Annotated in this window: 50 protein-coding genes, 1 tRNA gene and 4 pseudogenes (1 of these 55 running past the window's edge); 21 read left to right on the top strand and 34 right to left on the bottom strand. The window is 62.1% G+C overall.

Annotated features, from left to right (window positions below; genetic code table 11):
- Positions 1-533, bottom strand: partial view of a helix-turn-helix domain-containing protein gene (locus AC50X9_RS14310; protein WP_494894418.1) — the 5' portion only. The gene continues 73 nt to the left of window position 1, outside the view; the window shows 533 of its 606 coding nt (coding positions 1-533); the start codon lies at positions 531-533; its stop codon lies off the left edge, out of view.
- Between the two features lie 1,786 nt (positions 534-2,319).
- On the opposite strand from AC50X9_RS14310, the gene AC50X9_RS14305 reads away from it, so the two are divergent.
- Positions 2,320-3,366, top strand: a complete 1,047-nt coding sequence (locus AC50X9_RS14305; RefSeq protein ID WP_494894417.1) for an IS110 family RNA-guided transposase — start codon at positions 2,320-2,322, stop codon at positions 3,364-3,366.
- 97 nt (positions 3,367-3,463) lie between these two features.
- Here the strand turns inward: AC50X9_RS14305 and AC50X9_RS14300 are convergent.
- Positions 3,464-3,718: pseudogene (locus AC50X9_RS14300) on the bottom strand (IS30 family transposase); the annotation flags it as partial.
- Between the two features lie 136 nt (positions 3,719-3,854).
- Between AC50X9_RS14300 and AC50X9_RS14295 the strand changes: the two are divergent.
- Positions 3,855-6,200 carry an AAA family ATPase gene (locus tag AC50X9_RS14295; RefSeq protein WP_494894416.1) on the top strand — a complete coding sequence of 782 codons (2,346 nt, stop codon included), beginning with the start codon at positions 3,855-3,857 and terminating at the stop codon, positions 6,198-6,200.
- A gap of 47 nt (positions 6,201-6,247) precedes the next feature.
- Here AC50X9_RS14295 and AC50X9_RS14290 read toward each other — a convergent pair.
- Positions 6,248-6,742, bottom strand: a pseudogene (locus tag AC50X9_RS14290) (DNA-processing protein DprA); the annotation flags it as partial.
- 6 nt (positions 6,743-6,748) lie between these two features.
- The gene (locus AC50X9_RS14285) at positions 6,749-6,913 is read right to left on the bottom strand and encodes a hypothetical protein (protein WP_494894415.1); all 165 of its coding nucleotides are present in this window, start codon (positions 6,911-6,913) and stop codon (positions 6,749-6,751) included.
- 382 nt (positions 6,914-7,295) lie between these two features.
- Between AC50X9_RS14285 and AC50X9_RS14280 the strand changes: the two genes are divergently transcribed.
- Entirely contained in the window at positions 7,296-7,763 is a 468-nt protein-coding gene (locus AC50X9_RS14280; RefSeq protein WP_494894414.1) for a hypothetical protein, read from the top strand.
- Here AC50X9_RS14280 and AC50X9_RS14275 read toward each other — a convergent pair.
- The 3 genes and pseudogenes from AC50X9_RS14275 to AC50X9_RS14265 all read right to left on the bottom strand — a co-directional run.
- Positions 7,739-8,161, bottom strand: a pseudogene (locus tag AC50X9_RS14275) (transposase); the annotation flags it as partial. The gene AC50X9_RS14280 and the pseudogene AC50X9_RS14275 overlap by 25 nt on opposite strands.
- Positions 8,162-8,513: 352 nt before the next feature.
- A complete protein-coding gene (locus tag AC50X9_RS14270; protein WP_494894413.1) occupies positions 8,514-9,539 on the bottom strand; it encodes a hypothetical protein in 1,026 nt (341 codons plus the stop codon).
- A gap of 685 nt (positions 9,540-10,224) precedes the next feature.
- Positions 10,225-10,383, bottom strand: coding sequence for a hypothetical protein (locus tag AC50X9_RS14265; protein ID WP_494894412.1), 159 nt, complete (start codon positions 10,381-10,383; stop codon positions 10,225-10,227).
- Between the two features lie 591 nt (positions 10,384-10,974).
- On the opposite strand from AC50X9_RS14265, the gene AC50X9_RS14260 reads away from it, so the two are divergent.
- Entirely contained in the window at positions 10,975-12,006 is a 1,032-nt protein-coding gene (locus AC50X9_RS14260) for a DUF4192 domain-containing protein (RefSeq protein ID WP_494894411.1), read from the top strand.
- Between the two features lie 39 nt (positions 12,007-12,045).
- Here AC50X9_RS14260 and AC50X9_RS14255 read toward each other — a convergent pair whose 3' ends face one another.
- The 4 genes from AC50X9_RS14255 to AC50X9_RS14240 are packed head-to-tail and all read right to left on the bottom strand — an operon-like array spanning position 12,046 to position 15,188.
- On the bottom strand, positions 12,046-13,236 hold the full coding sequence (locus tag AC50X9_RS14255) for an alpha/beta hydrolase (protein ID WP_494894410.1): 1,191 nt from the start codon (positions 13,234-13,236) through the stop codon (positions 12,046-12,048).
- Positions 13,229-13,678, bottom strand: a complete 450-nt coding sequence (locus AC50X9_RS14250) for a hypothetical protein (protein ID WP_494894409.1) — start codon at positions 13,676-13,678, stop codon at positions 13,229-13,231. The genes AC50X9_RS14255 and AC50X9_RS14250 overlap by 8 nt, the downstream gene beginning before the upstream one ends.
- Entirely contained in the window at positions 13,675-14,703 is a 1,029-nt protein-coding gene (locus AC50X9_RS14245) for a hypothetical protein (protein WP_494894408.1), read from the bottom strand. The genes AC50X9_RS14250 and AC50X9_RS14245 overlap by 4 nt, the downstream gene beginning before the upstream one ends.
- On the bottom strand, positions 14,700-15,188 hold the full coding sequence (locus AC50X9_RS14240) for a hypothetical protein (RefSeq protein WP_494894407.1): 489 nt from the start codon (positions 15,186-15,188) through the stop codon (positions 14,700-14,702). Before AC50X9_RS14240 ends, AC50X9_RS14245 begins: the two co-directional genes overlap by 4 nt.
- A gap of 462 nt (positions 15,189-15,650) precedes the next feature.
- Between AC50X9_RS14240 and AC50X9_RS14235 the strand changes: the two genes are divergently transcribed.
- Both AC50X9_RS14235 and mobF read left to right on the top strand, forming a co-directional pair.
- Positions 15,651-15,965, top strand: coding sequence for a hypothetical protein (locus AC50X9_RS14235; RefSeq protein WP_494894406.1), 315 nt, complete (start codon positions 15,651-15,653; stop codon positions 15,963-15,965).
- A complete protein-coding gene (gene mobF, locus AC50X9_RS14230; RefSeq protein ID WP_494894405.1) occupies positions 15,962-19,531 on the top strand; it encodes a MobF family relaxase in 3,570 nt (1,189 codons plus the stop codon). The genes AC50X9_RS14235 and mobF overlap by 4 nt, the downstream gene beginning before the upstream one ends.
- Before the next feature lie 1,578 nt (positions 19,532-21,109).
- On the opposite strand, the gene AC50X9_RS14225 is transcribed toward mobF, so the two are convergent.
- The 5 genes from AC50X9_RS14225 to AC50X9_RS14205 all read right to left on the bottom strand — a co-directional run bounded on the left by AC50X9_RS14225 (position 21,110) and on the right by AC50X9_RS14205 (position 24,004).
- Complete coding sequence (locus tag AC50X9_RS14225; protein WP_494894404.1) at positions 21,110-21,808, bottom strand: restriction endonuclease; 699 nt, start codon at positions 21,806-21,808, stop codon at positions 21,110-21,112.
- 368 nt (positions 21,809-22,176) lie between these two features.
- Positions 22,177-22,250, bottom strand: a tRNA-OTHER gene (locus AC50X9_RS14220).
- 98 nt (positions 22,251-22,348) lie between these two features.
- A complete protein-coding gene (locus AC50X9_RS14215; RefSeq protein ID WP_494894403.1) occupies positions 22,349-22,732 on the bottom strand; it encodes a hypothetical protein in 384 nt (127 codons plus the stop codon).
- Between the two features lie 80 nt (positions 22,733-22,812).
- Positions 22,813-22,974 (bottom strand): hypothetical protein, encoded by a 162-nt coding sequence (locus AC50X9_RS14210; RefSeq protein ID WP_494894402.1) that lies wholly within the window; start codon positions 22,972-22,974, stop codon positions 22,813-22,815.
- A 532-nt stretch (positions 22,975-23,506) separates the two neighbouring features.
- Positions 23,507-24,004, bottom strand: coding sequence for an HNH endonuclease (locus tag AC50X9_RS14205; RefSeq protein WP_494894467.1), 498 nt, complete (start codon positions 24,002-24,004; stop codon positions 23,507-23,509).
- Between the two features lie 2,227 nt (positions 24,005-26,231).
- On the opposite strand from AC50X9_RS14205, the gene AC50X9_RS14200 reads away from it, so the two are divergent.
- Positions 26,232-27,053: a hypothetical protein gene (locus AC50X9_RS14200; RefSeq protein WP_494894401.1), complete on the top strand. Its 822-nt coding sequence runs from the start codon at positions 26,232-26,234 to the stop codon at positions 27,051-27,053.
- Positions 27,054-27,265: 212 nt separating this feature from the next.
- Complete coding sequence (locus AC50X9_RS14195; protein WP_494894400.1) at positions 27,266-28,375, top strand: hypothetical protein; 1,110 nt, start codon at positions 27,266-27,268, stop codon at positions 28,373-28,375.
- Positions 28,376-28,527: 152 nt separating this feature from the next.
- Here AC50X9_RS14195 and AC50X9_RS14190 read toward each other — a convergent pair whose 3' ends face one another.
- The 5 genes from AC50X9_RS14190 to AC50X9_RS14170 all read right to left on the bottom strand — a co-directional run bounded on the left by AC50X9_RS14190 (position 28,528) and on the right by AC50X9_RS14170 (position 35,942).
- Entirely contained in the window at positions 28,528-29,721 is a 1,194-nt protein-coding gene (locus AC50X9_RS14190) for a GIY-YIG nuclease family protein (protein WP_494894399.1), read from the bottom strand.
- Positions 29,718-31,694, bottom strand: a complete 1,977-nt coding sequence (locus AC50X9_RS14185) for a DEAD/DEAH box helicase (protein WP_494894398.1) — start codon at positions 31,692-31,694, stop codon at positions 29,718-29,720. Before AC50X9_RS14185 ends, AC50X9_RS14190 begins: the two co-directional genes overlap by 4 nt.
- A gap of 5 nt (positions 31,695-31,699) precedes the next feature.
- Positions 31,700-34,390, bottom strand: a complete 2,691-nt coding sequence (locus tag AC50X9_RS14180; protein WP_494894397.1) for a DNA methyltransferase — start codon at positions 34,388-34,390, stop codon at positions 31,700-31,702.
- A gap of 630 nt (positions 34,391-35,020) precedes the next feature.
- Positions 35,021-35,206 carry a hypothetical protein gene (locus AC50X9_RS14175; RefSeq protein ID WP_494894396.1) on the bottom strand — a complete coding sequence of 62 codons (186 nt, stop codon included), beginning with the start codon at positions 35,204-35,206 and terminating at the stop codon, positions 35,021-35,023.
- Between the two features lie 73 nt (positions 35,207-35,279).
- On the bottom strand, positions 35,280-35,942 hold the full coding sequence (locus AC50X9_RS14170) for a recombinase family protein (RefSeq protein ID WP_494894395.1): 663 nt from the start codon (positions 35,940-35,942) through the stop codon (positions 35,280-35,282).
- Between the two features lie 110 nt (positions 35,943-36,052).
- Between AC50X9_RS14170 and AC50X9_RS14165 the strand changes: the two genes are divergently transcribed.
- The 3 genes from AC50X9_RS14165 to AC50X9_RS14155 all read left to right on the top strand — a co-directional run bounded on the left by AC50X9_RS14165 (position 36,053) and on the right by AC50X9_RS14155 (position 38,028).
- On the top strand, positions 36,053-36,769 hold the full coding sequence (locus AC50X9_RS14165; RefSeq protein ID WP_494894394.1) for a DUF6994 family protein: 717 nt from the start codon (positions 36,053-36,055) through the stop codon (positions 36,767-36,769).
- Positions 36,770-36,900: 131 nt separating this feature from the next.
- Positions 36,901-37,710 carry a BRCT domain-containing protein gene (locus tag AC50X9_RS14160; RefSeq protein WP_494894393.1) on the top strand — a complete coding sequence of 270 codons (810 nt, stop codon included), beginning with the start codon at positions 36,901-36,903 and terminating at the stop codon, positions 37,708-37,710.
- Between the two features lie 84 nt (positions 37,711-37,794).
- Positions 37,795-38,028, top strand: a complete 234-nt coding sequence (locus tag AC50X9_RS14155; protein ID WP_494894392.1) for a hypothetical protein — start codon at positions 37,795-37,797, stop codon at positions 38,026-38,028.
- On the opposite strand, the gene AC50X9_RS14150 is transcribed toward AC50X9_RS14155, so the two are convergent.
- From AC50X9_RS14150 to AC50X9_RS14140, 3 genes are all read right to left on the bottom strand, one after another.
- Complete coding sequence (locus AC50X9_RS14150; protein ID WP_494894391.1) at positions 38,025-38,309, bottom strand: hypothetical protein; 285 nt, start codon at positions 38,307-38,309, stop codon at positions 38,025-38,027. The genes AC50X9_RS14155 and AC50X9_RS14150 overlap by 4 nt on opposite strands.
- Positions 38,310-38,455: 146 nt before the next feature.
- Complete coding sequence (locus AC50X9_RS14145) at positions 38,456-38,656, bottom strand: hypothetical protein (RefSeq protein WP_494894390.1); 201 nt, start codon at positions 38,654-38,656, stop codon at positions 38,456-38,458.
- Between the two features lie 112 nt (positions 38,657-38,768).
- On the bottom strand, positions 38,769-39,020 hold the full coding sequence (locus AC50X9_RS14140; protein ID WP_494894389.1) for a helix-turn-helix domain-containing protein: 252 nt from the start codon (positions 39,018-39,020) through the stop codon (positions 38,769-38,771).
- A 276-nt stretch (positions 39,021-39,296) separates the two neighbouring features.
- On the opposite strand from AC50X9_RS14140, the gene AC50X9_RS14135 reads away from it, so the two are divergent.
- Genes AC50X9_RS14135 through AC50X9_RS14125 form a run of 3 tightly spaced genes read left to right on the top strand, consistent with a single transcriptional unit; the run spans position 39,297 to position 40,861 of the window.
- Positions 39,297-39,989 carry a DUF6994 family protein gene (locus AC50X9_RS14135; protein ID WP_494894388.1) on the top strand — a complete coding sequence of 231 codons (693 nt, stop codon included), beginning with the start codon at positions 39,297-39,299 and terminating at the stop codon, positions 39,987-39,989.
- Positions 39,990-40,049: 60 nt separating this feature from the next.
- Positions 40,050-40,361 carry a HigA family addiction module antitoxin gene (locus AC50X9_RS14130; protein WP_494894387.1) on the top strand — a complete coding sequence of 104 codons (312 nt, stop codon included), beginning with the start codon at positions 40,050-40,052 and terminating at the stop codon, positions 40,359-40,361.
- Entirely contained in the window at positions 40,358-40,861 is a 504-nt protein-coding gene (locus AC50X9_RS14125) for a hypothetical protein (protein WP_494894386.1), read from the top strand. The genes AC50X9_RS14130 and AC50X9_RS14125 overlap by 4 nt, the downstream gene beginning before the upstream one ends.
- 454 nt (positions 40,862-41,315) lie before the next feature.
- Here the strand turns inward: AC50X9_RS14125 and AC50X9_RS14120 are convergent, their stop codons facing one another.
- A complete protein-coding gene (locus AC50X9_RS14120) occupies positions 41,316-42,242 on the bottom strand; it encodes an endonuclease NucS domain-containing protein (RefSeq protein WP_494894385.1) in 927 nt (308 codons plus the stop codon).
- A gap of 111 nt (positions 42,243-42,353) precedes the next feature.
- Between AC50X9_RS14120 and AC50X9_RS14115 the strand changes: the two genes are divergently transcribed.
- Positions 42,354-43,022 carry a helicase associated domain-containing protein gene (locus tag AC50X9_RS14115; protein WP_494894384.1) on the top strand — a complete coding sequence of 223 codons (669 nt, stop codon included), beginning with the start codon at positions 42,354-42,356 and terminating at the stop codon, positions 43,020-43,022.
- Between the two features lie 325 nt (positions 43,023-43,347).
- On the opposite strand, the gene AC50X9_RS14110 is transcribed toward AC50X9_RS14115, so the two are convergent.
- From AC50X9_RS14110 to AC50X9_RS14075, 8 genes are all read right to left on the bottom strand, one after another.
- A complete protein-coding gene (locus AC50X9_RS14110; RefSeq protein ID WP_494894383.1) occupies positions 43,348-43,860 on the bottom strand; it encodes a single-stranded DNA-binding protein in 513 nt (170 codons plus the stop codon).
- A 62-nt stretch (positions 43,861-43,922) separates the two neighbouring features.
- Positions 43,923-45,002 (bottom strand): ArdC-like ssDNA-binding domain-containing protein, encoded by a 1,080-nt coding sequence (locus AC50X9_RS14105; RefSeq protein ID WP_494894382.1) that lies wholly within the window; start codon positions 45,000-45,002, stop codon positions 43,923-43,925.
- Positions 45,003-45,171: 169 nt separating this feature from the next.
- A complete protein-coding gene (locus AC50X9_RS14100; RefSeq protein ID WP_494894381.1) occupies positions 45,172-45,681 on the bottom strand; it encodes a hypothetical protein in 510 nt (169 codons plus the stop codon).
- Entirely contained in the window at positions 45,665-47,479 is a 1,815-nt protein-coding gene (locus AC50X9_RS14095; RefSeq protein WP_494894380.1) for a type IV secretory system conjugative DNA transfer family protein, read from the bottom strand. Before AC50X9_RS14095 ends, AC50X9_RS14100 begins: the two co-directional genes overlap by 17 nt.
- Before the next feature lie 8 nt (positions 47,480-47,487).
- Entirely contained in the window at positions 47,488-48,927 is a 1,440-nt protein-coding gene (locus AC50X9_RS14090; RefSeq protein WP_494894379.1) for a putative type IV secretion/conjugal transfer ATPase, read from the bottom strand.
- 17 nt (positions 48,928-48,944) lie between these two features.
- Positions 48,945-50,450 (bottom strand): SCO6880 family protein, encoded by a 1,506-nt coding sequence (locus AC50X9_RS14085; RefSeq protein WP_494894378.1) that lies wholly within the window; start codon positions 50,448-50,450, stop codon positions 48,945-48,947.
- Complete coding sequence (locus AC50X9_RS14080) at positions 50,443-51,930, bottom strand: type IV secretion system protein (RefSeq protein ID WP_494894377.1); 1,488 nt, start codon at positions 51,928-51,930, stop codon at positions 50,443-50,445. Before AC50X9_RS14080 ends, AC50X9_RS14085 begins: the two co-directional genes overlap by 8 nt.
- 12 nt (positions 51,931-51,942) lie before the next feature.
- The gene (locus AC50X9_RS14075; protein ID WP_250821336.1) at positions 51,943-52,230 is read right to left on the bottom strand and encodes a hypothetical protein; all 288 of its coding nucleotides are present in this window, start codon (positions 52,228-52,230) and stop codon (positions 51,943-51,945) included.
- A gap of 212 nt (positions 52,231-52,442) precedes the next feature.
- Here AC50X9_RS14075 and AC50X9_RS14070 point away from each other — a divergent pair, with 212 nt between their 5' ends.
- The 5 genes and pseudogenes from AC50X9_RS14070 to AC50X9_RS14050 form a co-directional block, all read left to right on the top strand.
- Complete coding sequence (locus AC50X9_RS14070; RefSeq protein ID WP_232085267.1) at positions 52,443-52,874, top strand: LexA family protein; 432 nt, start codon at positions 52,443-52,445, stop codon at positions 52,872-52,874.
- Positions 52,875-52,921: 47 nt separating this feature from the next.
- Positions 52,922-54,220 carry a Y-family DNA polymerase gene (locus tag AC50X9_RS14065; protein WP_494894376.1) on the top strand — a complete coding sequence of 433 codons (1,299 nt, stop codon included), beginning with the start codon at positions 52,922-52,924 and terminating at the stop codon, positions 54,218-54,220.
- A gap of 44 nt (positions 54,221-54,264) precedes the next feature.
- On the top strand, positions 54,265-54,603 hold the full coding sequence (locus AC50X9_RS14060; protein WP_494894375.1) for a hypothetical protein: 339 nt from the start codon (positions 54,265-54,267) through the stop codon (positions 54,601-54,603).
- Positions 54,600-54,974 (top strand): hypothetical protein, encoded by a 375-nt coding sequence (locus AC50X9_RS14055; RefSeq protein ID WP_494894374.1) that lies wholly within the window; start codon positions 54,600-54,602, stop codon positions 54,972-54,974. The genes AC50X9_RS14060 and AC50X9_RS14055 overlap by 4 nt, the downstream gene beginning before the upstream one ends.
- Before the next feature lie 15 nt (positions 54,975-54,989).
- Positions 54,990-55,403, top strand: a pseudogene (locus tag AC50X9_RS14050) (integrase core domain-containing protein); the annotation flags it as partial.
- A 478-nt stretch (positions 55,404-55,881) separates the two neighbouring features.
- Here AC50X9_RS14050 and AC50X9_RS14045 read toward each other — a convergent pair.
- Positions 55,882-56,634, bottom strand: a complete 753-nt coding sequence (locus tag AC50X9_RS14045) for a hypothetical protein (RefSeq protein ID WP_494894373.1) — start codon at positions 56,632-56,634, stop codon at positions 55,882-55,884.
- Positions 56,635-56,762: 128 nt separating this feature from the next.
- Here AC50X9_RS14045 and AC50X9_RS14040 point away from each other — a divergent pair, with 128 nt between their 5' ends.
- Positions 56,763-57,629, top strand: coding sequence for a hypothetical protein (locus AC50X9_RS14040; protein WP_494894372.1), 867 nt, complete (start codon positions 56,763-56,765; stop codon positions 57,627-57,629).
- The last annotated feature ends 42 nt before the right edge of the window (positions 57,630-57,671 follow it).

Raw genomic sequence — 57,671 nt, 5'->3', positions numbered from 1 at the left:
GGTTCCTTGCCCACGGTGCCATATGAGTGGTCGACGTCGCCGGGAAACGAAGCAGCGTCTCCGGCCTTGAGGACGAACGTCTCACCGGCAACCACAATGGATACCGATCCCTCCTGGACCTGCAGCAACTCCTTGGTCCCGGCTGAATGTGCCTCGCTCTCGTGCCTATCCCCCGCGCACAACGTCCAGTCCCACAGCTCAACCACATCAGGTGACTCTGTCCCGGCGACAAGAACGCCGCGGCCCCCGGCGTCAGAACTCCACAGGGCAGCACCTTCACCGCGGCGGGTGACCGTCACTGGCCTGCGGCGAGGCATTTCGACCAGCGCAGGCAGCCCGATACCCAGGGCATCGCTGAGCCGCAGCAAGGTCCCCACGCTGGGGTTCGCCGCACCCTGCTCGACATTGACCAACATGCGCCGGCTCACCCCCGCAGCATCCGCAAGCTGATCGAGGGTCCAGCCCCGAGACTGCCGCTCCTGCCGCACCCGGCCGCCGATTGCCGTCGCCAGGGCTGTTGTACTTTCATCCATAGAGTGCATCTTACTGCACTATAAGTGCAGTGTGCACATCGCTTGGCGTTACAAGGTCCAGGAGGACCCGCATGTGGTGGCCTGCGGGGTCGCGCCACCACACGTTGAGCCGGTGGCGCCGTCGAGGCGAAGGTGTTCACAGGTCCGCCAGAGGGCTTCTACCCGGGACACGGCCTCCCGGTGGAAGTACTACTCCATGCACGACTTGGCGCTTCTGTCATCGAAGTCGCGGACATACGTGGGGAGAAGCTGTTCGTGCAGGAACTCCTCGCCCGAGCCGAACAGCAACTGGGCAGCTTCTGCCGGTCCACCTGCAGGCGTTTCGTGCGTGGCTGTCGCAGGTGCCGGGGGCTGCGAACAGATCGATTTCCTCAACCATTTTCGTTCCCACTCGGTGGTCCAAGGCTTGACCCCCGCATGTGCACCGGCCGGTACCAGCACGGCGTCGTCTTCGCGGCGGGGGCTGTTAGCCGTGATGGATGCTTCGACGGCCTCCTTTGTGCGGGCCGGTGTACCAGGGCAGTGTGCGGACGAGGGTCGCGGGTGCTCCGGAGGCGAGGACGACGGCACGGCCGCGGTCGAGTTCCGCGAGGTTGGAGACGTCGAAGATGCGTTCTTAGCCCTCCCGGCGTGAGCGGCTGCGCCCGGACTTGCCGGAAGAGATGGACGTTCGCTGACCTGCGGAAACACTGTGCCCGAGGTGGGACTCGAGCCGGGTTCCAGCCCCTGCAAACACTGGACTCCCGCCGAAACATAAGGAATCCGGGCCAGTCCGGCACCGTACGGCCCAGTCCGTGACCCAAAGTGTGGACACTGTCCACACCCCCAAATCTCCCCACCAAGGCCTCCCAGCAGCCGCACCCCGCCTTTTCAGGGTGCGGCGCTTCTTCGCCCTGAAATACTTGATCCTGCTGGAGAAGAACAACGGCGGCTGCAACCGGGTCCTGGCCGCGTGCGGCGCGGCCCCCGGGCACGCCCGCACGGCGCGCTGAGTCTCGGGCTCTGCATAACGATTCCACCTCCCTTGATCCCTTCATGGTCCGATCTGTTGACGGCCGCATGACCGGGCCGCACCCCTTTTAGACGCTGACCGCGGGCTAGCGGAGCCACACGAAAACAACGGAACCCGGCGACCCCACCGGCCACCGCCACAGTACGGTGCCAACGATCAGGGCCGCGCCTGGAACGAGGCAACAGCTAGACGACGCCGGCATAGCGTTGTCATCTTCCTGATCATTCAACGTTTGTGCCTTCCTCGTCTCCCCATCGTGGTTGTACAGGAGAAGAGTATCCAGTGCCGGGGTCACCCCGGCCTCGTACGTGTCTGCCCCGCGATTTCGATCCGGAACGGCTTGGGCGATTGACGCCAAGGTACACCCGCTATTCGATCGTCCCTATGAGCGTGGGGCGGTAGTGGGTTCCGTGATCGACGAGTAACCCTGCCCCCGACCGGTAAATCGTTTCCATCTTGAGGGCCGGGCTGTCCGAAGCGGTTGTCATCTTCCTCTAATGGTTATTGGCAGGTCTGGTACCCGCTGGCAGGCTTGGTGTTGATCTGTCTGGTGTGACCCATCATTTTCCTGACCGTTGGGTTTCCAAGGTGTCTTCACTTCGACGTGTCCGCTATGGCGGATCGGCACCGGCCTGGCCTCTTGCCGTGGCTTGATAAAAGGTTGGCCGAACCAATGGTTCGTGCCCCGTTAGAGGACCGCCTGACAAGAACCCTGTTCCAGGCCGATGCCGCCCATAAACGGCCATCACCACATTGGAATGGAGGATCACCGTCATGAGTATCGTCGCAGAAAAGTACGCCTACGTCATCGGTGTCGACACCCACGCACGAACCCACACCTACGCCATCATCAACACCACCACTGGTGCCCGCCTCGACTGCGAGGCCTTCCCCGTCTCCACCGCCGGCATGAAGCGCGCGGTGGCATGGATCGGCCGCAACACCACCTGGCCCGTGCTCGCAGCGGTAGAAGGCACAGGATCCTATGGTGCGTCCCTGACCCGTACCCTGGGCAAGGAGAACATCATGGTGGTCGAGGTCAAGCCACCCCGTAAGGAGGCCCGTGCCGGGATCGGGAAGACCGATGAAATCGACGCCACAGCGGCAGCCATGGCCATCCTGGGCAAGGACCTGGAACAGCTGCTGCAACCACGCTCGGACGGGGTGCGCGCCGCGGTCAGCGTACTGCTGGCCAGCCGGCGCAGAGTCGATCAGCAGCGGACAGCCAGCCGCAATGCCCTGAACGCGCTGGCACGAACCATCGACTTGGGCATAGACGCCCGCACCGCCCTTACTGACCGGCAGGTGGCCGAAATCACCAGTTGGCGGGCCCGCGCCACCGACAGCATCGAGCAGCAGGTCGCCCGCGAAGAAGCAATCGACTTGGCCAGGACCGTCGTCGCGGCACAGGCCCGTCTGAAGCAGAACAAGGCCCGGCTTGCAGATCTCAACGAACAACTGGCACCCGGGCTGCAAGCCCAGCCAGGACTGGGGCCGGTGACCACCGGAACCATCCTCACCGCATACTCACACCACGGCAGGTTCAGGAACGAAGCCGCGTTCGCGTCCCTGGCCGGAGTGGCGCCCCTGCAGGCCTCCTCCGGGAACACCACCAGGCACCGGCTCAACCGCCACGGAGACCGTCATCTGAACATGGCCTTGGACGTGGTCATCAAATCCCGCATGCGATTCGACGAAACAACCAAAGAATACGTGCAACGGCGCACCGCCGAAGGACTGAGCTACCGGGAAATCAAGCGCGTCCTGAAACGGTACCTCGCCCGGGCCGTTTTCCGGCAGCTGCAACAACTTGCTGCTTGACACCAACCATAAAAGGTTCGAAGTCGTCTGCACGAAATGACCAAAGTCGTCTGCGCGGCCACCACATGCCCGTAAGGGGAACGGCGGATTCAAGCGGTCATTGCAACAGGAGTCCTTCGATCAGTTCGATCGGTTTTCTGAACTCTAGTCTTTTGCGTGACCGGTCGTTGAGTTCCTGGTCGACCCAGTTGAGGTCTGTCGCGCTGTGGATGCTCAGGTCGGAGCCTTTGGGGAAGTACTGGGGCAGCAGGCCATTCGTGTTTTCGTTGATGCCGCGCTGCCAGGGTGAGTGCGGGTCGCAGTAGTAGATGTCGATGCCGGCGGCTATTTTCAGGGTTTTCCAGTCCTGCATTCCCATCACCTCGCTGCATTGCGTCTGGCCGCCTCGTGTCCGCGTTGGGGGCGAGAGGCTGAAATTGTCCGGAAATGTAAGCGACACAAGAAGCGACAATCAGGGTCCAGGTCTCGTAAACCCGTAGCCTTACGATATGTTGCGTTCTTTCTCACTTGATGAGCCTTTTAGATCCGTTAAGTCCCAGCCATTCTCGTCCGCCGCCGGCCTCGGCAAGAAAACCGTAATCTACGGCCACAACGGGAGTGGCAAGTCGACGTTTGCAGAGTTGCTGAGGCAACTTGGCGAGTCGTCTCTGGACCGGGTCGTCAAGTGGGAAAGCCACGATGTCGACGGCAAAGCCTCCACGGTGGAACGCATGAAGGCACCTAACGAGGCCGTTTTATCGGTGTTCAATAAGGAGTATGTCCGCTTAAACCTCGCCCAGTTCCTCGACGGGGAATCTGCAGCCGCAATTGTGACTCTCGGTGGTGACGCGATCGAGGCAAAGAAGGACGAGGAGCGCCTACGGCTCGAACTTACTTCCGCCGAGAAGGACTTGAAGAAAGCCACTGACGATCTGCGGTTGGCGCAGAAGACTTCCAAGTCGATCGTTAATGGCGTACAGGACTCGATCGATACCGGCCTCAAGCCGCATGACGCCTCGTTCACGAAGAGCCGGTTCAGTGACCCTGTCCTGCGAGGAAGGCTTCGGTCCACTCCGGCGTCTTATCCGTCCGACGTAGATCGGATGTCTGCTCTGGACGAACTGGGCCGTCCCGCCCCCTCCCCGTTGGACGAGCAACCGCCGGTTGCCGCGACCTGGCCAACAATTCTCCAGCAGGTGCGAGCAGTTATCAGCACTGGTGTCCAAAGCGAACTCATCGGATCCCTCGTTGGAGACGCCGCCCGACAGAGGTGGGTTAAGGACGGCCTCGCCCTCCACGAGGATAGAACGCAATGCTCCTTCTGCGATCATCACATAGAGGAGGCTCGACGCGACCAGCTAGGAAAACATTTCGATGACTCGCGTCAGCGTGTCCAAGATGCGGTTACCGAGCTCACCAAGGAAGTCCAGCGTCAGCGAAATCAGCTTACGTCGTGGAAAGATTCGCTACCGAAGTCTGAAGAGGTCCATACGTCCCTTCAGACTGAACACGCAGAAATCGAAATATTGCAGCAGAAAATGAGCCTTTCTGCAGAGAAGTTCCTTACTGCCATCGAGCAGATTCTGAAGCAAAAATACGAGGAGCCTGAGCGGCTGAATTTTGACTCTTCATCACTGGTTCCACCGGACTTCAGCACATGTTCTTCTGACAAGTTGGTGGCGGACCATAACGAATTTTGCCGAACGGCAGTTACCCGGCGCACTGCTCTAACGAAGCTAGTACTGGAAAATTTGATTGGAACCCGCTCCAGCGACTACAGGAAGGCTGAGGGCTCGGAGGCTACCTTTGATGCCCAGCGCACGGCTCTGGACGACCGTATTTCTGAGATCAACGCCAAGCTCTTGATCGCCAGATCCAAGCAGTTCTCAAACCAGACGATGGCCGACAAGATAAATGAAGATTTGGCCAGCGTCTATGGTCGGAATCATCTGCGAGTTCAAGTGGTCGACGAGGGCAGATCCTACAAATGCTGGATGGGAACGAAAGCAGCCCAGCATCTCAGTGAGGGTGAGCGCAACACTCTGGCACTCATTTACTTCCTTCGGCAGTTGGAGGACAAGAAGAGGGAGATAGAACCGAAACGAAGAATCGTAGTTGTTGACGATCCATCCAGCAGCTTGGATAGAGAGAGCGTCTATGCAACCCATTCATGGTTGATCAAGCAACTCAGGCCCTACGGACAATATATTGTGCTCACGCACGATTTCGACCTCCTCCGGCTCTTCCTCGGATCACTCAGCAACCAAGTAAATACTTCGAAGGGCATCCTTAGGGATGGCGCCGAACCGAATAGCAGCGCTCAGGACCAGGCCAAAGCGAAAGCAGAGCTACATTTTCCCCTAGTTCGGTTCTTGGAAATGTCTGCGAGCGAGCTACCCAGCGGGGAACGCAGCTCCCGGGTGGAACTGATTCCGGACTACGTTGTAAGACACATTTCGGAGTATCACTATCTCTTCGACCGCGTCATGCAAGCCGCCGATGACGAGGCAGCACCGGAAGACGTCTTCCTGCTTCCGAATGCGGCTCGTCGTCTCCTGGAGTCATTTTGTCGTTTCAAGAAGCCTGGCGTTAAGAACCTGCAGCAAGCCATGGAGGTTCTAACAGCGCCACCGTCGGAATTCCGCGACGTATACGACTTCTGCAACAAGCACTCGCACGGCGAAGGGCGGGAGTTGTCCCTTGATCTAGATCACAGGACAGTCCATAGGCAGATCAAGCGCTCCATGGAGTTCATGAAGCACACCGATCCGCACCATTTCGAAGCCATGAGGGTCGCCACGGGCCGTAAAGCAGCGCCGAAAGCTAAGACAGGACGGGGCGGGGACGTGAAGTAGGCGGGGCGACTAGATACATGTAATTTGCTCTTCTGCTGCAGGAACCTGTACCGGGTCGGGGCGGAACCGGGCGGGAGCTCTGAGAGCGTCAGGCCGTTGCCGCGGATCGCAGCCGCGAGGTCAGCGTTACCGGACGGGTAGTAACGGTCAAGGCCTCCGGCCAGTACCGCAAGGGTCGCCGGTCCTTCTCCCTGGCTCCCGGCCAACGCGGCCCGGTGCGCGTGCGCATCGATGCCGTAGGCCAGCCCTGAAATCACGCAGATTCCACGTTGGGCCAACCCGCATGCCATATCCCCTGTTACGGAGTCCCCGTAGCTGGTCGAGTCCCGGGATCCGGTCAGGGCTACGCACCGGGAAGGTGCAGGGATGCCGTTGTCGATGTTGCCCCGGTACCAAAGCCCGTACGGGGCGTCGGGCAGATCGTCCAAGCCTTCCGGCCAGTGTTCATCTCCTGGGATCAGGAAGCCGCCACCCAGGCGTTCGACGGTGGCCAGATCGTTCTCCGGGTCGACCTCAGGAACCCGCGGAGCCCACCGCTTCAAGGCCTCTTACAGTTCTTCGACCGTGGCCTCCGGAATGGCGTGTACGGGCTGGGCGCCGGTGGCAAGCCTCAACGCGGCGTACGCGCCGAGCCTGCCCACGAGGGCTCGACCGACACGGTCGCCGGGTTCGAAGAGTCGGGTCAGGGCTGCGCGTGCAATGCGATCGTTCATGGTTTCTCTCGTCCTTTGCTGAGGATCCGGTGGGTGGGGCGGCCTTGGTGACCGGCCAGCTTCCCCTCTCCCCCAGTTGTTTTGGCTGCTGGCGAAGCTTGCGGAGCTGTGCCCGACGGAGGCCTGTCTACCCTCGGGCAAGGGCCGGGAAATTCCGGAGGAAATCAGCGACGCAGGAGCGCCGGAGGGAAATTCCCGGCATGCAGGCCCCGGAGTTCACGGAGTGAATATTGGCTTCTAAGGGCTCCACTTGTGGTGCGGGTGAGCGCCATCGTCCGGTAGCACGATTGGCGTGGTTGAGCACCATCGTTGGTGTGGTTGAGCACCACCTGCAAAGCTCCTTCCACCATGTGAGGGACACATGGTGGAAGGAGTACCGGTAATGGTACGGAAGATCAAAGGGACGCTGGTGTTGCAGCTGTGTAATCAAAGCCTGGCGCGAAGAGCAATTGAGTCCGCTCACGGGATATCCCGGCACAGCATTCAGGCGGTCCTCGATGCGGCGGAACTGGCAGGTCTCGGTTGGGATGACGTCGCCGAGCTGTCGGAGGCCGAGGTGTATGCGGCGTTGTTTCCCGGCCGCGGCGTCCGGGAGAGTGTCTTTGCGCAGCCGGACTGGCCCCGGGTGCACACCGAGCTGGCCCGGGTGGGGGTGACGTTGAAGCTGCTGCACCAGGAGTATCTCGACGCGTCTTCTCGCGCAGGGCAGGCCGTGATGAGTTATGACCGGTTCTGCCGGCTCTATGGCGAGCACGCCGCCGTGACCGGGGCCTCGTCCCGGGTTGGTCACAAGGCCGGCCGCAGCATCGAGGTCGACTGGTCCGCCCCGGTCGTCAGACCCTTGGCGTAGAGCGAAAGGACCATCTCATCAACGCCGCTCAGCCGCCGCTGACGCTTAGCGACGATCTTCGGTTCGAACGTGCCCTCCCGGTCCTGCGGAACGTCGATCTGCACCGGGCCTGTCGTCTCCGTCAGCACGGTCTTGGGCCGCGTGCCGTTGCGCGAGTTGGCAGTATCCTTCGCCGCCGTGTCGTGGCGCTCATAACCGAGGTGCTCCGTGAGTTCCTCGTCCAGGGCCGTCTCGATGACCGTCTTGGTCAGCTGTTTGAGCAGACCGTCAGGACCGGTCAGGGACAATTCCTGTTCCCGGGCCAGTTTCACCAGCTCACGGGCGGCCTCAGCCTCGGAGTTTTCGTTCAGTTTTGCCGTGGTATCCGCACTATTCACGGCATCCAGTGTCACCGTCATAACCAGCTCAGTCCTGCCAGGCACAATGCCTGGCGTGTCGAGCCGGATACACCGTTAATTCCACAGTCCCCTCCAGGAACTCGGCCAGCGACTGCAGCCCCTCTTTCTTCATGACGGACCGTTTCGACCGGCAAAATCGTCTTTGAACTGCGCCAACACTTCGTCGGAGGGTGGTACCGAGGACGTCCTGCGGGAGATGTTCGGACGCTAATCCGGGGAACTGTGGGGCCGGACCTACACCTCTGACCTGCGGGTTTGAGCGCGCGATGGTAGGGCCCGTCGCCGTTCATGCCGCAGGTTGAGATTGGCCGTAAAAAGAGGCGCTGCTGTCCAGGACGAATTGCATCCGAGGTTAGTGGCCGCGCTTTTCGTTTGCCAGCCCGATGCCCATAACGATGAATGTGGGGATCGAGAAGAGTATCGAGACGGCGTATGCGATGACGAAGCTTTCTGCGAGGTAGTAGCCTGCAGCACCTACGATGAACGGGAGCCCGGCAAAGACCAGGACGGACACGGGTGCTGCCCGGCGCCGGTCGCGGTGCTTGACCAGCAGCACAATGCCCGCAGCCAGACTTCCAACCGCAGCCGCGACAGCCAGGATGACCATGACAATGGCCGCCGGGTAGGCATAGTTGAATATGCGCACGACGGCGATAACTGCCGGCGCGAACAACACGACGCCGTGCACGATCGCCATGATTCCCGCTGCGACCCTGAAGCCAGAAGACCTCGGCAGTGGGGGCATGGCCGGAACCCAATAGCTTCCCGGGCCGTACTGCGGGTAAGGCTGCTGAGCGACATACGGCGGTGCAGGCAAGAAGTGCTGGTTCGGGCCTTCCCCGCCGGAAGCTGCCGGTGCATGGCCGCCTCGAAGACCCTGGCCGGGGCCCGGCGCAGGAGCCGGCGGGCGTATGGGCAACAGTCCCACGGCCGCCTTGCAAGAGCGGCGAGCTACCGCGAGGCAAATGCTCCTGAGCGGCACCCAGCCAGCATCACGCCGCTCCCGTGCCAAGCCAATACCCATCACAATGAGGACCGGGGAGGCAAGGGCCAGGGCAGATACCAGCACCTCCATGCGGTAGTACGGTACGGTCAGGCTGATCAGGCCAAGGACCAGAGCCAGGCTGGCGAAGCTCATCGACGCTGTAGGTGCTTTCTGGCCGCGCTGGCGCCGCTTGGCCAGCAGGATGATGCCGGCAACTGTGTTGCTCAGCGCTGCCACCAGAAGGAGGAGTGCAATGGAGCCAGGCTCATCACCGTCAGCGAAGTCAGCGATAGACAGGATCAGGAACCACAGGCCGCAGATGACTCCGAAGATCCCTGCCGCAAGCCGGAAGCCGGAAGACGTGGGTCTGATCGGGCCCTTGCCGCGAGGCATATTGCTAGGCACCTCGGACGGCTGCTGGGACAAACTGTCCACCGCTCCATTCAGGGATGGCTGGTCATAACCGGTCGGTGGATGGACCGGATGCGGCGACGCCGGCTGGACGTTCTGGCTCAAAATTCCCCCATAATCGTGATTTATAAGCGGCCAGAGTACAGCCCGCTGACGGCCCGGCCCCGCTGCGACACCGGAGGCAAGGTGCCTGTTACCAAACCCGCTTCGCTTCAGACCCTGATTTCGTCACGGGAGATCAGGGAGCCGTCACGAAGCACCGGCACGGGAACGGTGTGGTCAAAGCTGATCCAGTCGATTGCGCGCATGGCCGGTACTCCTTCACAGGTGGCGCCGGAGGTCGGGCTGCTCTATGAGGTGAGAGCGCGGTCGGACGCAGCCTAATTATCGGCAACCAGCCTGAATAGTCGTTTGGTGCTTGATGGCACGATGAACCCGTGCTGCCGGGTCCAGTGCGGTGCGGCGAGGTTCCAGCCCTGCCGGGTAAGCCTGCCGCCGCCTTCGGGCGCCCATCTTTCGGCCAGTCAAGATATTTATCCAACCCGTTGACGCACGCGTTGCGGATAGCACGGCACATGTGGCGAATTCCGTGGTCGTCCGCCTCCCACCCGGGGTGCTCGCTTGACGGGTCCTCGTAGTATTCAAACGCCTTAGTGCCCTGCACCAGTTAGTGTCCAGGAATAGCGTCGTAAACCCAGTAGGCGTCGACGAACTCTTCCACCGGCGCCCACTGGTGCGCCGCGTCGGTGCGGGTAAGTGTGGGATGGCAATGGTTCCAGCTGTCGGGGTTCTGAACAAGGACTCCGGTGCCGAACTTGTTGCCCATCCGCGCACGCGCCAGGGGCGCCTCATCCGGATGGGACCCTGCTGGCGCCGCTGCCGGTAGAGGACGTCGACCTGGGGCTCGTGTTGGCCTCGCGGGTGGACCGTTCTCTCTCGTCACGGTCCTCTCCACGAAGTATTTCGTGCCCGCGAGGGTATCCCTGCAGGCCACCCAAGTGAAGATTTTCGATGGCGGGACGCCGATCGCTTGAAAAATTCCGGCCCGGTAGCGAGGCACATGCCCTGTCTCAGCAGAAGGGCGACCCACTCCCAATGCCGACAGAAGTCATCGGCGTCATGCCGCGCCGGCGAAATCCGTTCATGAATGACCAGAAGCATCTTCGCTGTTTGTCATTCTGATCGCCCATCATCGCTGGGCGGGCCCTCCGCGCAACCAGGGCGCGCTGCGCCGATCACTTTCCAAGATTTCGTTCGGCGCTCCTCCGTCGCTTATTTCCTCGCGAAATCTTCGACCGTGCCCGGTTCCCCAAGTTGCACTCCGGTCCCTCGTACCCAGCGGTGACTCCCCTATCAGATAGACGCCGAAATCTGACAAGCACGACCGGTGCCTGCCAGTCGATAAAGGAGAAAGGCCATGGAACCACTCACGATCAAAACACCTGCAGACGCTCTCAGTTTCATCGGACACACCCTGGGGTTCTGGCCCCGCGAAAGCCTCGTCTGCATCACCCTCGTCGACAACCACGTCGGGGCCACACTGCGCGTTGACCTGCCGAAGCCCGGAGCAGAAATCAGCTACGCACAAACCGTCGCCGGATACTTAGCCCATGACGCTAAGGCCGCCAGCGTACTCTTCGCCGTGTACACATCGCAGCCCGCCGAGTCCGGGCGTGCCAGGCCCCACGCCGCAACCATCGCGGCACTGACAGGTGCCTTAGCCGAGCGGGGAATGTCTATCCGTGACGGGCTCCTCGTAGGAGACGACGCAGTTTCGCAATACGACGGCGATCCCCTGGGCGGGCCATCCCTGCCTCTGACGTTGACGCAGTCCAGCCAGATCAATGCCGAGTTCGTTTACCGCGGCAGCACCATCGCCCCTACTAACCGCATCACTTTGCCGGCCTCGACCAAAGAGACCCAGACCGCGGACGCCGTGGAAAGTTGCGTGAAATCGATGCAGAGCCTAAACGTCCGAGATGCCATGGACAGGGCCCGGACGCTTTGGACGGAAATGCTGGACGCAAAATCCTTCCCGACTGACGAGCGAATTATCAGCCTGATCGCGGGCCTCCAGTTCCCCACCGTTCGGGATCAACTCATGGCGGACATCCCCGGAATCGACGAACCCATGGACCGTGTCCTCCTGGCCCAGACGGACAGCAAGCCGCACTGGTCTCGGGTCGAGTGGGCAGAGCAGTTGCTGCTACACGCTTACACACGCAGCAGCACCGGACACTCCGCACCAATCCTGACCGCCATCGCCTTCATAAATTGGTGGGAGGGCAGAGGCAGCAAGGCGCACCAGTTCCTGCAACTCGCCCTCGAAGCCGATCCCGGGTATCACCTGGCCAGGCTCAGCGACCAAATGATCGGTCGCGGAATCGTTGCCGGCTGGACCATGGACAGGAACACGGCGTATCGGAATCGCGGGCTTGAGGCATCCTGAACACGTATCGAGAGCTTGATCGACCCGGGGAACCGGCAGTCAGCCCGACGCCACACGGTTTCGGAGCCACGCAAACACCGCTGCGTCCCACCCCTCCGGATCGGCATTCCACTCCTGCGTGTGCTCTACAGAGGGAAAAGTCACCAGCGTGGCCAAATCAGGACGGCGGTCGACGAACTGGCGGGAAACCGCGAAGGGAGTCGAACGGTCCCTTTCACTGTGGATCACCAGGGCAGGAAGGCGGAGTTCGTCCGCTCGGGCCACCCCATTCAGGGCCCTCAAATTCAATGCTGTTCCCAGCCCGGCGATCCAACACAGCCGAGGTGACTCAAGAATCCGCAGCCCCAGGGCCGCGATCCAGCGCGGAAGCATGCTGGATCGGGCGTTGGCCATCAGCGTGCTCGTCCAGTCAATGACCGGCGCATCGAGAACGAGCCCGGCAATGCGGTCCCGGAACTCCGACTCCAGGGTCACCTGAAGTGCAATCGTGGCGCCCAGGGACCAACCGAACAGCACAATCTGGCTAGCGCCCTGATCCACGGCATAGGACACGGCTGCGTCCACGTCGCGCCACTCGGACTGTCCCAGGTGGTAGCGGCGATCCGCTGATGCCGGCGCTTCCCCATCGTTCCGGAATGAAACCACCAGAGAGGTGTATCCCAGCCGGTCCGCCACGGGTACTCCGCGCAGGGCGCCGGATTTCTTGCCTCCCAGGCCGTGGATATGGATAGCCCACGTCCTGGAATCTCCTGGGGAGGCTTCAGAGGGTGGGAACTGCCAGGCAGGCGCCATGCCGTTCTCCACTGGAATCCTCACGTCTTTGTAAGGAAGGCCCAGCGGATCCGGCGTTGGATAGACGTACCCGCTCCAGATCCCGGCCCTGGCGCTCAGCAGGTCACCCGAGTCAACCCGTTCAACCAGCCGCGTCACCGTCCCGACGGCGGCCGGCCCTCCGCCGTCGTCGGTGTCCACAATCCTTCCGATACAGGCATGACCTGCTCCATTGGCAAACCAGATGCTGTAGCGGCCCGGAACCGTGGTCCGGGGTGATGCAGGCAGCTCAATCAGCAACGAATCATTGCTGTCACGGAACACCCTGCGAATCGGCAGATCCTCAACTCGCCGCGATGTGGGCACCACAATCTGACGCGCGAAATAGGCAGCAGCGAAAAGCGCCGCGGCGCCCGCCACGACACCACCGGTGACCACACCCACAACGGCTCTACGCATCGCCGTCGTCCGTTGGTTCTTTCATGCGGTCGTCGATTACTTGACGTAAACGCAGCAGCGTGTCGGGGGAAATCGACTGCAACTGCCGGGCTGCAAAATTCCTGACGCGGTTTTCCCGCAGCGTCCGCAACAGCTGCAGTTGGGCATCGACCAGATCGGGGACCTCCCCTGCGTCGTCCAGGAGGTACCGGGAGTCGACGCCAAAGTAGTCGGCGAGATTCTGCAGAAGCGCGGTGTCCGTCGCCATGGGACCGTCTCCGCTGCGCATATAGGCCCACCTGGAGCGGGACAAGGGCGTTCCCCGCTCCTCCATGTGCCGGCTGATCTGCGGATAGGTCAACGGCGAAGACCCTTGGGCCTCAAAAAGATCCAAGAGGAGATTCAACTTTCGGGCGAGGCGTGCTTGCGGTGTTTCGGAGAGGCCGCCGTCGCTGTCTGTCATGACTTCAACTCCCCCTTGATTGACGTCCTGGCTCCCCAATGCCCGGGTGCGGAAACCCGGGTTCCGAGATACTCCTCCGCTTCAGCCAGTACTTGAATATCACTCTCCCCCAGTGACTTGGCAAGTTCGGGGTCGACCAACAGGGCGTCACGGATCTCCACCAGCATCCGGTGGAGACGCTGCTTGGACGCATCCCGGGGATCACCAACCACCCCCAAAACATTGAGCCGAACCCCGGCGCGGGCCGCGGTGGTTCGTTCCCAAGGCCCAGCCAAGCGGGCGAGCAGGACGGCGGTGGTCCGGGAATCGGACCTGCGCTCCAGGCCACGCGCGACGGGCGGGAGGGCAAGACCAACGCACAGAAACGCCATGGCTCCGAATACCGCGGCGTCGTACACATAGGAGACCCTCGTCATCGACTCCATCTCCCCCATCAGGTGCAGGACATCCATGCCCAGCACCGCAAGAACGAGCACTACGGCCAGGGAACAGCCGATGCCGATGAAAGTGAGTGCAAGGCGGAAATACGGCCTTGCCATCTCGCCACGGAACTTGAAGCACGTATAGCCGGTGACGGTCACCACCGCTCCGATGTAGAGGAACTGGATGCTTGAATACGCGGCGGCGGCCCACTGGCCGCCAAAGTCCTTCATAAAAGAGGTGGACGTCCGCGGGGCATCAACCAGGCTGAAACTGAGAATCAGTGCAACGACGACCACTCCCAGAAGAACTAATCCGGCTCTGTTGCGCCGGTCCATCCTCTCGTCTGGATCGGCTGCCCGCAGAATAGCCCGGGACAAGAAGTAGATCCCGACGACCATGAAGACGTTGGCCACCACGTCCAGGACATTGCGGCCGCCAACGAGCCGGTCCCCCTCGAGGTAGATCGTGTCGACGTTCAGCGTTAGTGCGGTGGCAATAGTCACGGCAGCCACCATGATGCTGTGGTCGCTCCGCCGCTTCATGCCTGGCAGGAGGCACAGGACCAATCCCCAGATCACGGCGGCCGCAAAGACCTGGATCACCCCAAAATCCTTTCAAACGACCGGGGCTCGATGCTGCTGTCCCTGATTGCAGCGGCAAAGAGATCTGCCAGGGTCTCGGCGGCGGCTTCGATGTGATCCAGGAAGTCACTGCGCCCCAGGATTCGCGAGACTTTCTCGCCGGAAAGATTGGGAAACAGGGTCTCGGCGTAGTTCGCGGACACCACCGCCTCATCGTGGCGGAGCACCATATGTCCGAGCTCGTGAAGGATAAATTGCTGGCGGTGAAGAGCCGACGGCGTTGGCGCGTGCAGGATGATCTCCCGAGTGGTCGTGGACAGCCACAGCCCACAGACCGTTCCGCTGTTCAAAGACTCACAGACGTCGATCTCAATCCGCCGTCCGCGGGCCTTCTCGATGATCAAGATCAGACGGTCCAGGGAAAGGCGGCTTGGCAGCTTCAGCGCTCGGAAGCCCTCCTCAGCGCTGCTCGCCGGCGAATATTCTGAGTCAGCAAAACGTCCCATTGGAATCCCATCATCTGGACTGCTGGCCCGTAGCGATGCCCGCTGCCCTTCGACGAATCGGCCCGCTCATAAAGGCCCGCCAAGAATCGCCTACCACCATTGAACGCCCGTGCTCTGGACATGTCCAGAGCACAAAACCGCACCACCTTCGCACCACCTTCACACCTCTGGCATCCAAGGCAGTCGCCGTGAGCTCTTACTCACGGCAAGTCATGTCGCAGGGTGCGCCGACGTTGATGAACGACTGTGAGCGGAAAGATATGCGGTGAATGCGGCGAGAGCTTCGAGCCGTCGCGCATGTCGCAGCGCTTCTGCTCTACGCGCTGCGCCAACCGACAGCGTGATCGTCGACGGCGGCAAAGGGCAAAGGGGGCGTCACCGGCTCCCGCCGCGCTCGCTACGCCGAATCCACGCGTCAAAGCTTCTGCCTCAGGGGCACGCCAGCACAACGCCGAGGCCACCTTGTCTGCAGCCCTCGCGAAGAGCAGCCAACTCCTCGACTCACTCCGTGTCCAGCTCCGATCCCAAGCCGCAGTCATCGACCACTTGGCTGCGGAAAACGTGGACCAACGAACCCTGACCAAGAACCTCCGCGCCGACGTCGCCAGCCTGCAGACCGCTCAGAGAACTGACGCCCAGGACTTGGTCCGCCTGGCTGGCAAGCTGCTGGCTCTATCCCAGGCCACCGGCCTTGAAATAGACGACACCACGAAAGCCGTATTCCGCCGGCGAGGGTGGACATCCCCCAGCCGCCATCGGGAGGCATCGAAGCAATGACCATGTCCATCGCCCGGCTGTCCGCCCAGTCGGGCCTGAAGTACCTTTTCAAGACCACCATGTTGGACGATCTGACGGCCACGCCGGCAGATGCCACCACGTACTACATGAAAGCGGGCACGCCGCAGGGTCGCTGGTTTGGTTCCGGCCTGGAAGGAATCAGCCGGACCAGCGGAGACGTCGTCACGGAATCCGACGCCAAAGCTCTTTTCGACCACGCAGTCCACCCGGACACCGGCGCTCCCCTGGGGCGTCCTCACGGCCAACCCACGGTCGTCCAGAACAGCCAGGGCCGAACCGAAACGCGTCACGCCGTCGTCGGTTTCGACCTCACGTTCAGCGTTCCCAAATCCGTGTCCGTCCTCTGGGCCCTGAGCCCCCGCGCTCTACAGGACCAGATCCTCCAGACGCACCACGACGCCGTCAACGCCACCCTGCGGTGGCTCGAAGAATCGGTCGTCCACACGCGGGCCGGCCGCAACGGCGTCGCCCACCTCGGCACCCGCGGCGCCATCGCTGCCGCCTTCGACCATTGGGAGTCCCGTGCCGGGGATCCGCAGCTGCACACCCACCTGGTCATCGCCAACCGGGTACAGCGCATCACCGACGGTGCGTGGGTCACTCTGGATTCGCGGACGCTCTACAAGGCAGCTGTCGCTGCCAGCGAACACTACAACGGTCTCCTCTTCGACGCACTCCACCGGAATCTCGGCACCGACGCAGACATCCGCGAGCCAGCCGCGGACACGCACAACCCCAGCCAGCAACTCACCGGCGTCGACCAGGTGCTGATCCGCGAATTCTCCAACCGCTCCCGCCTCATCGACTTGGAAACCGACCGCCTCGTCGCCGAATGGACCGCCAGCCACGACACTCCGCCCACCGCAACAACCACCATCAAACTCCGCCAGCAGGCAACGCTTTCAACCCGCAGCGCCAAACCGGAAACCGCCGAGGCACTCCATCAGCTCTCCGCACAGTGGCAGGCCCGCGCAGCAGCCAAAGGCTTCGAGCCCAGCCTCGTTCTCGCGAACACCGTGCGGCGCTCACACGCCGCCCCGTACCGCACTGGTGACTTCACAGCTAACTGGATTGACGCTGTCGGCTCACTGACCCGTGAGCGCGTCGCGGAGAAACGCGCCACCTGGAACCGGTGGAACCTCCTCGCGGAAGCCGAACGGGTCTGCGCCGACATCCGCTGCAACACGCCGGCGGACCGCAACACCATGATCGATGCCGTTGCCACCGCCGCAGAAAACCAGTCAGTTCCACTCAACGAGTACCGCTACACCGTCCCCGTTGACGCGCAGCCCGACCTCCGCTTCGCACACCGAAGCATCTTCGATTTCCACGGCTCCCGGCTCTACACAGACACGGCGACCCTCACCAATGAGGATGTCGTCATGGCGGCCAGGAACGACGACGGCAGCCCGGCCGTGAGCGCGGCGGTCACCATGGAATCGCTCGCCGGCTACAAACACCGCGGTCGGCTCGAACTCCACAGCGACCAGCGCTCCGCGGCGGCCCATGTCCTGCTCAGCGGCAACCGGCTCGACGCCGTCGTCGGTCCCGCCGGCACCGGCAAGACCACCACGCTCGGCGCGATTAAGGCAGCCTGGGAGGCAGAATTCGGGGCCGGTACCGTCGTCGGGCTGGCGCCGGCTGCTGCGAGCGCCGAGGTCCTCGGGCGAGAGCTGGCACTGGCCACGGAAAACGTCGCGAAATGGCTCTACGAGTCGGTCGGCCAGGGAGCCGGCAAACGGGCTGCACACTTCTTCGACATGGAGCAACAGCTCACTGTCGGTGCTACTCCCGGCCCCCTGCCCCTTCGGTTCGCTCAGAGAGCCGCCCGGCTCGCCGCCGAACAGGACAGGTGGCGTTTCCATCCGAAACAGCTGGTCGTCGTCGACGAGGCCTCCATGGTCTCCACCCTTCAGCTGTCTGCGCTGATACAGCAGGCCCGGGACGCCGGGGCCAAGGTGCTGCTGGTGGGCGACCCAGGGCAATTGGATGCCATTGATGCCGGCGGTACGCTCGGCTGGCTCGACCGGCAAGGCAAAACGGTGCGGCTGAGCACGATTTGGCGGTTCGAACAGCAGTGGGAGCAGGACGCATCGCTCAAGCTCCGTGCGGGCGACTTCGCGGCCATCGCTGACTATGACCGGCACCAACGTATCCACCACGGCTCGTTCGTCGATATGGTCGACGAAGCCTATCTGAGCTGGAAATCGGACCTCCTAGACGGCAAGTCGTCCATTCTCATCGCGGCCGACAATGACACGGTCAGCATGCTCAACCAGCGTGCCCAGGCTGACCGTGTTCTCCAAGGTTCCGTGGACGCGGAAGACATGGTGCCGCTCATCGACGGATCGAGGGCCGGCGCCGGCGACACCGTCATTGCCCGCCACAATGACCGCGCCATCACCGACAGCAGCGGTGACTTCATCCGGAACGGGACCATGCTCGACGTTGTCCGTACTAGCAGGCGCGACGGATCGCTGACGGCGGTGCGCCGGGACACTGGCGCCATGGTTGCTCTTGGCCGGGAGTATGTTGAGGCCTCGGTTGAGCTGGGATATGCGACGACGGCCCACCGCTCGCAGGGAATCACCGTGGACACCGGACACACCGTCGTCACCCAGGGCCGGCTCACCCGTGAACTGCTGTACGTGAGCATGACCCGCGGACGAACGGGAAACCACGCATATGTCAGCGAAAACGATCCTTTGGACGACGACCCTCCGGATCCCGCCTTGCCGTCCTCGTGGCGCCAGATACTTGGTGAGGTCCTTGCCGCCGAGGGAGCCGAACGTACGGCCCACGAAGTCCGCGACGCCGAGCAGTCGAAGGCCGATAGTCTGGGGCAGCTCAGTGCTGAATACGACTACCTCGCACAAATCGCAGCCGCCGAGGACCTGGTGAAGTTCCTTGATGTTCACTCGCCGCGCATGGCCGCTGAACTCCAGCAATCACCATCGTGGGGCGCGACTGTCGCAGCGTGGCGCCAGGCCACTGGCGTTAGCCGTCCAAGCACGCAACAGGTTGTCATCGCTACCCTGCAAATAGAAGCGTCGGCTCGAGATATGGCGGCTGTCGTCCACTCCCGACTCCGTCAATTTCTGTCCAGGGTGCCCGCAGCAGGAAGTGATGCCCTGGCTGCACCGGTCCGCACCTCTCGTCCCGATCTGGCCGACACGATCAACCAAGTTCAGGACCGGATCCAGCAGCGAATGACCCGTGTAGCCCGCGACGCCATGATGCGTGACACCGAATGGAAACGGGTGCTCAGGGCGACCTTGGGTCCCAATAGTCTTCCAGAGCATGCGACGGAAGTCATTCGCCAAGTCGCTATCCATAGGGACCGGTGGGGTATCGATGACTCCCCCCTCCCCTTGGGACCAGTTCCTGACTCATACGACTGGGAACTAGAGGAGCAGCGCGCAACGATCGCCCGCCTTGTTGACCAATCCGCTCTATCGTCTGCCAGTTACAGGCCTGCGTCGAAGTTGCTTGATGGCCCGACTACGTGGGGAGACCGGCTTATCAATGTCGGCTGGCAAATCTAAACTGGTCGAGAAGGTAGTCCATGGATGCAAACCCAGCCCTGAAGCCGAAGCTAGCGACACCTGCTTTGATCCTGAGCAGCGTGGCAATCGCTGCGTGGGTCGTCTATCTCGTCGGTGCTGCGGCCGCCAACGCACCTGATAACTTATCCTTGCTCCTAACCGCGGCTATGGCACTCCCCGCGGCCGCTGTCGCCGGGGCGGTCTGGTTGGTCCGAGGACGCCGGCGGCGTTCATGGATGGCTGGGGCTACCGAAAAGTGGGATCACTTCAACGATTTGAAGCGAAGCAGTGGCACGACGGCAGAGGTCACGGTTCTGAGCGTGGACGCTCTTGAACCCACAGGCTCCTGGATCACCATCAAGTGGAACCGCTTCGACCACGTTCAGCCAGCATGGATCGAGGCCCTGCCGGAGCCGATCTGGCCCGGCTCCGTTCTGCTAATTTCACCGGACCCCGCACAAATCAGGCCAGGAGCGCCATGGCCGGCAACTTATTACATACCGGCTTCACATTCCCTTGCCTGGGCACCGGACAGCGAGGCTCGGTCAAGGCCCCAGCGCAACCCCCGGGGCGGCCGGTTGAGCTTGAGACGTCAAGATTCTCCTCGCGCTCAGCACTGAGGGTCCCACTGAGCAGAAGCGCACTGCATGTATGGGCCAGGATATGTGGCGAACGGCCGGCAGCGGGAGGTGAAGACTTTGGTGACGCCATCATGGGTAGTGCAACCACGACGTGTACCTCAGCCGTTGAGTATGAACCGTCCAGCAGCGGCCGACTGTGGGCGGCGACCAGCGCCAGAATGCCAGATTCGTCGCTACCTTAAAGCTTGGCGTGGTTGGCCCCAAAGCAAGAACTTTCGTGTGAGGCAGTCTCCATGACGGACTGGATGTAGGACAAAACTACATTTGCAGCAGGCCTCGCCGAAATCATCCAGCCAGTGCCAAGCGCCTGCTCCATGGTTCTACGAGACCTCGCCGCCCGGCAGCTCCCCGCAGCGCCACAGTTCGGGTGATACCAGGGGTTAGCCTCAAATGATCGAGACAAGGGGCTGCATTCGCTCGACGGGAATGCAGCTCATCGTCATGTTCCCGGCGCCCATCGCCTCGCTCCGGCTGAACCCTCAGGAGACGAGGTACTGGATAGTCTGTAAAGAACGTCCCTGTCCAAAGCGGCGGTCGAGATTCAGACAATTGAACAGCCGCCCCCGTTGCGGTTGTTTCAGCGGTGCCAGTGAAGCCGCCTCCGGAAAACCTGCCCCGCTCCCCCACAACCAACCTGCCGCGCCCTACCCCCCTCTGCCGGCGCCCGCGGGCCCAGATGACCTCGCCGAGCCCGACCAGGGACAGCGAAGACGCCACGACTGCGGCGAGTCGCCAGATGATTTCCAAAGGATCCTGGCAACGCTCGACATCCCGTCGCCTGGAATGATTCTGAACACGAGGAGGGTTGGGATGTCGGGACGTTCGGGTACCAGGAGGATATGTGTCGGCTGTCCGCCGGGCTACCGGAGGCGCTCCTTCACAGCCCTTTCCGCTCCCGACAACAGAGATCCGTTGCTGTTGGCCCTGTGGAGGCTGCTTAGTCTTCAGCATCGCCTTCCACAGTGACGGCTTCAATGCCTCCGTCGTTACTCTCTATCAGGGTGAGTATCCTGCCGCAGCAGACGCATGTGTCCTCATGGAACACAAAGCAGGTAACTTCACCGCAATAGCACTCGACATTCCAGTAGCCGCACATCGGGCACTGACCGGCGGATACAGGTCCTCCCTCCGCCTGTTCCCAATCTGACCAGTTAACGTCTCCGGCAGGGCAGTTCGGGTTCCCACAATCACCAAACTTCAAGGCAGTCTCGACGTACTCAGCCCACGGCAAAGGTGGCGGCGCAGACACACCGAGGTCTCTAACCTCGATGATGGGGAATGCTCGCTTAGCCCGCGCTCGAGCACCTGACGTAAGTCCGTTTAGGGCATACAGAATACCCCGCTCTACCTGAAGGTCGGCAAGCTTGCCCGCGAATTCATCTATCTTTCCGATGCCTAGTGGCTTCCGGTAGTGCTTGCATTCCACCGCAATTCGAATGGATGAACCGGTGACCTGGCGCTCGATAAGCACGTCGATCTGGCGGTCGACCTCGCTGAGCGCACCCTTCATGGTCACGTTGTGGGCGACTTCCGAGTCGTCCATCTCATTGAGGGCTTCCTGTATGTCCATCTCGTACCGTTTCCATGCCGGTCCGGATTGGGGATCGAGCTCGTGCTCGTCGTCAGTTGAAGTCATGGAATCATCCTGCCCGATGGCGCGCAGCTTGCTGAAACGGCGGGCAGGACGGGATACGGAGTGGGGCTAGAGGCAGTAGCTCTGCCGCCCGGTAATCAGCGCCAAACGCTCTACCAACTGAGCTAAAAAACTGTACCGACGGCGGCTGATCCGAAGTGGTTCTCGGCTCCAAAGAGCGTTGAGGTATCGGTACTCAGTCTTTTGGCTACTACGTCAGCCTGGCCCCCGGGTGGAAACCTGCTCGTCCAAAGGCAGTACGACAAAGAGGATAATTCCACCCCTTACCTGTCCATGGAGAACGTCAAAGCCTCCCACGCGTTGGACTTCATCAGACGACACCAACGCCCGAGGGTTGTTACGCCCTAGCTTTAGGATGACAGAATTTGAACCTGCGGCCCCTCTGCCCCCAGCCAGATGCGTCACCAAACTGCGCTACATCCCGAAAAGCGGAGCGGCAGGCACCCGTCCTCCGCTTTTCTCAAAGTGGACGGAAAATGAGAATATCGCCGATGCGGCTTCTCGTGATCCGGGATCCTGCGCCTATTCGTCCTGGCCTGGCCCTTCGGCCGGGAAGCCCGAAATTGTCGCAAGGAATTTACCCGACACGAAGTACGGGTTGTTGGGATCCTCCAGCACTTCGATGAGGACCGCATCCCCGTCGCATTCCAGAACCCGGTACTTATCGCCTGTCCGGAGCCTCGGGCCCTCGTCGGCCTGCCCTTCAGCTACGACCGTGAAGATTCGGTCCTTGGTGGCACAGGGGGCGTTCCGTTTCCTGATCTCCTTGACGGTCTTCTTGACCCCCGCTTCAAGGCCGCGTCCGACGGCATAGCTGGTGGCGATAACTACAGGCAGGGCCACACGGGGTCCGCCAAGTTTTTTGATCATCGTCACCACGTCCTGGTAGGCGCCCAGATTGCTCATTCATATCCCCCATGGAGTTCGGTTTGGGCGATCGTACCAGTACATGCGCTCCGCTCTTGAGGCTCAGGTACTTCCTGCGGTCAGAGACCTGCGACGAAGGCGTCAACCGAGATGTACCGGTCCTTGATCCCGAAGGTCTTGCCGCCGAGGTTGTTCGCGCAACGGACCGACGCAACCGTTGTGGCCGAAGGCATCGAGACGCAGGGCGAACTCCAGACGCTGAAGGCCCTCGGAATGGTCACCCGACAGGGGTTACTTGCCGGGCCACCCCACCGCGAACTCGGCCGACTGGGCCACCTGGAGCGACAAAACAGGTGAACGGATGATCGCCGCAGGCAACACGCAGGCCTCGCCAGCCAGACAGGCCAGGATCCCAAACAGATTCTCGGACGTCGTGCCCCGGCCGCCTGTCTGGTGTCGGACCGAAAGTGCCGATGTACCCGCAAGTCCGCCCCTAGGGCAAGCGCCCGTTATTGGTGTGTCGGACCGCTGGAGCGGATCACCCGGAAGCCAGGCAGTTGCTCATCGATGACGCATGTTCCAGCCATACCGCCGTCGTGGCCTCGACCATGCGGCAGGGTGCTTACTGCCGTCAACCAGTTATCCGCGACACTCAGCCGGTACCTTATCGAAGAATCCGAAGCGATCGCCTGGCTCTCGCAGGATAACCATTCCCAACTGACTGCCACCGACGCGAGATCATCCCCCGAGACGGCTCAATAGCTTCCGGAGAAGTCCTGAAGTCCGGTTGAGCCCGGGTTTCTTGCCCCTCCCTCAAAAGAGAGTGAGCTGGCCTTCGGAGACACCCCTCCAATGCGCCGGCCGGTCACGAGCAAGCCAAGCGCACTCGATCGAGCAGAACTTCCGGATTTGCTTCCACTTCTGGTCCGGCAATGTATAGGTCTTCGCGCACAGCGAGTTCTGGCAGATCCTGTCGACCGTTCCACCTGCGCGGGCCGCATGCGAACATTCACGCGAGCAGTGCTTGCGGTTCCTGGCGTCGCAGGCTCGGATCAGATCTGTCCGGCGGCACTGGGGGCAGGTCCAATAGACGCGAGGCTGGCGCTCAGTAACTTCGTCACGGGCACTTCCTTCACGGGGCGAGGGGTGTCGGAAGTTGGCAGGAAGCGACTCGGGGGGCAACGGCCAAGCACCCCGTTTCGTCGTGTTACACCTCTTGCAAATGGGCCGAAGGTTGGACAGGCAATGGGACCCACCCTTCGAAATTGGCTTTACGTGGTCCTCTTCGGTCGCGTCAGCGATCCCGCACATCCAGCAGTGCCCGCCCCAGAGCGCGAACCGCGCCTCTCTCTGGGCCGGCGTGAAGTCGACCATGATCCCGCCAGGCGCCGCCTGGTACTGGTAGCGGCGGCGCTGGTAGGCGCCCTTGTTTTCCTCGTAGTATCTCCGGCTGCACTCCTTGCAGTCGTTGGAGAGTCCGTTGCGGTTCTTCCGTTCTCGCGTGAACTGCTCCTCCGGCAGGATGCGCCGGCACACGCCACATGGCGCTAGCGACTCCCCCGATTCCGCCTTCAGCTGCTCGAGCTGAAGGTTAAGAGTACAGCGATCTGAGCAATGAGGGTCATCTGCTGCGCGACGCTCCTCAGGTCTGATCTTCGAACAGACAGCGCAGCCCCAGGCTGCGAGCATGCAGACCCGGCTGCAGAAGTGCCGGCCTATAGCCAGACTGGCCTTGAGGTTGAAGGTGGTGCCGCAATGCTCGCAGACGACGTCACGGCGGCCGGCGGCACTACGGCAGGCGACGGAGCAGAACCGGGCAAGCTTTTGACGTGCCAGCGTCTGCTTCCCTTTCATGGTGAAGGATTCACCGCACTGCTCGCATGGCTTATAGATACGCTGGTGCGCCACGTGGTCCCCCTCCGCTTGGTTGCGCTGAATGTATCAGGTGATGTCCCCTTCACGTCCAGCCTCCCACCGACTGGCGGACAAAGGTCTGACAGGCCCAGTAGCATCAACGCATCAGAAGCGATCGCAGGGGGCACGGAACATGACCGACTTGGAACAGGGCGAAAGCTACCATTACGCAGACCTCCCGTTAACACCGAAGGTTGTTGCAAAACTCGCTCCAACAGTGCTGCCCAAGCCCCTGTTTCGACGGTCTGAGTTGATCGCAGCGGTCCAGGAGTATCACCGAGGTAACGGTGGAGTTGATGGCAAGGCCGATCTCACCACAGCCACCAAAAGAGCTCTCCAATATGGCTCGGGACGGCGTTATTGAGTCCACAGGCGTCCCTGGGATCTGACGCTGGCTCGTGACTCCCGACCCCCTGGCCGAGGCTCCCGCCGGACTGGACCCAGAGGACGACTGAAGTGAGAGAGATTGTGGATTGGATCTTCCAGTCTTCGGGGGATGAGGCATAGGAGAGCTAGCGTCCAGCACGTCGGTGGTGTCCCCTTCGATGAGGTTAGGCTGGCGGGCCTTGAACCGCGCCTCGAGCTCCCGGAACACGGCCTTGGCCTGGGCATCTGCCAAGACCTTCCGACCCATCACGCCCGTCGCACCCTGAAGCCATGTGTTCATCCGATCGCGTGAATCGTCGGCAGCGGGGATGTTCGCGGCCGACCCGAAGAACGCCTCTGCATCCTTTTTCGCCTGGGCAGGGATGGACCGGTCATGGAGAGCTCTTCGGTGCGCTCCGCGGCCGACGCGTCGTAGGCCTCTTTGGCTTGTGCTGCGTCCTCGAAGGCCCCGGCGCTCCGGGCCCATTCCCTGAGCCGGTCGTTTAGGTTGGTGTCCCCTTTACTTGGCTGGGCCAGAGGGTCAATTCCAGCCAGCGCCAGAGCCTTCCTCGACCGGCTCATGGACCGCGGCTGAACTCCCAGCTGAACTGGGTCAACACCGGCTGACTGGGCTAGGGACAGGAGCCAGTTGCGGAAGGTCAGAGGGTTATCGCCGCAGGCCCACGAAGGGTGGATCACGGATCCGGGTCAGCAGGGCGGTCTGAACCGGTTCATGCTTGAGCCCGGCGAGTAAGCCGATGGCGTCGTATAGCTGGGGTGCCCCGATGACCTGCCCCTGCTCCCGAGTGAGCCAGCCGCTGATCTTGAACCGTCTGGCAGAGTCCGGCGGTGGCCGCCGGCCACACGGTTCCATCCCAGGGCTACCAGGTCATTGGGGGCTGCTTTCGCCGTGGGCCACCAGGCTCCCATCCGTAGCGCCGGCCACGGGTAAGACACCATCAGAGTGTTCCACTTTAAGTTGGAAGTTTTACTTCTCTTAGCGTCAGTCGCCGTTTGAATTTCCGAGAGCGCGGCGCAGGCCAGCTAGAAAAATCGTGTGTAGGATGACGAGTCTCCAATTGACGAGTGAAGGATGCTCCCCTATTTCACTGGCTGTCCCGAGGGAATCTACCCTTGCAACGACGTGAGACAACTTTTGCAGGCACGGCCGTTGCCCTTGCTGCCACGCTGGGCGGAGCAGTCACTGCTAACGTTTGGGTTGCGCACATATCTCCTCGTCTCCGGAAGGCAAGTCCCCATGGCAATTGATCTCCTCGAGTGCGCCAACTGCCAGACAGACGAGCACGTGGAGCTCGTGGAACGGTTGACCGGGACGCAGAAGAAGGTCAAGTGCACAAACTGCGGGGACGAGTGGCTCCGCGGTGAGGCGGCCCGGCAGACGCGACCGCTCCCTACTTTGGAGGAGATCAAGGAGCAGTTCCCTAAGCCCGGGGATGTCGATCCGGTGAAATTGGCACGGGCCAATGAACTCAAGGCTGAGTTTCTACGGCGTGAACCTGAACCTGTGCCGAACGTTGCCCCTTACTGGAGCAAATACCAGCAGGTGTTCAGCGCCGAAGGCCTGCCGAAGGCGAACCCGCAGAATCTGAAGGACTTCGCCAATTCCAACGTCGGCGCGAATCCGGGAAACATGTCTGTCTTCAATGAAGCCTGGAATGAAATGGGCGCTCACGCCGCGGCTGCACAAGTTCGCAGGACAATCGAATACCTGCTTCGCGGCACTTCGCCATCTGCTTTGGAGGACCGCCTTACTGCGCTCATCAACGACGCTACACCTAATGCGATGAAGGGTTTCAAGGAATCCCTGCTCACGAAGGTCCTCTGCATCGTCTATCCCAAGGAGTACCTGACAATCCTCATGTACACCGGTTTGGCTGGTAAACGAGAAATCGCCCGATCCCTCTGGGGCCTCGAACTGCCCGCCCCTGAGACGACCACCTGGACTAAAGGACGCCTGATCCTGTGGAGCAATGATTTGCTGCGTGCACTTCTGGGTGACGGCTTCCGCCACCAGCAGCATGCTGCCGAATTTCTGTGGTGGGCGAAGGACCAGGCCTAAGTCACAGCCCGGTTGCAAGGGTTATTGCGCGGTTGCGAGTCGGGCAGGTTCGAGGAAATGGTCTGGAACTGAGAGCATGCTCTGGTCTCACTTGCGTTGGCTGGTGATGCGAAGCGTGCTTGGCGGAGGTGTCGTGCCAGCAAATCCTGCGACGCGTGGGTCATGCTAACCCTATGGGGAAATCTGTCGCACCTTGGGTCCGGAACAGAGGCTTGGGCCGTCTTCTGGCGCAAGAGACGAGCATATCCGATCTTATTCAATTCCTGAGCGACCGCGACGCATCGCCATGGGCCGAACTCGTCGGTTTCGTGCCGGACGAGGTCTCCCGCGAGGTGCGGAAAGCCAACAACGCTGACCTATTGCTCACTTCCGGCTCACGATCAGCGGTGGTCGAGGTGAAGCTTGGACACTTGATGAGCGATCAACAGCAGAAGAAGTACGAAGCGCTCACTTCCTGCCCCGACCTCTACTTGGCCGCTTTGGCCTCGGACAAGCTTAGGCTAAGAAACAGCGCCGGGCGATGGAGCTTCCTCAGCCTGAGCGACCTCGTCCGCCGTTGGGAGTTGTCCGCCGACGAACTGGCCCGCGGCTTGGCGAGTGAGGCCGCCAGCGTGCTATGCACCTGGGACGAGATGATCTCGGCGGTGTTCGAAGTAAGATCCAAAGAAAACTGGCTGCCTTTGAGCGCTCTGAACCAGAAGTTCCTGGCACGTGTCGTGACCCGTCAGATCGCGCACGAGTTGAAGGAGCGCGGCCGCATGGCCTGGGCAGGTGTGACAAGCGGAGGCGGACTGCCCATCATCCAGGGATGGACACGGATTCGTGGCGAGGGAGATGACCGCTGTTTCATGGCTGAGGTCCGCTGGTGGGAAACAAAGCCCGGCGGCGAACTACGGTTCGGCGTGGATTTTGACCCTCGGCCACCAGACAACGTCGAGGATGAAGAAGTGCGCCGTGCCGCCTATGATCTGGCAATTAGCATGGATACCGACATCGCTTTCGCGAGCCTCCATGCCCATCTGAGGACAGTGCAGCCAGACCTCGCGGGGCTCCTGAGCCGAGACAAGCGGAGCCGTCCTGAGGCCAAGGGTGACTGGGAGCAGATCATCGTCCACGGGATGAAGGGTGCCCCTCTCGAGGGCAGGAAGACGAACAACCGAAGGACCGTCACCCCGGGCTTCTTCGGTGACGGAGCACTTCGCTTTCAGGCCATTGTCGACATCGACTTCGAACGCGCCTCGGCCCGGGACCTGACTGAATTGATCGATGCGACATTGACGTATCTAAGCGTTCGCGAACCCGAGGCGACTCAATCCTGTTGATGCCGAGGCAAACGCGGTCATTACTTCCCACGCGTTGACGTTCAAGAAGCGTTGGCGCTCGAGGTTCAGCAGTGGACCTCGAATTCCCTTCGTAGAAGAATCGGGCCCAGAGGTGAGTCATGACATGCAAGATGTCCCATCCTGAACTCAGCTTATTTGCGTTCCACGAGCTTCTTGAGCTGAGCATCGTAGACATAATCGGTGATCTCGCCGGACATGATCATCGCGATGGCCATGTTGATGGTCTCCAATGGCACCACGAACCACTCCGAGGGGTCGTAGTCGCGGCCCTTCCGGTCGACCTGCGTCAGGTTAAGACGCACCTCGGCGAACACGCGGTGCAAGAGGTGCTCCAGCCACGACGCACGCACGTTGTAGAGCCGGTAGTCCGCCAGCACCTTCACGGGCGCCATCAGGTAGGTCGGCGAATTCGCCGCGTTTTTGATGCGGGTCTCGACGTTGGTGGTGGAGAAGCCGATCTTGTGGAGGTCCTTCATCCCCGCGACAACAGGATCCTCGCTGAGCGACTGCAGCACGTAGATGTGACCGCTCTCCATATCGGCGTCGAGGACTTCGGTGGCATCGTGGCCTGTTCGCGCCAGGACCTGGCCCTGCGCCTCGTACATGCGGGTCATGAGGCTCTGCTTGTACATCGCCGACTCAGTGCCGTTCTCGAACACGACGCGCAGGCGCTGCTTCTGCCTGGGCCTGCCCCCGACGACCAGGTCCACGTCCTCGCCGACCTCAGCCACGAAGCACATGACGCCGCTCAGCACGAAGAACACACCCTCGCGGATGAGATCCATGCCAGTGAAGGGCATCAACTTGTACGTGCCATCGGCCAGCTCGGCGTGCTTCGTTTTGAACAGCGGCTCAAACAGGTCGAAGTCCTCGGACTTCACGCGCTGTGCCACTGAATCCGGAGACTCGGGACGCTTGATCACGGGCAGATCCGACACGTCGAGGATGCCGCTCTCGTCGCCCAATAGATCGTCCAGGTCATCGCTCTCGAGAAGCTCATCCAGTGACTCGGGCGCTGCCTCTACGGTAAGCAGCTCGAACTCCGTGTCGAGGTGTCGGAGCGCCGCGATCTTCTCGTCGTTGGCCAGGATGCCCTCGAGACGGGCCCCGAGCTTCCGCTCGGCGATCTCCCGCGTCGCCGAGCTCGGCAGGCGCCCGTGCGTCCGGCGGAACTCCACGATCTCCAGGAACGCACGCTCGAGCCGGTCGGACGAGGTTATCTTCTTGGGTCTCTCGGGCGCGTCGAGCAGCCCGTCGAGGTCGTTATCGATGAGGTCCTGCAGGGAGGACGGTACCGCCTCGAAGATGTCGTCGTTCTCGCTCATTCGTCCGTCACCATTTCAGTCGCGCGCTTTCGGGCTTCGAGCTTCTGCTTGGCCCGCTGGAGCCACAGCAGCGCGTCCGCGTACCGTTTCTCGGCCGGGTCCTCTGCCCGCGAGTCCGGTCGCCGACCGTTGACCTTGATCCAGTTCTTGATCCGGGGAACGAGTGCCAGCGCCTCTTCCTCGGTGAACTCGACACGGGTGGCCGTGATCTGGTCCTGGATGATCCGGAGTACCGAGGGAGTCACCGACTTGGACATGACCTCGAAGGCGCGCTGGAAGGGGTTCACCGAGTCGATGAGGTTGATGGTGAGTTCGTCGATGTTGACGAACTTCTCGGCCATCTTGATGAACCGTTTGTCTCCGACTTCGCGAACCTCACCGTTCTTGACCACCGAGTCCACGACGACCTGCTGCCGAACCTCCTCGACCTGCGAGTCGGTGAGGTCCGGGTACTTTTCCCGGATGATCTTAGGGATCAGGACCTTGTTGGCGGTCTCTGCGTCGATCGAGCCCGCTGCTGCGCGTGCGAAGGTATCGTCTTGCAAGATCGTAGCTTTCAGGTCGTTCAGGTCCGTCTCGACGATCTGCCTGACACGCTCCGTCGAGGGCTCCTTGAAGCCCTTGATCTTCAGCTGACCGGGGATCTTCGAGTCGTCACCATCGAACTTCTTAGTTTTGAAGGTGAAATTCTGTGCGAGTACCTGCTCCATAAGCAACGATGCCGTAATGGCCTTCAGCATGTTGTTCACCGAGACCTTCACCTCACCCTGAGAGGCGTCGGGCTCAGCGATCAGGTTCGTGAACTGGGCATGCTCCTTGCCGGGGCTGTCGCGGGTAACGCGGCCGATGATCTGGATGACCTCGGTCAGCGAGGCACGGTACCCAACGGTCAGGGCGTGCTCGGCAAAAGGCCAGTCGAAGCCCTCCTTCGCCATGCCCAGGGCGATGATGATGTCCACAGCGTCGCGCTCTTTCGAGGCGACATGGGAGAGATAGTGGAGCGTGTCAGCACGTTTTTTCTGGTCAGTGTCATCCACGAGGTCGGCCACCCGAAGAATCTCACCGGTGTCTTTGTGGCGAATGCTGATGATTCCGGTATCGGGGTCAGTGGCTTCGACGTGGCCGATCGCATCGATAATGAACCCGACTTCTTCGATCTTGTCCTTGGTGGACTCGCCCGAGTTGACGTTCGGAATATGCACGATCGTCTTCTTGTCCAGGTGCAGGACCTCACCTATCGCATCGGTATAGCGGCCCTGGTAGAAGTGATGCCCGATGCCGAGCGAGTGCAAGTACTCGTAGCCGTTGAGCTGGTCGTAGTAGTTGAACGTGACCGGCATGAACTGTGCTTCGTCCTCCGCAGACAGCACGGGCACTGAGTCTCCGCGGAAGTACGAACCTGTCATCGCGACGATGTGCACGTCCGAGCCGTTCATGACGTCACGCAGGAGCGCGCCGAGGCGGTTGGCTTCAGTATCAGCGGAGACATGGTGGAACTCATCAATCGCCAGCACGGTGCCGTTGAAGGCTTCAGGTGCGAGCTTCTCAAAGGCGAACCGCAGCGTCGCATGCGTGCAAACCAGCGTGGCGTCGGAGCCTTCAAGAAAGTCTATGAACGCTTTAACCTTCCCCTGCGAGGAACCGGGGTCACAGAGGTTGTGCTCGTCCTTAATTTCCCAATCTGCGAAAAACCCGTTCGACGTGAGCTTCGTCGAAGAGAAGGAGGCTCCGATCGATCGCTCGGGGACAGCGACGATGACCTTTTTTCGGCCCTGGTTATAGAGCTTGTCGAGCGCAACAAACATGAGCGCACGAGATTTACCCGACGCAGGGGGTGCCTTGACCAGCAGGTGCTCGGCGTCGCGCTTGGCAAAAACGCGCTGTTGCATCTCGCGCATCCCCATGGCATCGGTGTTGACCGATGCCTTGGTGCGGGCATAGGTCACGTCGACGATGTTTATCGGCTTGTTCACTTCTTCTAGTTCCCCTTTGCAGATTCTGCTGCTGTTAATGCCTCATACATAGCAAAGAGGTCCGACAATCTTTGTTCATCAGTCTCGTAGCCGCGCTTGGAGTAGATCGAATCCACCAAATCGTCGACGGCTACGTGAGCCAGTCGAAGATCCTCAGGCATCAGGTCCGGATCGTAGAGCTCCGCCAGGGTCTGCTCGCAGTGGTACTCGCGCACGTCAAGCACCCGGAGCGCCACAAGCGTGAGCTTCTCCTTCACCGCCTCCGTGAGCGGCGGGACTGGGAAGTTGTTGTAAACGATCGTGTTCGAGTAGCGATAGTCTGTTTTCATTTGACCTCCGACCGCGCGGGTCCATGCCATTTGCATCGCAGACGTCAGCAGCGCGAACACCCACGGCTGGGCGTCGTATACGGCAAAAGCGAGATCAGAGATAACTGTCTCCGGATCCATATAGCCGATCGGAATGTACGCGCGCCTAGCAGATGAAACCTTGGGGACGATGATCGAGTCAGTAGGCTTGTATCGCACTTCTCCGAACCGATGTGAAATGCCAGCGAGTTTTGCCGTCGCGGCCCGATTGCTCTTCGAACGATGTTCGCGGACTCGCTGGACGCGAGCAGCGATCTCAGGAACGGAGAGGGCAGCATTGAGAGCGGGGCTGTCGATCCAGAGGACGTATCGGTCGGTACCGGCGATGAACTCGCTCGCGCCTAGAAACTTTTTTACCCACTTGCTAGCCTCAGGTGACGCAGCAAGCAGTCGTTCCCTTTCGGCGACAGTCAGGATGAGAGCTCCATTGTCGTTCGGCATGCTCCCGAAGGACATCGCAGGCAAGTTTGACAGCGGCTTCGTTCGCTTCTCAACAAACACGCTGTCGCCGTCTGCAAGGTATCCGTTGATGTTATTCGCGGCGATCTGGAGATCGTCGGTGTAGATGTACTTCGGTCCTGATCGCGTCATCCTGAGCCCGATGACGGCGACGGTGACGCCGGCGTTGCGCTTGGCGTTGTTCTCCCACTTGAAAGATGTGTAGGCGAAGCCGATCTCGATGTCTTTGGCGAAGATTATCGGGAACATCAGGCCCACGTGCTCACCCTGGGAGACCGAATTAGTGGTGACGAACGCGAGCTCGGCTCGGCTGCCCTCGATATAGTCCGCACCCTTGACGAACCAGAGTGCGATGTAGTCCAGGTTCTTCGAGTAAGGGCGTCGGCCGAAGACAAATTCGTAGTCTGCCTTCTGTTCTTTCGCTTGGGTCTTGGCACCCGCATAGGGCGGATTTCCGATGAGGTAGATCTCAGCCCGGCCGTCGTTTGGGCAGACAGAGTTCCAGTCGACACGTGTGGCGTTGCCCGCCAGGATCTGGCCGGTCTCCTTGAGCGGGATCAGCGGGATCGAGAGGTTGAACTTGTCCTTGAACTCAGCGTTCATCTGGTGCTTGGCAATCCAGAGGGAGAGAATCGCCACCTCGACGGCAAAATCGTCGATCTCCAGCCCGTAGAAGTTCTCGATGTTGATCTTCGACTCGGCGTACAGCACCTGATGCTTCGGATCGATCTCAAACAATCGCTCCAGGATCGCGTGCTCCAGACGGCGCAGTTCTTTATAGGCAATGATGAGGAAGTTGCCGGACCCACAAGCAGGGTCGAAAACCTTGATCGCGCTGATGCGATCGAGCAGTGCCTCAAGCTTCTTGACTGAATCGAACCCGGCATCGAGCTGTTCCTTCAAATCATCCAGGAACAGCGGCTCGATAGTTCTGAGGATGTTTGGCACCGATGTGTAGTGCTGACCCAGGTCGCTGCGCTTGCCCGGCGTGACGATCGCCTGGAACATCGAACCGAAAATGTCCGGGTTGATGTCGCGCCAGATCAGTGTGCCCGACTCAATCAGCAGGTCGCGGGCCCTTTTTGTGAACCGCGGTACCACATGCTCTGGTGCCATCGTGAACAGCCGGCCGTTGACGTACGGAAACTGCGCCAGGTGCACAGGTTTTTTGCCGGCGTCTTCAGTATCCAGGGCCCTGAAGACCTCAGTGAGGAACTCAGCAACGTCTGAACCGTCGGGCTGGGTATGGGAGCCGACTGCGTTGGTGAACGCTCCCTCCTCGAAGATGCCGGTGTCTTCGGCGAAGAAGCAGAACAGGAGCCTGGTGAAGAAGACGTTGAGCGCATGGCGTCCGTGCGCCATGTCGAACATTTCGGGGTTCGCCACGAGCAGCTCGTCGAACAGTTTGCCCATCCGCTCGGCAGCTTTGACGTCCGCGTGTGCTTCCGCGACATATTGAGCTTTCTCCATGCCGGCCCAGGGCAGGAAGAATGTGAAGTGCTGGTGGATGTCCCGGATCGGGATCATCAGGTTCTCGCCGGTCTTCGTGTCGATGGCGAGCAGTTCCGTGTAGTCGGTGACGATCACGAAGCGGGTGTTGTACCGGACGACCAACGGTGAAGTCTTCAATTCGTCGATGACCGCGAGAGGATCACCGGTCGTCTCCTTGAAGTAGGCGACGTTCTTCTGCGCGACCTCAGTGGACGGGTCGTGGGCAACGTTGAGTGAGCCATTGCGCAACCTAGTCACGTTGCCCTGGGGCTTGCCGTAGGCCAGAAGCAGGCTGAAAATGAACTCGCGATCGTAGGATTCACGGCCCCCGAGCGGGGCAACACGTTCCTCGACGGCTTTCAGGTTGAGCTTCACCATGAACGAGTTTCCTTCGTGAACGTGATCCGATCATGGCCCGCCGGGCTCTTGGTGATTAGGCGCTTGCCTCTGGGGCAGGCTGAAACACCGACGGCATTCGACCACGGTTCACACACGTTGTTACTCCTTACGTAGCAGGGCGGGAACGCACTACCTTCTCGTGATTTTATCCGGGACTCTGGGGCGGTTGTTTTTCGTCCAGCGCGTCACGCGAGGGCAGTCGTTATCCATGCCCCAATAAGCGCAGTTATCGGGACCCGACGGCAGATGCCACACCGAAGCCTAACTCGAAGTTAGGCTGTGTCCTCCCCAAGGGCCCGTGCAGGTTCTGAAGCAATGAGAGACTGGACGATAGCGCTCGTAAGCAGTCCAGCTTTTTTTCTGGGCACCCAAGCTAACTGGAGAACCTGCAATGACAATGGTTGGACATTGGACATGTAGTCACTACGGCTGCCTGAAGCACCTGAACCGCGATCTGAGCAACGACCTCGCACATGCATGCTGTGGGAGATGTTCCGACGGACAAGCCTGCAAGGAGACCGCTTGGGGGCACGCGCCGATGTTTCCACACGCTTTCGAAGAAGGCATACTTACCCCCGGCCGCTGTCTAACATGCAAGGAAGGGCCGCACTAAAGGTTCGGCCGCCCGCCGCTGCAATTCCCCCTCCTCCTGGCCAGGTCGAGGTCGCCGACCTTCGTGCCGTCGGGGAGGTTCACGTACAGGCGCCGGATCTCCTTCATCTTCCAGGGGTTGTAGACGAAGGGTATGCCGGTGTCCACAGCGGCCTCGCTGCCGGCCAGATCTAAAACGTCCATCGATGTCCCCTTGTCGGTGCAGTCTCTTGGGAAGCACCATGCGGAGGCTCTGGCCACGCCGTGCTGTGGAGTGTCAGTCCCTGGCCGGCAGAGCTTCGCCGCGGACGTAGCGGGACCGGCCCGTGGTGCGCTTCGGGTTGACCTTCCCCTTCTCCGGCGGTGCCCCGTCGTAGGTTTTCATGTACCGGTAGAGGGTGGCCTTGGACCACCCGACGGTCTTGGCGGCGTGCTCGGCTGTTTTGCCCTCCGCCATCAGCTCGCGGGCGGTCTTCACCCGGTCCCGGGCGATCGCCTCCTCCATCGGGGCCGGGCCGAACCGGACGCCGCGTTTCTGGGCGCTGATCACCCCGGCGCGGACCCGTTCGTTGATGAGCTCCCGCTCGTACTCGGCGAGGGTCGCCATGATGGCCAGCTGCATCTTGCCCTGGACGCTGGTCGGGTCCAAAGAATCCATGATCGAGTGCAGTCTGATGCCGCGGGAGGTGAAGTCGTTCACGGTGTTCAGCACGTCGATGACGGAACGGCCGACCCGGTCCAGGCGCCAGAAATAGATGTCGTCATCCTCGCGGGCGTACTCCATCAGGGCCTTCATGCCGGGGCGCTCCTTCGCCTCCCTCGAACCCGACAGCTCGTCGGTGAAGATCTTGTTCGGGTCAACCCCGGCCGAGATGAGGGCCTCGACCTGCATGGACGCGTCCTGGTCGGTGGTGGAGATGCGGGCGTATCCAAGTTTCATCGTTGTCTCAATGCGACGCAGGAGAGCAATCCGGCCGCGGGCCAGGCTGGTTCGGCCCGACGCTCCTGCCACGTAGTGACCGCGGAACCAGACGAGCAGGGGGGCACCTGATGGACCATGAGAAGCCGAAATGCATTGACACGACCTTTAACGTCAACTCGGATGCCAAAGGGAAAGACCCTGACAAGTACAGCCCGACCCTGAAGGACTACCACCGAAAGCTGTGGAGCAAGGAGCTGCCCTGCGGAAACGGCCGTTTCGATCTGGCTCCGGAACCCAAGGCGTACCTTGTGCACAGGTCCTCGAACGGTGTCTTCTTCATGGCTGGCGACGCTATCACCACCAGACTGCGGAAGCGGGCGGCGCGCATCATCAGGAACATCTCGCCAAAGGACCTGCCAGAGTGGCCCGGCTACACGGTCGGAAGCTCCATCGTGTTCCCGGGCAACAGAGTCGACGGGAAGATGACCATCAACGGTGCCCGCGGACTCAACGGCAAGATCGCTGACCGCTTCGACCTGACCCTGGAATGCATCAAGCGCTACTACGACGGCCGCCAGGAGTGGAGTCCCCTCGAAAAGGTCTTGGACAGATACAAAGAATTCTTCGACCTGTTCTGCGATTTCAAAGGGTACGTCGACTTTTTCCTGCTGCAGGACCTTCTGAAAGCTGACGGGACCATCGACTACTTCCATGACTTCGATAACTTCAAGACCCCGGCTGTCCCGCAGGACGATAAGGAATACCTGAAGTACCTGGCTAAGAGCAACAGCTTTATCCGCGCACGCAACGCCAGGATCAATGCAGAGATGCAGAGCGGTGACTAATGACGGCCGGACTGACTGCAACGACACAGGCTCCCGAGCGCCTTCAGTCACTAGATGGCTGCGCCACGTAACATACCCCTATCTGAATCTGCCCGCTTGCGCCCTCCCCTGCGTACCGCTTTGATCACTCCATGACGAGCGAATGGGTCTACGACCTGAGGGGCAAGGAAGTGGTCTTCACGGGCGCGATTCCGGACTACAGCGAGGCAGCGTTGACAGACATTGCGGTCAACCTCCTAGGAGCGTCTCGCGTTAAGGACGATGTCGCCAAGTACAGCACAGACGTCTTGGTCCGGGGTTACAGCGGGCGATGGAAATACGGAAGCTATGGCAAGAAGGAAAAGCAGGTTGCGGAGATGCAACGGGCGGGCCACCACATCAAGATCATTGACGCCGAGGGCTTTTTCGGTCTTCGCTCTAGTCTTGCTGCCCCAGCACTCAAGCCCAACGTGCCCGATGCCCCTGCCCGAGCCAAGGCCACCGAAGGCGGAGTGGTTGGCGCCCCATACCGGCCTGGCGCTTTTGCCGGCCCGCTGCAGGGGGACGGTGAGCACTACCGGGACCCGGACATCATGGAACGGGGCCTCAAAGCACATTCGGCTACACAGGACAAACTCGCGGAGCTGATCGGGCTGCATGGGCTCACGCCGCTGTCCCCTTTCGACAAGACCTGCAACTTTGACCTGGCTTGGGAGCGCGAAGACGGCACCATCGGCGTGGCCGAGGTCAAGAGCATCACCGAAGGGAACGAGGCCTTCCAGGTCAGGCACGGGCTCGGGCAGGTACTGGACTACGGACACCGGCTGACGGGCCGTGGCTTCCAGCCGAAGCAATTCCTAGTCCTTGAAGCGAAACCTCGGGATGCAGCCCACTGGAAGCCACTGTGCGCCGAACACAGCATCATCCTGACGTGGGGTCCGTTCTTCCCTGGTGTTTTCTGACTACCGGAGGAGAGGTACGTGGGCCCTCTGCCTTGGTAGAGTCATGCCGCGGCGCTTAGCCGAACGCGACCTGAAGGGGAATCAGTGGGACTTGGCAACTGGCTTCGTAAGGCAATTGGCGGAAACCCGGAACCGCCAGCGACCACACCCGAGGAGAGCGTCCCGGACCTCCCCGCCATTACCCTCACCGCATCCCTGAGCTTCCCACCCTGCCTGGACGTAGCCGGCACAACCACGTTCGCCGCGGACGCCGTCGCCGCCCTGGCCGACCGTAAGGGACTGGGCGAGCGGGGATACTACGGCGCCCGCTGCGCCTAGCCCTTGAGCGTGAAGAAGCTCTTCGGGTCGTCTGCACCGAGGAGGTCGTGATGGAAGTCGATGGCGTCCATGGGCCGGGTGTCGACGAAAAGGACCGCGACCGTCCGGGAGTGAACGACGGTGTAGCGGGTGAGCTCTTCCACCCAGGAATGGATTCCGGTGTACTCCTCGACGAACAACCCGTCGCCAAGCAGGCCCCGCTGCTCGAGCAGGTCGTAGACAACATTCCAGGCAAGATCCATCAGTTCATGGATCGCCGCCTCAACAGTTGGAGCCGTCATAACTCCATGGTGCGCCCGGCCGCCGACAGTCTTGTGGAGCCGGTCTCGCGTTTCCTCAAGACGGGACGGAGGGCGCTATCCAAGGTAGCCATCAACGAAAAGTCACCTGCATTCGCTGGAGCTGAGGCCGCGGCGGGGGCTCCTGATCAACGAGCCGTCAACGAGAGCTTCTGCTCCCATTTCGGCACCTTGCCGGTGAGCCTCTTCGAGGTCAGGTGCCAGCAGTGGCATTCATGGCACGGGTAGGCGCGGACCGGCTGCTTGCCGGGCTTCCCCACGGCCAGGATTGCGTCCAGAGCGCGCAGGGCCAGGTACTGGTTTGGGTACGGGTTTTTCTGACAGGCCATTGCGGGGTCCTTCGTTCGGTTGACCGAACGGTTCACACCCGCCTACAGTCGCCATCTTCATAGCGGTCTTGCTGGACTGATCATGCCATATGCTGCGGAGCTTTTGCAGGAGCTACTCGGGCTCGGATTCTCCTTCGTCCTTGAGCTCGCCAGCAGCGATCCTTTCTGCGGTGCGCCGGTACGCCTCGGCGATGAAGTCCTCGATGTCGCTGGCCCCGATGCGCCAGATGCCCCTCCCACCGAGCTGGATTCCGCGAAGCTCCCCTGTCCTGAGCAGCGCTCGGATCTGGTTCTGGTTCACGTTCAGCTCTTCGGCCGTCTGGGCGATGGTCAGGAAGCGCAGCTTCTTCGGTTCGTCGGTCACCGGATCATCCTATGCGCGGATTAGCCTCCAATTTCGGAGTCCCAGCGGGTTCAGCTCAGGATCGACACAAGAGATCCCGAGGATTGACCGATTCCCTTCCCCGCTTCCTCCTGACTTCCTAGAGTGTTCCCAAGGCACAACGACTACGTCTGGGGGACACATGAGCACGAGCAGTATCCCGTCTGGGGAGGAAGCACGAGTCACACAGGCTCCTGTGCCAGCCAGGCGCATCCGCGACCTCGCCGAACTTGCAGCCACTCGTCACGGAAGAACAGCATGACCACCGGCGTCGATACGTCCTTCGACTATCACTCGGACACTCCACCCGGGAAGGACCCGGACAGGTACAGTCCGACCCTGCGGCGGCATCACCAGCTGCTGTGGAGCAAGGAGCTGCCCTCGGGCGAATTTTTTAGCTTGGCACCCGAACCGAAGTCGTACCTCGCCCACCGATCCCAGTTGGGTGAGTTTCGCCTATCCAGCGATGCCATCACCACCAGGCTGAAAAAGCAGGCGGCCAGACTCATAAGAAGCATCCCGGAGAATAAGATCCCACGGTACCGCGGTTACACGGCCGGGAGCGCTCTGGTGTTCCCTGGTATCCAGATCGGCGGACAGCAGGTAATCAACCAGGAGCGCGGCTTCAACCGGAAGATCTCTGACCGGTTCGACCTAACCTTGGAGTGCATCCGGCGCCATTACCTTCATATTGAGCCGAACCCTCTCTCAGATGTCCTGAACAGATATGAGAAATTCTTCGCCCTCTTCGGGACCTTCGATGGGTACGTCAAGTTCTTCCTGCTGCAGGACCTCGTAGAGGAGGACGGCGTGACCATCAAGTACTTCCATGATTTCAAGAACTTTACGACGCCGGCCGTCCCGCAGGACGAAGACCAGTACCTCGAGTATCTGCGGCACAAAAACGACTTCATCACCGCGCGAAATCAGAGGATCGACGCCGAACCCTAGGGCTGCCCACGAATTCACTTTTGATGACTACAGACCACTACGCAGGGAGAGCCAGCCGTCATGCAGGAACCTGAAAAGCCCGGCGACGTACTGGCGTGGCACGTCGAGAAGCTTCGGTGGAACCAGGCAAAGCTTTCCGAGGTAATCGACCGGCCGGCTCAGTTCGTCAGCGAAGTTATCAGTGGCAAGACCGGAATCACCCGGACCTCGGCGATGCAGTTCGGCGCAGCCCTCGGCACGACCGCCCAGTACTGGATGGACCTTCAGGATGAGTACGAGTTATGGCTGCTGGCCGGTGACAAGGACGTGCAGACGATGCTCCGAGCCATCAAGCGCCGGGCCAAGGCCTACGTGAAGTTTCCGCAAATGTGAGCGGCACGCCCCTCGGCTATCACCTGAACCTGGCCGTTCAGGCAACACCAGGGCTCAGGCATGAGCACAAGGCAACCTTGGGCAAGGTCACCCGCAACACCTCAGCCGGGCTGCGGAACCTGACCGCCACTATCGCGTTCTACGAGGCGGAGGAGGGCCGGCTTCCCACAACGGGCGGGAGGACCGCGCGGGAGCGGGCGCTGGGCTCCTGGCTCCATTCCCGCCGGGCAGCGGCCTCGGCGGGCACCCTCTCCCCCACCTACCGTGACGGGTTGGCGGTCATCCCCGTCTGGGACGCTCAGCCGACCCGGACACAGTCGAACGCAGCACGCTTAGACCAACGGCTTGCCGACCTATCCCACAACCGGCCGGCCGGCCACGACTGGCCACGGCACAGAGCGCCGGCCACCGAAGAGGAGAGGCTCCTCGGCGTATGGCTGCACGTCATCGGATCAGCCTCCGGGAAGGCAAGCTGCCCACGGACCGTAAGACCAGGCTGAATGCCCAGCTGCCTGGCTGGCGCGAGCGCCGAGCTCGAAGCGGCGGCCCGCGGGATTCATCGAGGACTTAGTAAGGCCCGGCGCTCCACCGCAGGAGCTTTGCCGGTGAGCTTCTTGGAGGTCAGGTGCCAGCTGGAGCAGGTCTGACAGGGATAGGCGCGGACCGGCTGCTTTCCACCTTGGCCACATCACAAGATCTTGGCCAAGGCACGCAGGGCCCCAAAGGGTTGCTGTTTAGGGGCAGCAGTCCCGCCCACTGCAGTTAGCTGACCTCAGCCTGCGTTCACCGGAACCAGAAAAAATCCCCGGAAATGTCAGTACCCACAAAAGGAAAATAAAAAGCGCCCCCATTTGCGGCTGGACACGCTAACGGCGGTCGGTCTTAGGACATATCCGGGCATTTTTCGCGAATACGAGCGACCGACCGCGTGCAACTGTCAGCTCTCAGTCCGGCCTAGGACTCTAGGTGGAATTCGACCCGGTACTTCATGAACCGGATGTTCTGTGCCATGGAGAGCGCCCGCCGGATCCGGAGGTCATCCTCTTGGGCGATGATGACGCCTTCGACACGCTGCCCGGGTTCGAGCAGGGTTTCGTGGACGAAGCCCATGTACCGCTGGATCTGGCCAACAACAGAGTCACTGGCCCGGCCGCGTTTGAGCTCAACCACCAACAGCCGGGTCTTGTCCTTGCTGATGGCCAGGATGTCCAGGGGGCCGGTGTCGGTCGGGTATTGCTGACCGACCGGCTGGCCGTCCTCCGTGTAGATGTCGAATTCCAGGCCCAGGGCGGTGCTGCGCCAATTGTGGACCAGGAAGTCTTCGAGCTGCTTCTCCATCTGGAAAGCCAGCTGGTCCTCGACCTGGGCAGAGATCGCCTGGGTGATGGGCTGGGCCGGGTCGGCCAGTTGCGTGAGCGTGGCGAGCTCGGCGGCGTGCGCAGTCAGCTGGAAGACCGTCATCAGCGAGCCGGCCGAGGACGCCAGGGTGGTGCTCATGGCGTCCCGGCTGAACGAACCCTTCCAGTCGACCCGGCGCCGGTGCGGCAGGTCGGTGCCCGGGTGGTATTCGTAGCCGCCGGTGACGATGCCGTACTGGTAGGTGCGGTCAGGCTTGGGTGCAAGGACAAGGTCGCCCTCGGTGATTCCTTCGCACGCCCACCAGAGGTTACCGGCCGCGAGGCCGGCAGCAACCTTGGTCTTGTCCGGTTCCTGCCCGAGGAACACCTGGATCGCGGTGGAGCGGAACGCCTCCGACCCTTCGCCCAGATGCGGGGTGAGGTCGTAGTCGCCGATGAAGTCCACGCCCATGTACCCGACTTCGATCATTTCTTCGGCGTTCCGGCCACGTGTGCCCTGCCGGACCATCCATGCTGTCGTCATTCTTCTCCTAGTGTGTGGGCCCAGTGGGCGCGTCAGTGCCTTCCTGAAGGTATCCCAATCGGCGGCCGTCCCTGGCCCTCATGTCCCCGCGGCCCCGAAAGCTCAGTGTCGATGACAACCGCTAAGCGCCAGGCACCGGACATTGAATGGGTGCAGATGTACCGCCAGGGCATCCCGTCCCCAAAGATCGCCGCCCTGGCGGGAGCTGCCCAAAGCACCGTTCGGTATCATCTCCAGCTGGCTGTTAACGCTCATCCGGGTCTCCGGGAGGAACATAAGGCCTCACTGGGGGCAGTCACGCGAAAGATTTCAGCCGGTCAACGCAACCTGGTCGACGTCATCGCGTTCTACGAGGAGGAGGGCCGGCTGCCTACAACGGGCGGGAAGACACCACGCGAACGAGCCCTGGGCATGTGGCTGAACCCCCGCCGGCAGGACGCCGCCGCGGGCACCCTCTCCCCCGTCTACTGCGAAGCCCTGGGTGTGATTCCCGGCTGGGAGGTGGCGCCGTCCAAGAAAGCTGACAATGACGCGCGGTGGGGGCGCCGGCTGGCTGAGTTGGCAGATTACCTGGCCGCCGGCAACGACTGGCCCCGTCACAATGGCTTCGACACCGAAGATGAGCGGCTACTCGGCGTGTGGTTTCATGTGCAACGCATCAACCAGCGCAAGGGCATGCTGGGGCCCGACCGGGTTGAGCGGTTGGATGCTTCGGTTCCCGGCTGGCGCGCCGGCCGGGCCGGTAGCGGCGGCCGGCAGGCGGCGGGCTTCCCACACTGATTAAGGAGTACTCATCAGGAATTTACGCCCTTAGGGCGCTTGTCCGCCCTGGGCTTGCAGGCGCTGTAGGGCGGATGTTGAACTATCCCCTGCGGCGAGTGGCTGTAAAGCCTGAGTACACGCTTTTTAGGACATACGTCTTCGTCGGTGGAGTTGGCGTGCACGTACCCTCGGCGACTACGACAGTCGCGCTGCGAGAGTGAACTTTCTCAAGCGAAGTGGCCGAGGCACTCTGGCCCTCGCCGCATGGGAAAGCGGGTTGGTGTGCTCACCAACCCGCTTAGGCATCACTCACGCCCGCGCCCCGGACGGACACTTCAGCTCTTCAGTAGCTCATCTCATGCCCCGCCACGCTCCCGAAAGGGGGCACCACCACCGGACCTTTCGAGGTGACGGTGTAGGCCTGCGTAGCACCCTCTGCCGCGACGGGCGCCTCAAGGCCTGCACGCACTTCAGCATCGGGCGCTACAACGGGCGCAAGCGACATGCGCTGGTAGACCGAGGTGCCGAAGCGCAGGTCCGGCCCGATCGTATCGGCGACGATACGCCTTGCTTCGCGGCGTTCGCCGTCCTTCTCGTAAGAGCGGAATTCCAGCTCCCCCGCGACAGTGACCGGGTCGCCCTTCTTCAGTGAAGTCGCCGCGTTTTCGGCCAACGCGCGGAAGGCGTACACATTGTGGAAGACGGGTTCTCCGTCGTGCCAGGTGCCGTCTGCCCCCTGGATTCGCTGGTTGACGGCGACACGAAGCTTAGCGTGGGCCACGCCGCTTTCACCGATGCTCAGTTCGGGGTCGGCGACGAGATTGCCCGCGATGCTAACCGGGATCTTGGTGCTCATTGATCTTGTCCTTTCAGTTGCCGGCGGGACTCTCCCGCCGGACAGATTTGGTACAGCCGTCGTTACGGCCCGGCCATTACTGGCCCGTCCACAGACCGCACGGGCCGTTCCGGGCCCATGTAGGACGCTGCGGGGTTCACGCGAGGATCCGCGTCAACTGCGGAGATCTTGCCGCCGAATCCCGGCGGATGGGTGATTTCGAGAATTCCCTTGCTGGCAGCGGTGACGCGGCCCAATACTGACTTGGCGATGTCCGCGCGGGACCTTGCTAGCTTGCTGCCGGGGTCGTGGGCCATCGCTTCGTTCTCTGCCTCAATGACGGCGTCGGCCCATCCGGCCAGGTAGGTGGCGGATTGCGGTCCGCGGTCAATCCCGTGGGCCCTGAGTACCGTGTAGGCGACGGATTCAGCCTCGACTTCAGCCAGCCCCCGGTGGTCCGCGCTGCTGCCGTAGAGCCGGCCGGTCTCGTCGTCCGGACCGTGGAGCAGCACATGCCCCAGCTCGTGGGCAAGGACGGCTGCGCGCTCTTCCGGACCCAGCCAGGCGCCGACCTGGACCCGGTGTCCGGCGAAGTCCGTAAAGCCACTTGTCAGCCCATACTGGGCGTCCGTCAAATCGACGTCGAAACCGTGGCTGGCGGCGACAGCAGCAAGGGATCGCCATAGCTCACCCGCATCCACGCCAGCGGCGGCACCGCGGGGCACCAACAGCGGTGTCCCCTGCGTCTGCGAGACGTCAAAGACTGCCTGCCCACGCCAACCGGTGATGACGGTTTTCGTTCCATCGTCGACGGCGCCTGGCGGCATCTGCTCGCGCGCCGGGACGCGCTGGCGGGTACCGTCGGGAATTGTCACCTGCTGAACTCTGGCCGTGCGGGGCGCGATCACCCAGAGTGCATGCTCACCCCGTGCCACGGTGCGGCCGTGGCAAGCCCATTCCTTGTAGCCGGCCACCAAGGTGGGTTCTTCGGTGCCGCGCTGGGCCATCTGCATCATGAGCAGGGCAACGTTGCCGCCCGAGTAGCGCCACAAGGTTGCCGAGGCGTCCAGCAGCACCTGCCAGTGCGACGGAGATTCAAGGGCCTCTTCCAGGATCTTGTGGAGTCCATCCGTCAAGGCAGCGATGCGTTCTTCCGGTGTCATGCGCTCATGACCGGCCTCACTAGTGCCGAATGCGACATGTGGCGCCACATCGCTGGATAGGTCTTCAGGTTCAGGGGCCACCAAAGCCGCCCTCCATGCTTCTCGGCTTCCCGCTGGGAGCACCTTGCGGATACCCATTCATGTCCTCAGAGACGCGAACAGCATGACTTCACCAGTCGTCACCGATCTGGTGGGAAGCCGCCTGCCACTCAACGAAGCCCGGAGCGTCTAACCGCAGGATTCTCAACGCGGGCTCCTTGTGCGCTTGAAGGCCCACGCAACCGGCCGTCCGGGTATGTGTCCGCAGACGCTCGACGGCGTGTGGCAGCCGCTCGTGAAAGGCGAGCGGTGCGAAACCGGAATCATCGCTGGCATAGGAGGCCAGCTCCGCCCTGTGCAGCGCGTATAGCTCGGCAACGATTTCGGAGTGGCGCCACCAGCAATCCGGAACCACCGACGTCGTCAGCTGGTACGTGGCGACAAGCCATCTGACCCACACCGCCAAGTCGCCCCACACGGTCCGGGCCTGCACCGCCGTCAGTTCCCGCCAACGGTACGTCAAGCCGGCCACCCTCCCGGGCGGCCGGAATGCGGACCGGAAGAGCTCGGCCGTCAGGTCATCGTCCTCTCCTCCTGCTGAGGGGATCTCAAAGCGTTCGGTTTCATCCTGGCTCGCCATCGCTCACCTCCACGGTTGTTTGCTGCCGCAGGCGGTGCCCGTCTGCCAGGGCTTGTTCAAGCTCCAGCTTCGACCGACCAAGTTCGGCCGCGTCCTTACGCTTGTGCCACTCGCGCAGGTCCAACAAAATGGGGCGGGTTCGCCGCCCCAGCATGAGGGCCGTGCCGGTGGGCAGACGCCGGATCTCATTCAGGGCCAGGACTGGGCTCTCCCTGATCTGCTCGCCGTCCTGGCGGCCCTGCGCGGACCAGGAACGGGTGTTCAGGATCAGGCTCCGCTCCCCCAGCAGCCCGGCGAGCGAACGAAGGTCACGCTCGTCAGAGCCGCCGCCGAAGATCACCTTGATGATGGCCGAGTCCCAAATGGTTGCAGCTTCATCGATGGACCATCCCGTCCTCGCCTGGGACAGGGACTGCAGGACCACGAGAGTGGAAATGCCGATGCCGCCCCCGTCAGAGAGGGCGATGGGCAAGCCCGGCCACGGTGCCAGGTTCGCAATCTCATCCAGGATGAGGGACAGCGGCGGATCCAGCCTTCCACCAGGGGCGATAAAGGCCATCTCGCGGGCAGCATTGTCGATGTCGTCGATCAACGCCGAAAGGTACGGACCGGCTGCGGCGGCTCCGGCGCGGGTTCCGATCAGATACAGGGTGCCGCAGTCACGGATGAATGTTTTTGGATCGAATTCCTCGGATTCGTCCGAGGGGTCCAATGCGGCGAGCACTTTCGGCGATGACAGCGGCGCGACCGCAGCCGAAACACCGATCCAGGAGTTTGAGGTGTTCCTGGGATCATCCTCAAGGATGCCCATGAGATCGGCCTGCCATCCCAGCGCCGCATCGGGCCGGCTGAGAACCTCCAACGCCTCACGCGCCAGGACAGGGCTCGAGGACCAGCGGCGAAACGCGCGGACGCCCTCCCCGGACAGTGCCGCAGCGTGCAGGAGGCACTGCAGGATGATCAGCGAGCGCTTTTGCCAGGCCGCGTTTTCGCCTTTCATCTCGGTGTCGGCGGTGATGACGAGCGCGCGGCGGGTGGCGATGTCCGGGTCCTCGCAGCCACGGACGGGAGACCAGCGAAGCGTTGAAGGCAGCCCGGACATGCCCTGCGGATCGAACACTGTGACCGGTCTGCTCCCCGTGGCGCGGGCCTTCATGGTGACCACCAGGTTGTCGGCACGGGTGGACGTGGTGACCACCGCACCCGGCGCGTCGAGGATCGCGTTGATGACGACGTAGAGGCCCTTGCCGGAGCGCGGCGCGCCTTGAATGACCATGGATTCCTCGGTGGAGACGTGGACCGTGACGCCGCGGGATCGGCCCAACGTCCAGGCCACGTCCTCGATCCGGGGTTTGGCCAGGCCCGGCCGTGTGAATCTTCCTCGCCTTCGGACGGCTCTGGCTCCGAAGTCGTGAAGGATTTCGGAACGCCGGGCGATGCCCTCGCGGTTCAGGATGTCCTGGCGCAGCCACGCACCTGATTGCTTCCACCTCCGCCATGCCAGAACGGAACCGACGGCGAGCGCCGCCACCAGGAGAAGCACCGGGCCGACCACCCACCAGACCGCGGCGACGCCGACCTCGCATCCCTGTGGTTGACCAAGAATCCAATCGACCCGGCCAACAAAGAGCCCGACGGCGGCGGCCGGGTTGAACGGTGACGGTGGACTGCCGCCGCAGCGCCAGAGCATCACGATGTGGGTTGCGCTCTGGACGAGGACGCACAGGCCAACGTAGCCGGCTGTTGCGATCAGCCCGGCCGTGACGAGTGGAGTGCTGTCTCCCGCCCGCCGGTTCATGGTGGCTTTCAGACCATCCGGTCATCGGTGCCGAAGACTGCGAGTTCATCGGTAGTGACCCGGTTGGCGACGATGAAGGAACGGTTCCCGACTTTCCAGAGCCCGACGCCTTTGGGGAGGTTCTCCACGTGCTCGCATTCAGCCTCTGACAACCCCAGGGCTTCCTTGGTCAGGCGCATGGCATCGTGCTTTTGCCGGTAAATGATCCTGGTGTCGGCTTCCGTAAGCAGGCCGAGCGCCTTTTGGCGGTGGCCGCTGGTGCTGTCTCCGATTTCGTTGAGGTCGGCGACCTTGTGCATGATGAGCAGATTTGCGATGCCGTAGGTACGGGCCAGCCGCCACTGTTCGCTCATTTTGGCGAGCATGTAGGGGTCCGCCAGCATGCGCCAGCCTTCGTCATAGACCACCAGCCGTTTACCGCCGTCCGGATTGGTGACGGCGGCTTCCAGCCAGGTGGCGCCGCATGCCGCGGCCAGAGACAGTGCCTGCTCCGAGGCACCGATCAGCGCTGACGTGTCCATCACCATCATGGGCGCATCAGCGTCAAAGGAGACGGTGGAGGGTGCATCAAACATGCCCTCCAGGTCGCCGGAGACTGTGCGCCGCAAGGAGTGGCTGACGGCCTGTCCTCCGTCCTTGCCGACCAGCCCGATGGTTTCCCTGGACGGGTTCAATAGGTGGTCCAGGACCATCGGCAGCGTTGGATTCGAGTTCTGGGCCACGGTTTCCATGAGCGCCATGTCCAGGGCTGTGTGTTCCACCGGGTGCAGCGGCATCCCCTGCCGCATGAGGGACACCAGCGCCACCAGCAGGTAGCGTCGCCGTTGACGGACCACGGCCTGCCACTGAGCCTCGCTCAGGGCGCTGGACCGCGGGCCGGCGTCGAGCGGATTGACCCGGGCCGCGCGGCCGGGGCCTACTGAAATGACTTTCCCGCCGACGGCGTTAGCGACCGCGACCCACTCGCCCTTGGGGTCGGAGGCGACGGCGGCCTTCCGACCCAGCGTGATCGATCTGGCCACCAGGGATTTGCCGCACATGGACTTCCCTGTCCCGACGGTGCCGATAACGACGATCGACGGGCCGCTGATGACGCCTTTGTCGTAGAGAATCCACGGATCGTAGGAGAACGCTCCTGAGCCGAAGACGTCTGTGCCAATGTATGTTCCTTCGTGGCCAAGACCCGATTCGGTGATAAACGGGTATGCGGCGGCGAAGGTCATGGTGGACGCGCGGTGCGGTGCCGGGCGCAGCCGGTGCTGCCCGCGCAGAGAATTCGCTTCACGGCTCCCCCAGTCGCCGCCGCGCTCTCTTCTGTCGAGCCCGGCGCCGACCGTCCCTCCTAAGCTGCGGAGCGCGGACTCCCACGGTTGGCTGTGAGCGCAGGCGTCCTGCCGGCGTCGTTCCTTCCGCTCCTGGCGGTTCCCGCCCGCCGGTACGTAGTGCACCGACTGGCCTGTCCTCTTCACCGCAGTCCCCGCCCAAACGGGAGCGCACCGGCGACGAAGGCGGCCCATTGCTGACCGGCCAGCAACCGCAGTTCGACGAAGGCCCCCGCCGCCGCAGACTCGAGCTCCTGCCTGTGCCGAGCTAAGTCTGGGAGGGTGCCCGCCGTGATGGTCACGTACGCGGCCGGCCGCACGTCTCCGTGACCGGCGACGATCTCTTCCTCCCGCTGGGTCACTTCTTCTTCCTCTGCCCGTTGCTCGCGGCTGAGCGGCCTGTCGAAGCGGGTGTTGATCCGCCGACGCGTTTCGTGGGCTTCCTGGGCGGAGCGAATGTCCCGCAGCGCCTCAGTCGCGGGTACGGCGCGGATCACCTCGGTCACTGTATGGCGGAAATCGCCGACATAGATCAAGGGGTGGAGGAAGCCCGGAAAGACCTTCTGCCGCGGCCATTCGGCGATCCAGAACGTTTGATGAAAACCGGAGTCAGTGCGCACATAGGTCCAGTGCTCCTCGACCGCCATTGGCCCGGCATCGACGCGGGGCACCTTGGATTCGGTGTCGCTCTGGGGCCCCGGCGCCGTCGTGTTGACTGCAGGTTGCCGTACCGGGGTTGCCGGGGCACCCGGATCGAAGGCGCCGCGGACGACGTCGAGGATGCCTGTCTCCGGGAGCCATTCCTCCACCCTGACATTGTGAGTGCCCAGCGCGGTGGTCATGGCTTCAACCTCCAGCCGCAGCACCTGTTCGACCCCGACCAGTCCCCCGCCGGACTCCTTGATCCGGCGTCGGGCCTTGGCGGTATCCACGACAAGAGCGAGCAAGAGGTCGTGGCTCATGGCCGATCCGGCCGCAGCGATCAGGTCCTCGTAGGCGCGCTGGCCCCAGGTGAGTTCTTTGGGGGTGCCTGCTCGCTCTGGGGCAGTGCGTTCATAGAAGTCGCGCAGGGCTGACGAGGGATAAGGGACGGTGTAGTCCTGGACGGCGATTCTGGCGACGCTGCTGCGCTGGGCCATACCTGCCTGCACGCGGGACCAGGCCTGAACCGCCCATGCCTTGTCGTCAGAGTCCAGGAGCGCGAATGATCGGGTGCTGCAGCGCAGCACGGCGATCGCCTCCCTGCCGCGGGCGTCCATGATGAACGACTCGCCGGTTGAGGTCCGACGCAATTCCAGGTTGCCCAATCCGCCCGGCAGCGCCAGGTGCCCCGCCAAGGCTGGGCGCTCCGGCCTGGCCAGGAAGCGGGTCTGCTTGGCGGCCAACCGGTAGAAGAACACGGCTGCATGCCCGGCCCAGACCGGGTAGGGAATTCTCGAATACTGGAGCAACCCGAGCAGGATGAGCGACAGCCACATTGGTCCCGATGCAAATAGGCCAGCTGGTCCGCGAAGTGCCGATGCCGTGCTGGCGACAAGGACTCCGGCCGCCAGCAGCAGCAACTGGTACCACTTCAAGCCCATAAATATGCCGCGACGCTCGTACCGGGGGAATTTGACGGCCTCGAGGGCGCGTGAGTTTTCAGACATGGGAATCACCGTCATTCTGGTGCTGGACTACTGCTTGCTGTCGGATGGGCGGACGGCCCGGTGTTGCCATCGGAGGCGGCGGCGGGGAGGCCGGGGGCGGGGAGGCAGGCGGCGGGGAGGCCGGGGGCGGGGAGGCAGGCGGCGGGGAGGCCTGGGGCGGTGCCGTTCGAGACGCCGCCTGATCAGCCGGCTGCCTCGGCGGCGGGGGCTGCTCGCCGATTTCACGCGTACCCGGGCCCTCGAGCGGTGCGCCCGGAGTCGAATTCGGCCCGCGACGGCCTCCACGCGCCCGGGGCGACGGTCGCTCGGAAGCCGTGGTGCCGGCGTCGAGCATCAATGCGGTGCCATTACCCCCGGGGGTCTGGGCCGACGTCGTGCCTGTCTGTGATGGCGGCAGTGGTGCCCGGGGTGGCAGTGCGCGAGTGGGGAACTGCGGCCGGCTCGACTGGATCGGTCGGGTCGCAGATGAGTGCGATGCCAGGCCCGCGAGCGTGAAGCGGCCGCCGGTCTGTCGGCTGATCTGCCGGGCGGCAAATCCAGAGCTTCGGGCAAGTACGTGTCCGCCTCCCGCAGTTTGCGCGGCTGCCGCAAGCTCACCCCCGGCGAAACTAACCAGGCGTAACGCCATCAGCGGAGCACCACAAGCCAAGGCCATGCCGACCACGCCGGCTGCCAGTCCGGCGAACGACTTCGCCTCGGCAAAGAGCTTGATGGCCACGGCCAGCACGGTTGCGGCCAGCGGCTTGGCGAGAAGCAACGCGACGACGATCTCGCACCACCGCCGAGCCCAGGTTTGCGTCTTTTCCCACGGCATAAGCATGAGAGCGACCGGGGCGACTGCGGCGAGCACGATGAGCGCAAAGGATCGAAAGATCATTGAACACATGAGGATGAAGGCCAGAACCCAGACAACGATGACGGCCATGGCGGTGACGACTACCGCCCCGGCCGCGCCGCCACTGGACCCGGGAGCCAAAGAAATGACGTTCCAGTCTCTGCCGGCGCCGGCCGGAGCTTTTTCGAAGCCGAAAAGCCGCATGAATAGCACGTATGGATCCGTTCCCAGGGAGCCAAGAAGCGCCGCGGACGCCGAATCACTGACTTTGGTGAGCTGGCGGACCAAGTACACCGCACCCGCCACCATGGGGACAGCGGCAGCCCCGCCTACCAGGGCCCGCACAAGTCGGCGGGGTTGTTGGCTGATCAAACCGGACAGCAGCTGGAGGATCATGGCAACGACAAGGGGTGTCATCATGACGACGACCCACCAACTCGTGAGCCCTTCGACGGCGGTCCACTGCGAGTCATCCACGTCTGAGAAGCTGAACGCGCCAGTGATGAAGGACCAGATCCAGGAGGCGATATTTTGGAGAATATTCGCGAAGAGCGATGTGATTGAACCCTGGATGCCGTCGTTCGCTTGGGAGACGAGACCGCACCCGGGCGGCCACCATCCGTTGAGATCACAGTCAACCGGCATGATGACCCGGACCTAGAATCCGAGATTGAACGCCGACTGGGACCAAAGAATGTAGCCGTTAATGCCACCCAGGATTGCTGCCACCGGGCCAGTCCAGAGCAGAATCATGCCCCCACCGGAGGCCAGGCGCGACGATTGGCTCAACTTGCCTGCCAACAGCATGGCGGCGCCGATGATCGCGACAATGGCGATCACTATGAAGGCACCGACGAGGATGCCGCCGCCGATCTGTTTCAGCGATTCGAGAAAGGGAAAGTTTGCGTTGGGGGTGATTCCGGGATCCACAGCTGCCAGCAGCATCGGGCGCTCCATCTGTTGTCTTCGAATGGAATGAGGGGTTTGGGCTCACGACTTCATAGAGGTTGCGGGGCGGGGCGACATGACTGGTGTTGATGTTCGGGACGGGCTCCGTGGGCATCCTGCATCGGATGCAACATGGTGGTGAATGCTCAATGTCAGTACCCGGGACTACACTGAATGTATCGAACATATATTCGAATAAAGGGTGTGTTGTGGGCGTTGTCGTTGGTCCCCGTGTGATAGATGCGGGTATGTCGTTGCTGTCGGTTCTGATCTCTCCGGTCCCCGTCGCGGCCGGGTATCCGTCGCCGGCGCAGGACTACTTTGATGGCCGGATCGACCTGAACGAGCACCTGATCAAAGACATCACCAGCACCTACGTCGTGCGGGTGTCCGGGGAATCGATGGAAGGGGCCGGCATCAGTGACGGCGATGAACTGATCGTCAACCGCGCCCTGGAACCCGTGGACGGGTCCGTGGTCGTCGCGGTCCTGGATGGGGAGCTGACCATCAAACGGCTGCGGATCACGGGTGCCGGGGTGGTGCTGCAGGCGGAGAACCCGGCCTACCCGGATATCCGTGTGCCCTCGTTGTCGGATCTGGTCATCTGGGGCGTCGCAACCAGGTGCCTTCACCATGTGTAAGGCGCGCTATTGCGTTAAACGGGAGCTTTGCCGGTATGGGGCGAGCGATGTCTAAGCCGGCGGTGATGCGGCATATGCCGCAGATCGCTCACGTGGATGTGAACTGCTTCTATGCCTCGGCCGAGCGCGCGTTCAATCCATCCTTGGAGGGCCGGCCTGTCGTCGTCTTGTCCAATAACGATGGCTGCGCCGTCACCCGGTCCCCGGAGGCCAAAGCCCTCGGCATCGCCATGGGTGAGCCGTGGTTCAAACTCGCCCCACGGGCCAAAGAATGGGGACTCGTTGCCCTCTCGAGCAACTACGAACTTTACGGGGACATCAGCGCCCGGGTGATGGAACTGCTCGGCCGGTACTCCGCCTGGCTGGAGGTCTACAGCATCGACGAGGCGTTCCTCGGCGTCAAAGGCACCCCGGAGGAACTCCTGTCCCTGGGCCGGACCATGAAGACCGCCGTGCGGCGGAACGTCGGCGTCCCGGTCTGCGTGGGGATCGCGCCCACGAAGACCCTGGCGAAACTGGCGAATAAATGGGCGAAGAACAACCCGGCCTTCGACGGGGTCTGCCACTGGGACTCCGTGCCCGCCGCGGACAGGGAATCTCTGATGCGCCGCCTGTCCGTGATCGAGATCTGGGGTGTCGCCACCCGGCTGACCAAACGCCTCAACGCCTTAGGTGTCCATTCCATCCTTGATCTCTCCCGGGCCGATCCGGTGATGATCCGGGACCGCTTCTCTGTGGTCATGATGCGCACCGTCCTGGAACTCCAGGGCACCCCCTGCATCCCCATGGAGGAAGAACGGATCGGCCGGGACCAGCTCATCTTCTCCCGCTCCTTCGCCACCCCCATCACCACCGCCGCCGGGATCCGGCAGGTCATGAGCGTCTACGGCCAGCAGGCCTCGGCGCGACTGGCCAACCACGGCCTTCAAGCGAAAGTTCTCACCGCGTTCGCCGGCACCTCACACTTCAACCCGAAAGACACCTCCTACCCCTCCGTCTGCATCCCGTTGCCGATGCCGACCGCGGACCCGGTGATCCTGACCAAGGCCGCCCACGCGCTCCTGCCCCGCATCTGCGAGGGCATCCGGTACGCCAGGGCCGGGATCATGGTCACCGACCTGCGGCCCAGCGGTAACCAGGCGCCCCTGGCCCTGTTCGAGAATCCGCACGAGGAACGCCACGTCGGCACCCTCCTGGAAGACATCACCCGCCGGTACGGGCGCGGCTCCATCGGCCTGGGCCATGGCGGCATCCGGGGCGGGCCGGACTGGACCATGAAACGGGACATGCTCTCCCCCCGGTACACCACCCACTGGGACGAACTCCCCCTCGTCAAAGCAGCCTGAACCAGACCCACCAGCACGACCGCACCACGAAAGAACGCACCCCCATGACCAGCACCATCGAAGCCCCCGCCCAGACCAACGAGCTACAGGTCCGGACCGACCCGGCCGGCAAACCCCTCGCCATCCGCCACGACGGACGAATCTGGCTTGTCGATCCCGACACCGAGTCCCAGCACTGGTTCGGACGGGACGCCTGGTGGGACACCCGCCGCACCGCAGCCGTCGGCAGCGGCGACCTCGTCAGCATCGAATTCTGGCGGGTCCAGGTCCGCCCCGACACCCGCTCCTCCCTCCGAACCGCGACTCTCCGCCGGGAACCGCTCTCCACCCAGTGGACCCTGGAACACATCAGCGACGCCGATGAAACAACGGAAGAAAAGTGAACGGCCAACCCACCAGCGATCAAACGTGGGCAGGGATCCGGGCGGAGTTCACGCTGCCGACCCTGAAACAGGTGCGGCGCCGGCTCTCCGAGCTCACGGAAGACCCCGAACCGGTCATGCGGCAGCTCGTCCGCGTCTTCATTGATGACGGCACCTTCTGCCCGGGGTTTCAGTTCCTCCCCGGCGGACAACTCGACCCAACTGTCACCGCGCTTTTTCGGAGGGCCATGGAACTGGATCTCCCCCACAACTACTTCACCGTCTGGATGGTCACCCCCTCCAGACACCTTGCCGGCTCCCGCCCCGTCGACCACCTGAAAGGCTGCCCCGCTCCCCTGCTTCGCGCGCTGGAAACCTTCCACTGGCGCTAGAACTGGCTCTTGACCGTGGATGACCACTCACGCTTCGCCTACACCGAGATCCTCGACGACGAGAAGAAAGAGACCGCCGCCGGCTTCTGGGAACGCGCCAACGAGGCCTTCAACGCCGCCGGCATCACCGTGAAGCGCGTCCTGACAGACAACGGCTCGTGCTACCGCTCCCACGCCTTCAAAGACGCCTTGGACCCGGACATCAAATACAAACGAACCCGGCCCTACCGGCCCCAGACCAACGGCAAGGTCGAGCGGTTCAACCGGACCATGCTCGAGGAATGGGCCTACGCCCGCCCCTACAGCTCAGAGGCCGAACGCGTCGCCGCTTTCCCGGCCTGGCTCCATGATTTCAATCATCACCGAGGCCACACCTCACTCAAGGGTCAGCCACCAGCAAGCCGCGTCACTAACCTCCGTGGTTTATATATCAAAATAGTCGGTGGGAAAGACAACCATGAGTGCATTGGATGTCATGGCCATTCCGAAATGGCGCGTGGCTGTTCTTTGCTATCCGAACAAGGATGGCCAAGATAATTACTGAGTCCGCCGTGATACCGCCGTTTCGCCGGTCTCCAGTCCGGCCTTATCAGCCCTAGGGTTCGCAAAAGAGTCGCAGCTTGATACGGCGGTTTCGCCGATCTCTCAACACATACCTCACCGGGCGGCGGATCATGTATGGCTATTTGCCGCCCCGATAAGCGCGATGACCTTCTGCACTTGCTTCATTAAGTCGACGGGCCACTCGTTTACCCAGTTCTACGTGGCAACTTTCGAGTTCGCGACTTTACTCGGCTGCTGGATATCAAGCCGACTGGCCGCGAGGGGATTGACCTTTTTACCCCACACGTCAAGCACCGTGACTGCGCGGGGCACTCTACTATTCATGCAACTGCCGCGTCGCGAATCAGTCAGGACTGTCTGCCAGTTCAGCAGAAGCACGCTCTTGGAGTATCGAGAGGATCTCCGGCCGGTAGCGTTGCTGCACTCGGTGCTTAGTTCCCTTCTTCATCTCCGAGATCAGCTTGCTAATTGATTCGGCGTGACGGAATCCCCCTCCTGCAGCGAAGAAGGCTCTCAGCCAAGGCTCCTTCTCCAGGGGATATCCACCGTCAGTGAAGGCACGGACTAATTGAACGACGGCAGCTTTCCCGTTCCCGGTTGAGAGACCGTTGTACTGTTCATCAACCATGCACTTGGCTGCCTCAAGCTGCACCGGATCGGGTGCTTCGGGGGCCGATGAGGTATCCAAATTGCGCGCGCCCATTCCCTCAAGCCAAATCCGGACCATATCCGACGGCGACCAGACAACCACAAAAAGGCGCTCAACCCGATCGTTGTTAACAAGCTCCCTGAGCAATTCACAATCGTCAAGCTCATAGGGATGCAGGACCGAAAGTGTTCCGTTGAACCGCTTGCTTTCCCCTGCAAGCTTTCGCAACTCCGCGATCCCCACAATCCGCTGGGAGCCCTTCTCAACGGCAACATAGTTGACGAACTCCATGTCTGCGCTGTTTTGCTTTTGAAGCCTCTTTGGGTCGGAAGCCGCAAATACGTAAGGGGGCTCACCGAGCCACTCACGGATCACAGCACTTTGGGTCACTATCGCGGTAGCTTCCTGCGCCCAAGCTTCGCGGGTAATGTATGCAAGTTCGGTCATGTCCGAATCCTCTCACGCACCCCCGACAAGCAAACCAGCTCATCACAATCCGCGGTGTAGGCAGTGTCCTGCGATCGGCGGACTGGGAACGAACGCGGCTAGACTTCGGCTATGAGGACGGCAATCACATGAGCGACGATGAAGAGCTGCGCTGGGTGCGACGCCGCGGGGGGACGCATCGCTCTGGCTCCAGGGAGACCCCCGGCTATGACCGAGACCTCCTCCGCGAAAACGACACCGAAAACCTCCTAGGACCGACCGAATCACGTCCAGCAAATATCGACGAGATTATTCGATCGCGCACCCCTGCTGTGCCGCCCCGCCCAACAGCAGCGCAGGAGTTTCGTTACCAGGTCGGTAGCGAGATCATGGACGCGCTCAGGCCACATATCGAGCACGGTGTCGACGTTGCGGTCGACTCCACTGTGCTCGGCGTTTCCAAACTGCTGAAATGGGCCAAGAGCAAGCCGGCGCAACGAAAGGGCGAGGTTGGCGACCAAAGCCCATCCGCCAGAGCCCAACTAGAGGCGGAGCCCACAGAGGCGACTGCGGATATAGATGACGAAGCCGGTACCCTCGAGGTGCGAATGCCCAGCGTGACCGCCGAACAGTACCAGGCGATCCTCCTCTCGGCTCTTCGGGCCGAGCAGTACGCAGCTCGCACGAAGCAGCTGCTCGCCAAAGTAACAGTTCGTGATGGTGACCTCCCGGTGGAGAGCGCGATCCAGGCGGCCCTGGAGGGCCCCGATTCCTCGATCGACGAAGCGACACTCGTAGTGGAGCTGCTGGACAGCAGCCGCGCCTTCGATGTTGAGTTCATGCTTGTCAGGAGCCAGGACACCGACGCGCCGCTACGGACGGTCGACGGACAGCCGTCATTGTCCTCAACGAGACTCCAGCGGTCGCTGCGCCGACCTCGACTACACCCTGAAATGCGAAGAGATTCCCTAACGCTTGTCAAGCCTTTTTTGGCTCTGGACGACAGGCAGGGTTGAGTGCACCGTCACCTGTGTTCTGCCGGTGGCGGTGGGTGCTAT

The organism is Pseudarthrobacter sp. HLT1-3 (assembly GCF_059383535.1).
Note: the sequence above shows the minus strand (reverse complement) of the source record. Positions and strands in the feature narration are given on the sequence as shown.

Bases quoted from the DNA above. Each gene is read 5' to 3' on its own strand.
- AC50X9_RS14200 (WP_494894401.1), top strand. From the start codon at position 26,232: ATGGCAATTGATCTCCTCGAGTGCGCCAACTGCCAGACAGACGAGCAC.
- AC50X9_RS14095 (WP_494894380.1), bottom strand. From the start codon at position 47,479: ATGAACCGGCGGGCGGGAGACAGCACTCCACTCGTCACGGCCGGGCTG.
- AC50X9_RS14110 (WP_494894383.1), bottom strand. From the start codon at position 43,860: ATGAGCACCAAGATCCCGGTTAGCATCGCGGGCAATCTCGTCGCCGAC.
- AC50X9_RS14285 (WP_494894415.1), bottom strand. From the start codon at position 6,913: ATGAACGATCGCATTGCACGCGCAGCCCTGACCCGACTCTTCGAACCC.
- AC50X9_RS14180 (WP_494894397.1), bottom strand. From the start codon at position 34,390: ATGGTGAAGCTCAACCTGAAAGCCGTCGAGGAACGTGTTGCCCCGCTC.
- AC50X9_RS14280 (WP_494894414.1), top strand. From the start codon at position 7,296: ATGGTACGGAAGATCAAAGGGACGCTGGTGTTGCAGCTGTGTAATCAA.
- AC50X9_RS14170 (WP_494894395.1), bottom strand. From the start codon at position 35,942: ATGAAACTTGGATACGCCCGCATCTCCACCACCGACCAGGACGCGTCC.
- mobF (WP_494894405.1), top strand. From the start codon at position 15,962: ATGACCATGTCCATCGCCCGGCTGTCCGCCCAGTCGGGCCTGAAGTAC.
- AC50X9_RS14215 (WP_494894403.1), bottom strand. From the start codon at position 22,732: ATGAGCAATCTGGGCGCCTACCAGGACGTGGTGACGATGATCAAAAAA.
- AC50X9_RS14250 (WP_494894409.1), bottom strand. From the start codon at position 13,678: ATGACAGACAGCGACGGCGGCCTCTCCGAAACACCGCAAGCACGCCTC.
- AC50X9_RS14205 (WP_494894467.1), bottom strand. From the start codon at position 24,004: ATGTGCGGGATCGCTGACGCGACCGAAGAGGACCACGTAAAGCCAATT.
- AC50X9_RS14040 (WP_494894372.1), top strand. From the start codon at position 56,763: ATGAGCGACGATGAAGAGCTGCGCTGGGTGCGACGCCGCGGGGGGACG.
- AC50X9_RS14175 (WP_494894396.1), bottom strand. From the start codon at position 35,206: ATGGACGTTTTAGATCTGGCCGGCAGCGAGGCCGCTGTGGACACCGGC.
- AC50X9_RS14065 (WP_494894376.1), top strand. From the start codon at position 52,922: ATGTCTAAGCCGGCGGTGATGCGGCATATGCCGCAGATCGCTCACGTG.
- AC50X9_RS14260 (WP_494894411.1), top strand. From the start codon at position 10,975: ATGGAACCACTCACGATCAAAACACCTGCAGACGCTCTCAGTTTCATC.
- AC50X9_RS14105 (WP_494894382.1), bottom strand. From the start codon at position 45,002: ATGACACCGGAAGAACGCATCGCTGCCTTGACGGATGGACTCCACAAG.
- AC50X9_RS14075 (WP_250821336.1), bottom strand. From the start codon at position 52,230: ATGCTGCTGGCAGCTGTGGATCCCGGAATCACCCCCAACGCAAACTTT.
- AC50X9_RS14270 (WP_494894413.1), bottom strand. From the start codon at position 9,539: ATGCCTCGCGGCAAGGGCCCGATCAGACCCACGTCTTCCGGCTTCCGG.
- AC50X9_RS14225 (WP_494894404.1), bottom strand. From the start codon at position 21,808: ATGACTTCAACTGACGACGAGCACGAGCTCGATCCCCAATCCGGACCG.
- AC50X9_RS14085 (WP_494894378.1), bottom strand. From the start codon at position 50,450: ATGTCTGAAAACTCACGCGCCCTCGAGGCCGTCAAATTCCCCCGGTAC.
- AC50X9_RS14060 (WP_494894375.1), top strand. From the start codon at position 54,265: ATGACCAGCACCATCGAAGCCCCCGCCCAGACCAACGAGCTACAGGTC.
- AC50X9_RS14100 (WP_494894381.1), bottom strand. From the start codon at position 45,681: ATGGCGAGCCAGGATGAAACCGAACGCTTTGAGATCCCCTCAGCAGGA.
- AC50X9_RS14295 (WP_494894416.1), top strand. From the start codon at position 3,855: ATGTTGCGTTCTTTCTCACTTGATGAGCCTTTTAGATCCGTTAAGTCC.
- AC50X9_RS14265 (WP_494894412.1), bottom strand. From the start codon at position 10,383: ATGGGCAACAAGTTCGGCACCGGAGTCCTTGTTCAGAACCCCGACAGC.
- AC50X9_RS14160 (WP_494894393.1), top strand. From the start codon at position 36,901: ATGACGAGCGAATGGGTCTACGACCTGAGGGGCAAGGAAGTGGTCTTC.
- AC50X9_RS14080 (WP_494894377.1), bottom strand. From the start codon at position 51,930: ATGCCGGTTGACTGTGATCTCAACGGATGGTGGCCGCCCGGGTGCGGT.
- AC50X9_RS14305 (WP_494894417.1), top strand. From the start codon at position 2,320: ATGAGTATCGTCGCAGAAAAGTACGCCTACGTCATCGGTGTCGACACC.
- AC50X9_RS14120 (WP_494894385.1), bottom strand. From the start codon at position 42,242: ATGACGACAGCATGGATGGTCCGGCAGGGCACACGTGGCCGGAACGCC.
- AC50X9_RS14255 (WP_494894410.1), bottom strand. From the start codon at position 13,236: ATGCGTAGAGCCGTTGTGGGTGTGGTCACCGGTGGTGTCGTGGCGGGC.
- AC50X9_RS14045 (WP_494894373.1), bottom strand. From the start codon at position 56,634: ATGACCGAACTTGCATACATTACCCGCGAAGCTTGGGCGCAGGAAGCT.
- AC50X9_RS14145 (WP_494894390.1), bottom strand. From the start codon at position 38,656: ATGGCCTGTCAGAAAAACCCGTACCCAAACCAGTACCTGGCCCTGCGC.
- AC50X9_RS14130 (WP_494894387.1), top strand. From the start codon at position 40,050: ATGCAGGAACCTGAAAAGCCCGGCGACGTACTGGCGTGGCACGTCGAG.
- AC50X9_RS14135 (WP_494894388.1), top strand. From the start codon at position 39,297: ATGACCACCGGCGTCGATACGTCCTTCGACTATCACTCGGACACTCCA.
- AC50X9_RS14115 (WP_494894384.1), top strand. From the start codon at position 42,354: ATGACAACCGCTAAGCGCCAGGCACCGGACATTGAATGGGTGCAGATG.
- AC50X9_RS14165 (WP_494894394.1), top strand. From the start codon at position 36,053: ATGGACCATGAGAAGCCGAAATGCATTGACACGACCTTTAACGTCAAC.
- AC50X9_RS14150 (WP_494894391.1), bottom strand. From the start codon at position 38,309: ATGACGGCTCCAACTGTTGAGGCGGCGATCCATGAACTGATGGATCTT.
- AC50X9_RS14190 (WP_494894399.1), bottom strand. From the start codon at position 29,721: ATGAGCGAGAACGACGACATCTTCGAGGCGGTACCGTCCTCCCTGCAG.
- AC50X9_RS14240 (WP_494894407.1), bottom strand. From the start codon at position 15,188: ATGGGACGTTTTGCTGACTCAGAATATTCGCCGGCGAGCAGCGCTGAG.